Here is a 57671-nt window from a genome sequence, read left to right as displayed (position 1 = left end):
CTGGGCGCGCGTCCCGGCGAGGGTGACCTGGTCCGGCGGGGTGACGCTCTCGACCGCCTCGGCGTCGTGGGCGCTCAGTGCCCGGCCCAGACGCGTCGGCTCGCGCACGGTCTCTCCCAGCAGCAGCCCGGCGCGGTCCCCGACGGCGATCTCGACGCCCCACCGGTCCCCCGCGGGCAGGATCAGCACGGTCCGCGAGGCGCGCAGGTCCCCGTGCACACGGTCCACGAGCGCGGTCAGCAGGTCGTCGTCCTCGCGGGCCTCGAGCACCACGGTGCACAGCTCCTGCAGGCGGACGTGGGGAACACCGAGGGTCATCGGGGGCCTCCGGGGGTCAGGTCCAGCACGGCGGTCCCCGGTGGCAGGGCCGCGACGTCGTGGGTCACGACGACGACGGTCGAGGTGGCGGGAAGGAGCGCGCCGTCGCCGGCGGTGAGGAGGCCGTGCAGGAGCGCGCGGCCCCGGGCGGGATCGAGGTGCTCGGTGGGTTCGTCCAGCAGCGTCACCGGGGCCAGGCGGACGAGGGCGCGTGCCAGCAGCAGGCGCCGGCGTTCGCCGCCGGAGACCGTGGTCCCGTCCGGTCCGAGCAGGTGGTCCAGGCCGCCGGGGAGCGTCCGCATCCAGTCGCCGAGCCCGGCGGCGTCCAGCGCCGCGAGGATCTCCTCGTCGGTGCAGCCGCCCCGGGCCACGCGCAGGTTCTCCCGGACGGTGGTCGCGAAGACGTGGGCGTCCTCGGCATACAGCACCACGTCGTGGCGCACGTCGTCGGGCGCCAGGGCGGCGAGGTCGACGCCGTCCCGGCGCACGGTCCCGGACAGGGGATCGAGGAGCCCCGCGAGGGTGAGCAGAAGCGTGGACTTGCCGATCCCGGACGGTCCGATGATCGCCAGGCGCGAACCCGGCGCGAGGTCCAGGGTGAGGTCGCGGACGACGGGGCTGTCCGCCGACCAGCCGGCGCTCAGCTGCTCGGCGGTGATCCGGGGGACCTGCGAGGCGGTGCCGGTCGCGGGGCCGTGTGCGGGGGCTGCCTCGTCCCTGTCCCCGGCCCCTTCGGCGACCGGGGCGCCGATCGTCGCGGTGAGCCGTCGAGCGGCGGCCCGGGACCGGGCCAGCTGCGCCGCCGCCGCGGGCAGCGCCCCGGCGGCCTCGAAGACCGACAGGGGCAGCAGGAGCAGGATCCCGATGGCCCCTGCGGAGGCGGTCCCCGACAGCCACAGCGGTCCCGCGGCGAGCACCGAGCCGACGAGCGCGAGGATCGTCGCGAGCGGCACGGCGGCCGCCGCGAGGGCCGTGGGCGTGGCCGCCCGGTCGATCGCCGCGTCGTAGGCCGCCTGGGAGCGCCCCAGGTCCCCGAGGGCCCCGTCCAGACGCCCGTCGATCCGCAGGGCGGTGGCGTCGTCGAGCACCTCCAGCACGCCGCCGGTGAGGTCTCCGCGCCGGTCGATGACGGCCGCGCCGGAGATGCGCGCCGCACGGTACGCGGCCCAGGGGGCCAGCACCCCCGCGAGCACCAGGCTCACGAGCATGACCGCGGCCGCGAGCGGGGACAGCGGGGCCACGATCGCCACGGAGATCACCGCCATCACCGCCGCGACGATCCCCGGGACGACCGCGCGGATCACGTGGTCGCCGATCTCCTGGGCGTCGTCGCCCAGGCGGGCCAGGAGCTCGCCGCGGCGCAGGCGCAGGAGGGCGTCCCCGCGCGAGGCCGCCAGGGCGGTGAACAGGTTGGTGCGCAGCCGCACCACGCCGCGCAGGGCCACGTCGTGGGTGGCCATCCGGTCGATCCAGCGGAACACGCCGCGGCTGATGCCGAGGGCGCGGACCGTGACGACGGCGACGGTGAGGTCCAGGACGGGCGGCATGGTCCACGCCGTCGTCACGAGCCAGGCGCTCACGGCGGCGAGCGCCACGGCGCTCGTGAGCGTCGCGGTGGCCGCGAGGACGGCCGCGAGCACGCGCCGCGGCGGCAGCTCGAGCAGGGCGACGATGCGCCGCAGGGGGCTGGGCCGGCGGGCGTCCCGGGCAGGACGGGTCGGAGCGGTCATCGGCCGGTCACCTCCGCCTCCTGCGTGCGGGCCGGCAGGCGCAGGGCACGTGCGGGGTGCAGCTCGACCACGTCGTCGGCGAGGTCGACGAGGGCGCTGCGGTGGGCCACGAGCAGCACGGCCCGGCCCTCGTCGCGCCAGCGTGACAGCAGGTCCAGCACGACCCGTTCGCCCGCGCCGTCGAGGTGCGCGGTGGGCTCGTCCAGGACGACGAGCGGGGCGGTGCCGAGCACGGCGCGGGCCAGCGCGAGCCGCTGGCGCTCGCCGAGCGAGAGGCCGTCGCCGCCGCGTCCCACGGGGGCGTCGCGGCCGCGGCGCGCCACGACGGTGTCGAGCCCCGTGGCGCGGGCGGCCTCCTCGAGCTCGGCCTCGGTGGCGTCGGGGGCGGCGTCCCGCAGGAGCGCCCAGAGGGTGCCGGGGCCCACGACGGGGCGCTGGGGGAGGTGGTCGACCTGCTCCCACAGGGTGGATCGGTGCAGCGCCGACACCTCGACCGCGTCCCCCGTCCCGTCGTCGACGGCCAGCGCACGGCCCTCGTCGGGGGTGAGCAGTCCCAGCAGGCACAGCACGGCCGTGGTCTTGCCCGCCCCGGACGTGCCCGTGATCGCGGTGATCCGGCCGGGAGAGGTGCGCAGCGTCGCGCCCTCCGGCGCCATCCCGTCCCGGGAGACCACGCCGACGCCCTCGAGGGCCAGATGTCCGGCTCGCAGGTCCGGGGCGGCGCGGGTGCCGTCGGGCTCGAGGGGCTCCTCGAGGACGCCGAAGGTCGCGTCGACGGCGGCGAGCCCGTCGGTCGAGGCGTGGTACTGCTGTCCCACCTGTCGCAGCGGGAGGTAGAGCTCGGGGGCCAGGACCAGCACGGCCAGCGCGGGGGCGAGCTCGAGGTCCCCGGAGACCAGGCGCAGGCCGATCCCCACGGCCACGAGCGCCACGGCGAGGGTGGCCAGCAGCTCGAGCACCATGGAGGAGAGGAAGGCGTAGCGCAGCGAGCCCATCGCCGAGCGGCGGTGCCGGTCCCCGAGGGCCTCGACGGTGCGCTCGGGGCCCTTCTCCCGGCCGAGCGCCCGCAGGGTGGGCAGGCCCTCCACGAGGTCCAGGAGCTGGGACCACAGGGACCGCATGTCCCCCAGCAGGGCCTCGGAGCGACCCTGGGTGAGCTGGCCCACGAGGATCATGAAGATCGGGATGAGCGGGATGGAGATGGCGGCGAGCACCGCGCTCGTGGGGTCCAGCACGGCGATGGTCACGAGGCACAGCGGGGTGATGGTCGCGGCCAGCAGCAGCTGGGGCACGTAGCCCACGAGGTAGGGGCGCAGGGCCTCGAGCCCGGTGGTCGCCAGGCTCGTGACGTCGGCGCCGCGGCCGGCCGCCCGGCGGGGCCCCAGCAACGCGGCATGCGCGGTGAGGCGCCCTCGCAGGTCCGCGATCGCGGCGGTCGCCGCCCGGTGTGCCGTGCGCTGCTGGACGAAGACGGTCAGCGCCCGCACCGCGAGGGCGGCGACGACCGTGCCCAGCAGCGCCGGATGCTCGGTGGGGAGCTCGCGGTCCACCAGCAGCGCCGCCCCGATCCGGCCCAGCGCGATCGCGGTGACGATCACGCAGGCGGCCTGGAGGAGCCCCAGCAGGCCCTGGAGCGCGACGTGCGCCCGCGCGGCCCGCACGTGCCGCACGAGGCGCGGGTCGAGCGGGGGGCGCGGGGTCGTGGCGACCGTGTCGGTCACTGGGATCGTCTCCTCGGGTCCGCCGACCCTGTCGGTCCGGCGCCGTCCGTCCCGGTCCCGGCGATCATGATCGGCACCGGGGACGGCGCGTGCGGTGGGGATCAGTCCTGCTCGAAGGCCTCGCGGTACCCCGCGGTGGCCCTCTCGCCGAGCGTACGGGGCCGGGCCACGGGGTTCTCGGGATCCTCGCGGTGGCGGAACACCCAGTAGGCCCAGATCTGATAGGCGAGCACGATCGGCAGCAGCACCCCGGTGGCCAGCAGCATCACCCCGAGGGTGTGCTCGCTGGAGGAGGCGTTGGCGACCGTCAGCGAGAGGGCGGCATCGTTGCGGGCGGGCATGACGTCGGGGAACAGGCCGCCGAAGAGCTGGACGCCCGCGGCGACGATCGCCGTGCTGGTGGCCACGAACGCCCAGCCTTCGCGCCGGAGCCGGTGGGCCACGGTCACGCCGACCAGCGCCACGGCCGCCACGAGCAGCGGGATCCAGGTCAGCTGGGTGTTGGCGTGGGCGAGCTGGTTCCACACCAGGAAGGCGGCGCCGGCCAGGATCGTCGGCCAGACGAGGCGGCCCAGCAGGTGGTTGGCGGACGCCCGCAGGTCGCCGACGGTCTTCAGCGCCAGGTAGGCGGTGCCCTGCAGCCAGAACAGCAGCACGAACACGACGCCGCCCAGCAGGCCGAAGGGGTTCAGCAGGCCGATCAGCGAGGTCGTCACGTGCTTGCCCGCGTCGATGTCGACCCCGCGGACGATGTTGGCGAAGGCCACGCCCCACAGCAGCGGGGGCACGAAGCCCGCGACGACATGGACCCGGTCCCAGGCGCGGCGCCAGCGGGGGTCCTCGGACTTGCCGCGGTACTTGAAGGCGCACACCCGCATGATGAGCACGAGCAGCAGGAGCAGCAGCGCGAGGTAGAACCCGGAGAACAGCGTCGCGTACCACTCGGGGAAGGCCGCGAAGATCGAGGCGCCCGCGACGAGCAGCCACACCTGGTTGCCGTCCCAGACGGGGCCGATGGTCGCGAGCATCGTGCCCTTGCGGGCCTCGTCGCCGCGGCCCAGCACGCCGACGTTCATCTCGACGCCGAAGTCGAAGCCCTCGAGCATGAAGTAGCCGGCGAACAGCACGGCGATGAGGGCGAACCAGATGATCTGCAAGGTGGTCAGTTCCATGGTCTGCGGCCTCTCAGTAGTCGAAGGACAGGGCCGGGGTGTCGACCTTCTGGGTCTTGGGGTCCGTCTTCGGTATGGGGATCCCCTTCAGGGCGCTCCTGCGCATGAGGTGGAACCACACGACCACGAGCGCCGCGTACAGCAGCGTGAAGGCGATGAGCGAGGTCGCGACCATCCAGGCGGGGTTCGGGGAGACCCCTTGGAGGGTCATCAGCCGGATCGTCGGATCGCCCGTCGGGTTCGGCGCGACCACCCACGGCTGGCGCCCCATCTCGGTGAACACCCAGCCCGCCGAGTTCGCGAGGAAGGGCATGGGGATCGCGAGCACCGTGAACCACTGGAACGCGCGGGACCCGGAGGTGCGCCCGCCGCGGGTGATCCACAGCGCCCAGAACGCGACGATCGCGCTGAAGCCGGCCAGGCCGATCATGAGGCGGAAGGACCAGTAGGTCACGAAGAGGTTGGGCCGGTAGTCCGCGGCGTGGACGGTGCCGTCGGCGGCGGTGACGGTGTCCCCGAACTTCTCGGAGTACTGCTGCTGGAGGTCGCCCACGCCCTGGAGCGTGGCGTTCGGGTCGTTCGTCGCCAAGATGGCGGTGAGGTACGGGATCTCGATGAGGTGCTGGACGTCGCCGCAGTTGGCGGAGAAGGCGTCCGGGCCGCCCACGGTGAGGATCGAGAACGAGGCCCCGGTCTCCGTCTCGCACAGCGCCTCCGCGGAGGCCATCTTCATGGGCTGCTGCTCGAACATGAGCTTGGCCTGCATGTCGCCGGTGACCACCAGAACGAGGGCCGAGACGAACATCGCCAGCACGCCGAAGCGGACGGCGGGACGGAAGACGGTGCGCGCCTGGGTGTCGTGGGCGTCGCCCTCGGGGGACCCGATGCCCAGCTCGCGGGCCTTGTTGTGGTGCTTGACCATGTGCCACGCGGAGACGCCCGTGACGAAGGCGCCCGCGACGAGCCAGGCCCCGGAGATGACGTGCGGGAAGGCGGCGAGCGTCGTGATGTTCGTGAGGACCGTCAGGATGCTGTCGAGCTCGGCGCGGCCGGTCTCGGGGTTGTAGACGGCGCCCACGGGGTGCTGCATGAAGGAGTTGGCGGCGATGATGAAGTACGCCGAGAGGGTCGTGCCGATCGCGACGCACCAGATGGTCAGCAGGTGCAGGCGCGGGGAGAGGCGGTTCCAGCCGAAGATCCACAGGCCCAGGAACACCGACTCCATGAAGAACGCGGCCAGGCCCTCGAAGGCCAGCGGCGCGCCGAAGACGTCGCCCACGAAGCGCGAGTACTCCGACCAGTTCATGCCGAACTGGAACTCCTGGACGATGCCGGTGGCGATCCCGATCCCGAAGTTCACGATCAGCATCGAGCCGAAGAACTTGGTCAGACGGGTCCAGGCATCCTTCTTGACGACGTCGCGGGACCGGTGCGCGACGGTCTGCATGATCGCCACGAGCAGCGACAGCCCGATCGTCAGCGGCACGAAGATGAAGTGGTAGACCGTCGTGATCCCGAACTGCCACCGGGCGATGTCGAGGGCTTCCATGGGACTCCTCAAGGGAGAAAAGGGCGTGTGGGGGCGGCTTCCAGGGTACGACCGGACGCGACCGCCGTCCCCGGGACGATCGTCCCGGCCCCGGTCGCAGAACCGTCCCGGACGCCCCCGCTAGGGTGACCCCACCGTGGTGCCCGCCCAGCGTGCGGGCCGTCCGACCAGCCGAGGAGCGACCGTGACCATCAGCGCCACCGGGGGAGCGGGCCTCGACGTCCTGGCGACCGCCCCCGTCCCCACGTCCGGTCACGGTGCCGCGAGCGTGCTCCTCGCGGATCTGGGCGGGGCGCTGACCGGTATCGGAACGCTCGTGGTCGGCGGCGGGTTCGTCGTCGTGGGCATCATCGTGCTGGCCGTCCTGGGCAATCGCCGCTCCGCGGGCGCCCAGAAGCGCCGCCTCGCGGCGCTCTCACCCCTACCCGAGCTGATCACCGGCATCGACGCCGTGCTGCTGCACGCCGACGAGGCCGTCCGCGCCGCGGACCAGGAGCGCATGTTCGCCGATGCCGAGTTCGGCAGCGCGACCGCACAGACCTTCGGCGGGGCCGTGACGCGGGCGCGTGACGAGCTCGATGCCGCGTACCGCGCCCGCCGCCACATCGACGAGCTGCTCGCGGCGGGCCAGGAGGTCACGGCCCGGCGCGAGGTCGAGACGATCCGCACCCGCGTGGGTGGTGCCGTCGAGGAGCTGCATCGCGAGACCGCCCGCGTCGGAGCGCTGCGGGACGACTCCCGGCACGCCGCCGAGCGGCTGCGCCGCGCCACGGCCCGTCACGAGGAGCTGTCGGCCCGTCTGTCGAGCGCCCGCACCGTCGAGCAGCAGGTCGTCGCCGAGCACGGCGCGGGAGCCACACGCTCGCTCGGCGAGGGCACCGAGGGCGCCGCCCGTCTGCTCGCCGGGGCACGGAGCGACCTCGACGACCTCGGCGCCGCCTCCGGCATGCTCACGGGCGAACAGCTCGAACGGCTCTCGGCCGCCGAGCACGCCCTCCAGGACGCCGGCGCCGCCCTGGACGCCGTCGTGGCGCTGCCCCGGGCGCTCGAGAGCTCACGACGCGAGCTCGACGACGCCCTCGGCGAGCTCGACACGGCCCTGGCCCGCGCGCACGCGACGCGGGACGAGGACCCCCGCCTGCCGCAGGCGATCGCCGTGGCCGAGCAGGTGCGCACCCGCGCCGCGACGGCGAGCACCCAGGGCGCGGACCCCGTCTCGCTGCTCGCGGCCGTCCGTGCGGCCGATGCCGAGCTCGATGCCGTGATCGCCGCGTCCCGGGACCGGTACGACGCCGACCGCGAGGCCCGGCGTCTCGAGCAGCAGCGCGGGTCCGTCCCCTCGGACTCCTACGACCCGCGGGTGGGCGACCGGGCGCGCCAGGCCGCCGACGACCGGTACGGCCCCCTGGACGCCCTCGGGATGCTGGGGGGCCTGGGAGGGAGCCTCGGCGGCTTCGGCGCCTACGGGGAGGACCGCGATCGCGGCGCATCGCGGCCCTCGGGGATCGCCGGACCCTCCTCGTCCTCGGCCCGCGGGTCCGGCTCGGGGATGCTCGAGGCCGTCATCTCCGAGATCGCCGCCGGTGCCGTCCAGGGCGCGATGCGCGGCGGCCGGGGACGATCGCGGCGCCGGTTCTGACGTCGGGCCGTGTCCGGCGGGCCGCGAACCTGACTTCACCTGACCCGTCCCGTCCTGACCCGCCCTGCCCTGTCCGGGTGCTCGTCGGGAGGACCGGAGCCGGCGAGGGCGCGACCTCGCACGATCCAGGCGCGGCACGGCCCGGACCGCTAGTGTTCCGCGTGAAGCACGACACCATGTCCGCCCCGTGCGTCGACCTCCGCGCGACCCGGGCGGAACCCCGAGACAGAAGGTGGAAGCCATGACCAAGAAGCAGTCGATCCTGGGACGCGTCGCGCAGCTGACGCGCGCCAACATCAACGCCCTGCTGGACCAGGCCGAGGATCCCCAGAAGATGCTGGACCAGATGATCCGCGACTACACCGACTCGATCCGCGAGGCCGAGGCCGCCGTGTCCCAGACGATCGGGAACCTGCGCCTCATGGAGCGCGACCACGACGAGGACGTCAAGGCCGCCCAGGACTGGGAGCGCAAGGCCGTCGCCGCCTCCCAGCGCGCCGATCAGCTGCGGTCCGAGGGACAGGCCGGGGAGGCGGATCGCTTCGACAACCTCGCCCGCGTGGCGATCGAGCGGCAGATCCAGTCCTCCGAGGAGGCCACGAGCGTCGAGCCCTCCATCCAGTCGCAGAACCAGGTGGTGGGCCAGCTCAAGACCGGTCTGGACACGATGCGCGGCAAGCTCACCGAGCTCAAGTCCAAGCGCGACCAGCTGGTGGCCCGCTCGCGGGCCGCCGATGCCCAGAACCGGATGAGCGACGCCGTCGGGGCGATCGACATCCTGGATCCCACGAGCGAGCTGTCCCGCTTCGAGGACAAGGTGCGTCGCGAGGAGGCCCGCGTGATCGGGCGCCAGGAGATCGCCGCCAACTCCCTGGACTCCCAGTTCGAGTCCCTCGAGGTCGACGCCCGCCGCCTGGACGTCGACTCGCGGCTCGCGGCCCTCAAGAACCGCGGCACCGCCCAGGTCGAGGGCGCGCGCGCCCCCGGGAGCATCGAGGCCCCGCGCGCCCAGGACGACACGATCGACGTCGAGGTCGACGAGGAGTACGTCCCCGGCACCGGCAGCTGATCCGCCCCGTCGCGCCCGACGGGGACCGGGGTCGAGGATCCCCGGGTCCCGCGGGCGCGCCGCGCCGGAGGCAGGGGACCCGGTCCCGCAGGGGCCAGGTGTGCCATACTTGCCGCGGCGCTCTTCCGCCCCGTACCGGGCGGGGGAACCTCCCGGCGTCGATCGGCCGGCACCGGCCCCGCGAGCCTCGCGACCGTGCCTGCGCCCGACGACATCGCTGCGCTCCCGATGGGAGCAGCGCGACGGTGAGGGCACACGACTTCCGTCCGTCAGGACGATGACATCACGGCACCAGGGTGCGCTGGTCCCGCCAGAAGGAGCAGCCCCATGGCTGAGGATTCCCGCACACCCGAACACGCCGAGGACACGACGGAGACGGACGCCCCGACGTCCGCCCCGCCGCGACGGCGCCGACGCGCCGGAGCGCCGACCGGCGCCCCGGCCGTGCACCAGGAGGCCGAGGAGCAGGCTCCTCATGCGCCGCTGACCAGCGTCCCCGAGCAGGAGTCCACGGCCCCCGTCGCCGAGGCCGAGCCGGCCCCGACCACCCGCCCCAAGCGCCGCCGCTCGGGCGCGCCCGCCGGCCCTCCCGTGGCGCCGGTGTTCTCCGCCGCCCACGACCCCGTCCCCGCGGCCCCGACCCCCGAGGACGACGAGGATGAGGACGCGGACGACGAGGAGGCGCCCACGCCCGCGGCCGAGGACCAGCACGGCGAGACCGGCGGCATCGCCGACGACCTCGCAGCCCTGTCGCGTCGTCGCGCCGTGCGGTCCCGCGCCACCTCCGAGGACGAGGACCGCTCCCGGCGCGCCCAGCTCGACTTCTCCTCCCTGCTGTTCCAGGCGCCGGACCTCCGCGAGGAGGCCGATTCCGACGCCGACACCACGGACGCATCCCACGCCGGCACCGTCGACGACGCGGAGGGCTCGCCCCGCGGCGAGCGGTCCGCCCGCGGTGGCCGGGGGTCGTCCGCGGCCCGTCGCCGTCGCAGCGAGGACACGGACTCCTCCGACGACACGGAGGGCTCCGGTCCCGACGACGACTCCGACGACGAGGGCGGGTCCTCCCGCCGTCGTCGCCGCCGCGGAGGCCGCGGTCGCCGCGGCCGGGGTCGTGGCGACGACGAGTCCGGCACCGACGAGCGCGGCGAGGACCACTCCGAGCAGCGAGCAGATGCCCGCTCGGACGATGACGAGGACTCCGGCGAGACCTCCGACCACGAGGCCTCCGACGACGCGCGCGAGGACGACGGCGGCTCCGGTGACGGGCAGGAGCGGTCCGGCTCCCGGCGCTCGCGCTCGCGGGGTGGCCGACGCGGCAAGGGTGGTGCGAAGAGCTCGGACGACTCCCACGGCTCCTCCGAGGAGCACGCCGAGCACACCGCCGAGGACTCCGGGACGTCCGACGAGACCTCCGACGACGACCGCGACGACGACGACTCCGCGGACGGCGGCAGCTCGAGCTCGCGCCGCCGGCGCCGGCGCCGGCGCTCCTCGGGCGGCGGCGAGGACAAGCCGTCCTCGGACGATCCGCCCAACACGGTGGTCAAGGTGCGCGACCGCCGCGACGAGGTCAAGGCCGTCAAGGGCTCGACCCGGCTCGAGGCCAAGAAGCAGCGCCGCCGCGAGGGCCGCGACGCCGGTCGGCGCCGCAACGTCATCACCGAGGCCGAGTTCCTAGCGCGCCGCGAGAGCGTCAAGCGCTCGATGATCGTGCGTGAGCGCCCGGGCCGCACCCAGATCGCCGTGCTCGAGGACGACGTCCTCGTCGAGCACTACGTCGCCCAGAGGACGCAGTCCTCGATGGTCGGCAACGTGTTCCTGGGCAAGGTCCAGAACGTGCTGCCCAGCATGGAGGCCGCCTTCGTCGACATCGGCAAGGGGCGCAACGCCGTCCTGTACGCCGGTGAGGTCAACTGGGACGCGGCCGGGCTCTCGGGCCAGCCGCGCCGGATCGAGCTCGCCCTCAAGAGCGGCGACCCGGTCCTGGTCCAGGTGACCAAGGACCCCATCGGCCACAAGGGCGCCCGCCTGACGAGCCAGATCTCCCTTCCGGGTCGCTACGTCGTGTTCGTCCCGGGCGGCTCGATGACCGGCATCTCGCGCAAGCTCCCGGACACCGAGCGCTCGCGGCTCAAGAAGATCATGAAGAAGGTCATCCCAGAGGGAGCGGGCGTCATCGTCCGCACGGCCTCCGAGGGCGCGAGCGAGGAGGCGCTGACGCACGACGTCGAGCGTCTGCGCGCGCAGTGGGACAAGATCCTCAAGGCCCAGAAGTCGAAGTCCGCCCCGGCGTCGCTGGCCCAGGAGCCCGACCTCGCCATCAAGGTGGTGCGCGACGTCTTCAACGAGGACTTCACCTCCCTGATCGTCGAGGGCGACAAGGCCTACGACGACGTCCACGAGTACGTCCAGGACGTCGCCCCCGATCTCCTCGAGCGCGTGACGCGGCACATGGGCGACAAGGACGTGTTCGTCAAGCACCGCGTCGACGAGCAGCTGCTCAAGGCGATGGACCGCAAGGTCTACCTGCCCTCCGGCGGCTCCCTCGTCATCGACCGCACCGAGGCGATGACCGTCGTCGACGTCAACACGGGCAAGTTCACCGGCTCGGGCGGCTCGCTCGAGGAGACGGTCACCCGCAACAACCTCGAGGCCGCCGAGGAGATCGTGCGCCAGCTGCGGCTGCGCGACATCGGCGGGATCATCGTCGTCGACTTCATCGACATGGTCCTCGAGGCCAACCGCGACCTCGTCGTGCGCCGCCTCATCGAGTGCCTCGGGCGAGACCGCACCAAGCACCAGGTTGCCGAGGTCACGTCGCTGGGCCTGGTCCAGATGACCCGCAAGCGCGTGGGCCAGGGCCTCGTCGAGACGTTCTCGACCACCTGCGAGGCGTGCGCGGGCCGCGGGATCCAGATCGACATCGACGGCAAGCACCACCACGAGTCCGACCAGCAGGACGACGGCGGCCGCAACGGCGGCTCGCGCCGCCGGGGCGGACGCAAGGGCTCCGCCTCGGGATCCGGGTCCGCCGGGAGCACCGGCAAGGACGCGCCCGCGGAGGAGCCCGCCGAGGAGTCACCGGAGGACGTGCACCGGCTCGAGGAGGACACCACCTCCCGGGAGCTGGCCCGCGCGACCATCGCCTCGATCGCCGCCGCGACCACTGGCCACGGGCACCCCGAGGTGGTCGTCGACGGCCAGGTGATCAGCGTCGACGAGCCCGCGGACCAGGCGGCGTCCGCCCCGGAGCCGGAGAGCGCCGCCACGACGCCCGAGGACACGGTCGAGGACGCGTGGACCACCGAGGTCGCCGAGGAGGCCCCGGCGACCCCCGTGACGTCCGACGACGACTGGACCAGCGAGCCCTCCGAGGCTCCCGAGGACCCGGATGCCTCCCGTGCGTGACCAGTTCCACAGCGCGAGGTGACGTTCCCGCAGGTCACACGGCACGACATGGTTGACCGTGCGGCCTGCGGGACCGTATCCTGTACTGCGGCGCGTTCACCGCGCCCCGTCGTGCTCGCCCACGGGTGACGGCGCGACCGCATCGTCCCGCAGGCCCCTGCGGTGCCCGGCTCCGGCCGGGTCCCGGGAGCCCCGCGCGGTCGACGGTCGCAGGTCCGCCGGAACCGGGCGGGACAGCAAGCGAATCAGACGAACAGATGGAGCATTGACGTGGTGTACGCAATCGTCCGCGCAGGCGGTCGTCAGGAGAAGGTGTCGGTCGGCGACACCTTCGTCATCAACCGCGTCGCCGGCGAGACGGGCGACAGCGTCGATTTCGCTCCCGTCCTGCTCGTCGACGGCGACAAGGTCACCGCCGGTGCCGAGGACCTCGCGAAGGTCACCGTCACCGCCGAGATCCTCGAGGAGCTCCGCGGCCCCAAGATCCGCATCCTCAAGTACAAGAACAAGACCGGCTACAAGAAGCGCCAGGGCCACCGCCAGGAGCTGACGCGCCTCAAGGTCACCGGCATCGCCTGAGCGATCCCGTCACCGGGCACAACGAGAGAAGGTTTCCCCATGGCACACAAGAAGGGCGCAAGCTCCTCGAAGAACGGCCGCGACTCCAACGCGCAGCGCCTCGGCGTCAAGCGCTTCGGCGGCCAGAACGTCGGCGCGGGCGAGATCATCGTCCGCCAGCGCGGCACGCACTTCCACCCCGGTGACGGCGTGGGACGCGGCAACGACGACACCCTGTTCGCCCTCACGGCGGGCACGGTCGAGTTCGGCCGCAAGCGCGACCGCAACGTCGTCAGCATCGTCACCGGCGTCTGACGCACCGCCGCGCGCCGCGCGGCACGCACACACCTCGACCAGGGGCGGAGTCATCGCACTCCGCCCCTGATCGCATCCCCGGGCCGCATCCGCGCGCACCACATCGACCGGGGAACAACGGATCCGGGAGGACCCCACCATGACCACGTTCGTCGACAGGGTCCTCCTGCGCGCCGCGGGCGGCAACGGCGGCCACGGCTGCGCATCGATCCGCCGCGAGAAGTTCAAGCCCCTGGCCGGCCCCGACGGCGCCAACGGCGGCCGCGGCGGCGACGTGATCCTCGAGGTCGACGCCTCGTCGACGACGCTGCTCAGCTACCACCACGCCCCCAACCAGCGCGCACAGTCCGGCGGCTTCGGCAAGGGCGACATGCGCGCCGGCTCCAACGGCGAGGACCTCGTCCTGTCCGTGCCCGACGGCACCGTCGTGACCACCGAGGACGGCCGCGTCCTGGCCGACCTCGTGGGCATCGGCGCGCGCTTCGTCGCGGCGCACGGCGGCACCGGCGGACTCGGCAACGCCGCCCTCGCCTCCCGCCAGCGCAAGGCCCCCGGCTTCGCCCTCCTGGGAGAGCCCGGCGAGGAGCACACCTACGTCCTCGAGCTCAAGGCCGTCGCCGACGTCGCCCTCGTCGGCTTCCCCAGCGCCGGCAAGAGCTCGCTGATCGCCGCGATGAGCGCCGCGCGTCCCAAGATCGCCGACTACCCCTTCACCACGCTGACCCCCAACCTCGGCGTCGTCGAGGCGGGGGAGTACCGGTACACGGTCGCCGACGTCCCCGGGCTGATCCCCGGGGCGAGCGAGGGCAAGGGCCTGGGACTGGACTTCCTGCGCCACATCGAGCGCTGCCACGTGATCGCCCATGTCCTGGACGCCGCCGCGCTCGAGTCCGACCGCGACCCCGTCACCGACCTCGCGACGATCGAGGCCGAGCTCGCCGCGTACGCGGGCGGCCTGGACGCCGAGGCCGGGGACCGGGTGCCGCTCATGGAGCGCCCGCAGGTGATCGTCGTCAACAAGACGGACCTGCCCGACGGCCAGGACATGGCCGAGATCGTCCGCGAGCGCCTCGCCTCCCACGGCGTGCCCGTCCTCGAGGTCAGCGCCGTGTCCCACAAGGGGCTCCGGGAGCTCGAGTTCGTGCTCGGGCGTCTGGTCGACGAGGCACGTGCCGCGCTGCCCGAGCCCGAGGCGGCCCCGGTCGTCCTCAAGCCCCGCTCGGTGGACTCCTCGCCGTTCCGCGTCGAGAAGACCCAGTACGACGGGGACGTGGCGTACCGGATCCTCGGCGCCAAGCCCGAGCGCTGGGTCCGCCAGACCGACTTCACCAACGACGAGGCCGTGGGCTACCTCGCGGACCGCCTGAACCGTCTGGGTGTCGAGGAGAAGCTGTACAAGGTCGGTGCCGTCGCGGGCGACACGGTCGTCATCGGCGGCGCGGACGACGCCGTCGTCTTCGACTGGGAGCCCACCCTCATGGGAGGTGCCGAGCACCTCGGCTCCCGCGGCACCGACGCCCGCCTCGAGGACCGCTCGCGGCCCACCCGTGAGGAGAAGCGCGAGGACCAGAAGGCCCGCACGGCGGCGCGCATGGACCGCCTGGAGGCCATGGACCAGGAGCGTCGCTCCGGGCACTGGGCCGATCCCGCCGCCTCCGACGACTGACCCGTGAGCACCGTCCCCCAGCAGCCCCGACAGCCCGCCCGCGTCACCGCGCGCGCGCAGGTCCCCGGTGTCCACCGCATCGTCCTGAAGATCGGCTCCTCGAGCCTCACGGACACCGCCGGGCGCCTGGACCCGGCGGCCGTCCGGGCCGTGGCCGACCACGTCGCCGTGCTCGCCGCGCGGGGGACCGACGTCGTGATCGTCTCCTCCGGGGCGATCGCCGCGGCGCTGGCCCCGCTGGGCCTGCCGCGCCGCCCCGCGGACGTCGCGACCCAGCAGGCCGCCGCGAGCGTGGGCCAGTCGCTGCTGGCATCGGCCTGGGCGCAGGCGCTCGGCGCGAACGGCCTCGTCGCCGGTCAGGTGCTGCTCACCGAGTCCGACGTGATCCGCCGTGAGACCTACCGCAACGTGCGCACCGCCCTCGAGGCGCTCCTGGGCATGCGTGCCGTGCCCGTGATCAACGAGAACGACACGACCGCCACCCACGAGATCCGCTTCGGGGACAACGATCGCCTGGCCGCGCTGGTCGCCCAGCTGATCGGCGCCGATCTGCTCGTGCTGCTGACCGACGTCGACGCGCTGTACACGGCGCCGCCGCGGGAACCGGGCGCACGCCGCATCGTGACCGTCCAGGACGACGCCGCGCTCGAGGGCGTGGACGTGGGCAGCGTCGGGTCCGCCGTGGGCACGGGCGGCATGGTCACCAAGCTCGCCGCGGCCCAGCACGCCTCGACCACCGGCACCGCGACGATCCTCACCGCCGCGGGACTGCTCGGCGAGGTCCTCACGGGCCAGGACGTGGGCACGTTCTTCCCGGCCCGCCACGGACGGCGGCGCTCCCGGCTCGTGTGGCTGCGCTTCGCGACCCGCGGTGCGGGAAGCCTCCACGTCGACGAGGGCGCCGCGACCGCGCTCGCCTCACGACGCCGTTCGCTCCTCGCGGTGGGCATCACCGAGGTGCGGGGGACGTTCGCGGCGGGCGTGCCGGTGGACGTCGTGGCCCCGGACGGCCGCGTCGTCGCACGGGGCCTCGTGGCCTACTCGAGCGAGGACCTGCGGGCGATCCGCGGACGCTCGAGCGCCGACCTGCGCCACGAGCACGGGGACGCCTTCCGTCGCCCCGTGCTGCACCGGGACGACCTCGTGGTGCTGCCCGGAGCCTGAGCCCCGGACCCGACGGCGCGTCAACCCTCGCGCTTCGGGGCGAACGTCGCCCGGGCCGCCGCGACGGCACCCAGGACCAGCCCGAGGACGGCCCACAGCGCCGGGCCCGTGAGCCCGCCGAAGGCGACCGCCCCCGCAGCGCAGAGCAGCAGGGCCGTGGTGTACCCCAGCAGGGCCAGCCACATGGGACGTCGTCCCGCGGCGGCGACGACGGCCGATGGGCGATTCCCGGGCGCTCATGCGCGGGCACCCAGGACCGTGACGGTCCGTGCGGCCGCCGCCACGGCGATCCGGCTCGCGGCCAGCAGGTCCGTCCCCCCGGCGAGCTCCGCGGCGAGCACCCCCGTCAGCGCATCGCCCGCGCCGGTCGTGTCGACCGTGCGGACCCGGGGGGCGGGGACCTCGTGGACGGGGCCGGCCCCAGCACCCACGAGGGCGCCGTCGGCCCCTCGGGTGAGGACCACGGAGGTCACGCCCTTCGCGAGCAGGGTCCGGATGCTCTCCCGGAGGTCCTGCGCGTCGCCATCACCGTCATCGTCGCCCTCGGCGTGCCGGCCCGCGAGCAGCGCCACCACCCGAGCGGCCTCGTGGACGTTCACGACCAGGGGATCGGCGGCACGGAGCACGTCGGGATCCAGTGGTCCGACGGGGGAGGGGTTGAGCACGAGACGACCGCGGCACAGGCGCGCCGCGCACTCGGTGCCCGCCCGCGGGATCTCGCCCTGGACCACCACCACCGCGGCACCGGAGACCGCGGTGCGGTGCTCGAGCACCCGGTCCGCGGTGACCGCGGCGTTGGCGCCGGGCACCACGACGATCGAGTTCTCCGCGCCGGCATCGACGGTCACGACCGCGAGCCCGGTGGGACCCGGCACACGCCGCACCGCGGAGATGTCGACCCCGGCCTGCTCGAGCGCGGTCGTCGCGAGGTCGGCGTGCTGGTCGTCGCCGACCGCCCCGATCATGCGCACCCGGGCACCGTGCCCCGCGGCGGCCACGGCCTGATTGGCCCCCTTGCCTCCCGGGGTGGCGGCTCCGCCGCCGCCGATGACCGTCTCACCGGGGCGCGGTCGTCGCGTGACCGTCACCGTCAGGTCAACGTTGATCGACCCCACCACGACGACCTCGACCGCTCGGCCCGGGGCGGCCTCCTGCGCTGCGTGCACCCTGTCCTCCTCGTGTCCTGCGGCACCGGGGCCGCCGACGACGGACAGGCCACGCCCGCGCGCCGCCGCCTTCGTACGATGGGCCCCATGGTCCCCCAGCTGACGGTCGATGACACCCCCACCGCCGAACCCACCGCCCGCGATCAGGTCCTGGACGCCGCACGCGCCGCGCGCGATGCCCAGCCCCGGCTCGCCGTCCTGACCCGCGCCCGCAAGGACGCCGTGCTGCTGGCGATGGCGGATGCCCTGACGGGACGCTCCGCGAAGATCGTCGCGGCCAACGCGGAGGACCTCGCCGCCGCCGACGCCGCGGGCATGGACCCGGGGCTGCGCGACCGCCTGGTGCTGGACGCGGAGCGGATCGTGTCGATCGCCCAGCAGCTCCGCGACGCCGCCGCCCTGCCCGACCCCGTGGGGGACGTCGTGCGCGGCTCGGTGCTCGCCAACGGCCTGCAGCTGCGCGAGGTGCGCGTGCCCTTCGGCGTGGTCGGCATGATCTACGAGGCGAGACCCAACGTCACGGTCGATGCCGCGGGGCTCGCGCTGAAGTCCGGCAATGCGATCGTGCTGCGGGGCGGCTCCGCGGCCCGGCACTCCAACGAGGCGATCATCGCCGTGCTGCGCGAGGTGCTCCTCGAGCAGGAGCTCCCGGACGACCTGATCGTGGGGATCGACGCCCATGGCCGCGAGGGAGCGGACGCGCTCATGGGCGCCCGCGGCCTCGTCGACGTGCTCATCCCGCGCGGTGGGGCGGGGCTGATCCGACGCGTCGTCGAGCGGTCGACCGTGCCGGTCATCGAGACCGGGACGGGCACCACCCACGTGTTCGTCGATGCGAGCGCGGACCTCGAGCAGGCCGTCCCGATCGTGCTCAACGCCAAGACCCAGCGGGTCGGGGTGTGCAACGCGCTGGAGACCCTGCTCGTGCACGCCGATGCCGCCGGGACCGCCCTGCCCGTCCTGGCGGCGGCGCTGGTCGGAGCCGGGGTCACCCTGCACGTCGACGACCGCTCCCGGGCGATCCTCGATGCGGTCGCGGCCACCGTCGATCCCGCCGCGGTCGTGGACGCCGTGCCGGAGGACTGGGACCTCGAATACCTGTCCCTCGACCTCTCGGTGCGCGTGGTCGAGGACCTGGACGCGGCGCTCGCGCACATCCGCGCGCACTCCTCGGGGCACACCGAGTCGATCCTCACCCGCGACCTCGCCGCGTCCCAGCGCTTCGTGCAGGAGGTCGACTCCGCGGTCGTCATGGTCAACGCCTCCACGCGCTTCTCCGACGGCGGGGAGTTCGGCTTCGGCGCGGAGATCGGCATCTCCACCCAGAAGCTCCATGCGCGCGGCCCGATGGGGCTGCCCGAGCTGACCAGCACCAAGTGGATCGTGATCGGCCAGGGGCACGTGCGTCCCTGACGGATTCCCGGGCACGTCTGTGGGATGATGAGCAGGTCTGCCGTGACCGTGGAAAGGCCCGTTCCCATGCTCGACCAGCTCCTCATCCTCGCCGAGGGCGGCTCGCACGCCTCCGAGGGCGTCTCCCCGTTCCTGGTGGGCGGTGGTGCCTTCGTGATCCTCCTGTGCCTGCTGGGGATCACCTATCTCTTCAGCGGCCTCAACCAGAAGCCCTCGCAGCGGTCCAAGGACGTCGCCGCGCGCCGGGACGGCGAGCACGGCCGCACCACCAGCACGCGTCCGGGACAGCACTGAGCTCGATGGAGCAGCGGCGGCGGCGCATCGGCGTGATGGGCGGGACCTTCGATCCCATCCACCACGGCCACCTGGTGGCCGCCAGCGAGGTCCAGAGCGTCTTCGGCCTCGATGAGGTCGTGTTCGTGCCCACCGGTCGCCCGTGGCAGAAGTCCGGGCGGGGCATCTCCGATCCGGAGCATCGCTACCTCATGACCGTGATCGCCACCGCCGCCAACCCCGTCTTCACCGTCTCACGGGTGGACATCGACCGCCCCGGCGCGACGTACACGACGGACACCCTGCACGATCTCGCGGACCGCCACCCCGATGCCGACCTCTTCTTCATCACGGGCGCCGACGCCCTGCAATCGATCCTGACCTGGCGCGACAGCGCGAAGCTCTTCGAGCTCGCGCACTTCATCGGCGTCACGCGGCCCGGTCACGTGCTCGACTCGACGGGGGTGCCCCAGGACAGGGTCTCCCTCATCGAGGTCCCGGCCATGGCGATCAGCTCGACGGACTGCAGGATCCGGGTGGGCCAGGGGGAGCCCGTCTGGTACCTCGTGCCCGACGGGGTGGTGCAGTACATCAACAAGTACGCGTTGTACACAGGAGGTGACGACGATGAGCGACGGAACGCAGCACGCCTCGCCGGCTGAGGGGAGCCCCACGCGACGCCGGCACGGTCGCCGTGCACGGCAGCTCTCGCCCGAGGAGCAGGTGGCGCTCGACGCCCGCCGGGCAGAGCTCGAGGCCTCGGGGGTGATCCCGGTGGTCCCCTCCGATCCGGAGGAGGCCGCACCGCGGGACGACGCGGCGGGCGACACGGCCTCGCCGGGCACCGACCCCGCCGCGGGCGCCGACGCGGACACGCATTCGCGCACTGACGCGGTGGCAGAGCCCGGGCCCACCCCCTCCCCGGTCGATGCGCCGGCGGATCCCTCCGCCGACGACTCCTCCTGGACCTCCGTCGAGAGGGCCGGGGACCGCGAGGACGATGTGGCGCCCGCGACGGCGTCGACCGCCCTCGAGCCTCCCATGCCGCGACTGGCCCCCTGGGTCGACGAGGAGCGCCGCGGCGCCCAGCCCGCGCGCTTCCCGTACATCTCGGGCCGCCCGCTCGGCGGCGCCGCGCCGCCTCTCCCGGGCCACGACGACACGGCCGTCCTGTCCCCGATCCACCACGGCGCGCCCACGCCCAGTCAGGCGCCGACAGTGACGGACAGCCCCGCTGAGTCGACGCAGGACACCGAGGGATCCGCCATCGCGGGCTCTGCGGACGCGGAGCCGACGCCGACCGGGACGCCGGCAGAGGGTGACGTCGCGGAGACGTCGACCGCCCGGGGCACCGACCAGAGCCCCCGGAGTCCCGCGAGCCCTGCTCCGTCGGGTTCCCCGTCGTCCCCCGCCTCGCCCGCGCCCGGGACCCCGTCGCCCGCCCCGGCGAGCGGTGCGGCGGCGACGCTGCGCGATGTGCAGCGTCCGCCCGCCGGCTCGCCGACGCCCACGGTGCGCCGCCTGGGGCGCCGGGCGCGGATCGTGGAGATCGAGGAGGCCGCCGCGGCGGGCCGCCCGACGACCGCCACCCTGGATCCGGGATCCGTGCCCTCGGTCGCCCGCGACGCCGACGGCGTCGAGCTGGGCGAGCTCGCGGTGGGCGATGCTCCCGGTCCCCGTCCCGCACCGCGCTTCGAGGGTCGCGTGCTGCATCGGCCCGAGCGCTCCGGGGGCAACCCCATCGTCTGGATCGTGTGGGCGCTGGTCGCCCTCGCGCTGATCGTCCTCGTCGCCCTGCTCCTGGCGGGTGTCATCGGCCCCGGCATCTCCGGCGCCCTCGGCGCCCTCCCGGTGGGCGTCGACGCACCGCCCGCCTCGTCCCCCCTGTCGACCTGAGAGGTCCCACCGCGTGAGCGCTTCCGAAGAATCCATCGAGCTGGCCCGGATCGCCGGCCAGGCCGCCGCCGACAAGCTCGCGGGCGACGTGATCGCCCTCGACGTGTCCGAGCAGCTCGTCATCACCGACATCTTCCTGGTGTGCAGCGGGACCAGCGAGCGGCAGGTCTCCGGCATCGTCGACGGCATCGAGGAGGCGCTGCTGAAGACCTCGCAGCGCAAGCCCATCCGTCGCGAGGGCGAGCGGGATGCCCGCTGGGTGCTGCTGGACTACGGGGACATCGTCGTGCACGTCCAGCATGCCGAGGACCGCGCGTTCTACGCGCTCGAGCGCCTGTGGCGCGAGGCGCCCGTGATCGGCCTCGAGCTGGACGTCGCCCCCGCCGCCGGCACGGCCGCCCAGGAGTGAGCGGGACCTCCGGCGGCCACGGCACGGCGGGCGGGCACCCGGTCCGGGCACGCCGTCACGTCGGTCGGCTGATCCTGGCGCGCCACGGCCAGACGGCCCACAACGCCTCCGGACGGCTTCAGGGCCAGGTGGACATCCCGCTCAACGAACGGGGCCGAGCCCAGGCCCGGGCCCTCGCGCGCACCATCGCCCACCAGGACGTGGATCTGATCGTCAGCTCGCCCCTGCAGCGGGCGCTGGCGACCGCCGAGGCCTGCGGCGCGGCAGCGGGACTGCCCGTGCTCACCGATCCCGCTCTCATCGAGCGGGGCTTCGGCCGTTGGGAGGGGCTCAGCGGTGACGAGATCCGCGCCCGGTGGCCGCGCGAGCACGAGGCGTGGCGCTCCCACCTCGAGGTCCCCGGTCTCGACATCGAGGTCCGGGCCGACGTCGCCCGTCGCTTCGCGGATCGATGCCGGAGCCTCCTGTCCGAGCATCCCGGCATGACCGTCCTGGTGGTGGCGCACGGCGCCGCGATCACGCTCGGGATCAGCGCCATGATCGGGCTGGACCCGTCCTCCCGCGGGATCGCCGGCCTCGAGAACTGCCACCGCAGCGTGCTCGAGCCGCTCGCGGCCGATCCCTCGGGGCAGCAGCTGCGGCTGCTCGCCCACAACCTCGCGCCGGATCCCGAGGACTGAGAGCGCTCTCGGACCCGGTGCGACGTCGGGGACAAGACCCCGCAGGTCTCCTCCGTGCTCATCGTCCGGTCTCGATCTCCAGCCCGGCGACCGCCTCGTCCGGGGCCATCGGTGGGGATCGTGGCCACGGGCCGGCCCCGGGACCTCCGGTCGCCGAGGCTCGCACGTTCCCTGGTGAGGTCGCGGTCACATCGCGGACGTCCTGATTTCACCTCGCCGCATCGGAGTTGTAGAGTTATCGGGTCGTCGCGACACCGCCCCTCGGGTCGGCGAGCGAGGACGAGCACGGGGCTATGGCGCAGTTGGTAGCGCGCCTCCATGGCATGGAGGAGGTCCGGGGTTCGAATCCCCGTAGCTCCACTCGAGAAGCTCTGAGACAGTGACTCGTGACGAGGGCCCCGCCGTTCGGCGGGGCCCTCGTCGTGTCCGGGGTCGCCGCAGGGCGACGGCGGACCCTCCCGGATCGACGTGCCGCGAGCGATCGCGAGGGAGTGGAGACGATGCCCGCACGCAGCCCTCGCGCCCTCGCGCGCAGCACCGCCGCCGACGATGCCGATCCGGGCCGAACGCGGCGCAGGCTCGGCATGATCGCCCTGGTCGCGACTCTCGGCGGGCTGCTCTTCGGATACGACACCGGCGTGATCAACGGAGCGCTGCGGCCGATGTCCGCGGAGCTGGGGCTGACGGCGCTCACCGAGGGCGTCGTCACCAGCTCCCTGCTGTTCGGCGCCGCCGTCGGTGCGGTCCTGGGCGGACGCGTGTCCGATGCCCGGGGTCGCCGCCCGACGATCATCGGTCTCTCGTGCCTGTTCTTCGCGGGGTCCGCGCTGTGCGTCCTCGCACCCGGGGTTCAGGTCGTCGTCGCGGGCCGGGTGCTCCTGGGACTGGCGGTCGGGGGCGCATCGACCGTCGTCCCCGTCTTCCTCGCGGAGATCGCCCCGTACGAGATCCGAGGATCCCTCGCCGGACGCAACGAGGTCATGATCGTGATCGGTCAGCTCGCGGCCTTCGTCGTCAATGCGGTGATCGGCACCGTGTGGGGCGAGCATGCCGGGGTCTGGCGGATCATGCTGGCGGTCTCGGCGCTGCCGGCGGTCGCGCTGTTCCTCGGGATGTCGAGGGCGCCGGAGTCCCCGCGCTGGCTCGTGGCGCGGGGCCGTGCCGACGAGGCGATCGCCGTGCTGCGCCGGATGAGACCCCCGGGCCGCGCCGAGTCCGAGGTGGCGGAGATCCTCGCGTCCTCGCGCCCGGGGGAGGCGGAGGGGACGACGGGCCTGCGGGCCATCCTCGCCTCGCCCATGCTCCGGCGGATCCTGCTGGTGGGCACCGGCGTCGCGGTGGCCCAGCAGCTCACGGGGATAAACTCGATCATGTACTACGGGCAGACGATTCTCGTCGAGGCGGGCTTCGACGAGCACGCCGCCCTCATCGCGAACGTCGCTCCCGGAGTCATCGCCGTGGCGGGGGGCTTCGTGGCCCTGGCGACCGTGGACCGGATCGACCGGCGACGGACGTTCCTCATCGGCCTCACGCTCACGACGCTCTCGCACCTTCTGCTCGCGATCAGCGCGGGCTTGCTGCCGGTGGGCAGCCCCGCCCGGCCCTACGTGGTGCTCGCGCTCGTCGTGCTGTTCGTCGGTTCGATGCAGACCTTCTTGAACATCGCGGTGTGGGTGTACCTCTCGGAGATCTTCCCGCTGCGCATCCGCGGCATCGCGATCGGGGTCGCGGTCTGCTGCCACTGGATCACCAACGCCCTGCTGGGCCTGTTCTTCCCCACCCTCGTCGCCGCCCTCGGCATCACGGGCACGTTCTGGCTGTTCGGCGCGATGGGCGCGCTCGTCATCGTCTTCGTGGCCACCCAGGTGCCCGAGACCCGCGGACGGACGCTCGAGGAGATCGGAGACGGGATCGAGTCGGGGGAGATCTTCGCGCGGAGAGGAATCGCAGGACGATGACCGGGAGGGCACACGGCTCAGATCCGACCTCGGGCGACGACGCGCGGGCCGCGGCGCCTGGCCGTCGGGATCGGCGGTGCCGTGCTCGGGGTCGCCGGCGCCGCCCTCCTGATCCGTCCGCTCACGGCGCTCCTCGTGCTCGGGGGAGTCCTCGCCGCGGCCGCCGTCCTCGCGGGCGTCGCGGTCGCGCGCCGCCGGACCCTGCCGGCGTGGTGGCGCCGTCCGCTCGGCGTGCTCCTCGTGATCCTCGGCGCGCTGGCGGCCGCCGGCCTCCCGGTGACGATCCGTGCCGTGCCGGTCCTCGCGATCGCCGCCCTGATGGTGGGCGCTGCCGTCCAGGTGCGGCGCATGGTGCGTCCCGCGACGGGGCGCGAGAGGATCCTGGCCGCGGCGCGCGCCATCGCGGCCCTCGCAGCGGCCGGTCTGACCTGGGCCTGGCCCGATCTCGCCTCGATCGCCCTCGCGGCGGGGCTGTCGCTCGGGATGCTCGTCCGTGGGGCGATCCTGCTGGTCAGGGCGCTGCGCACGGCACCACGTCGCGCGCTCCCGCCGCGGCGTGCCCTCTCGCCGCGCGCCGTCGGGCGTCCGTCCCTCGTCCATCTGGTGGGGGCCTCGGTGCTCGCCGTCGCGCTCGCGGTGGGTTCGGCGAGCTCGGTCTCCCTCGTGGCCCGCGCCGAGGCGGTGGATGCCTTCTACTCGTGGTCGGGTCCGATCCCCGCGACGCCCGGCGCCGTCCTGCGGACTGCTCCGTACGCGGGGGCCGTGCCGTCGCGGGCGAGCGCCGTCCGCATCCTCTACGCGACGACCCATGGCGACGGCACGCCGGCACTCGCGAGCGCCGTGCTCGCGTACCCGGACGGTCCCGCCTCCGGGCCGCGTCCCGTCCTGGCGTGGCAGCACGGGACCACGGGCGTGGCCAGGGCCTGCGGCCCGAGTGTCGGACCCGATGCGCTCACCGAGACGGCGATCCCCGGGATCTCCCGGGCGATCGACCGCGGCTGGGCGGTGGTCGCGACGGACTACCCCGGACAGGGCACCGAAGGCCGCTACCCGTACCTGATCGGCCAGGGAGAAGGACGCGCCACCCTCGACGCCGCCCGCGCCGCAGGCCGGGTCGACGCCGCGCACGCCTCCTCGGACGTCTGGCTCTGGGGACACTCCCAGGGAGGCCACGCGACGCTGTGGGCCGGACAGATCGCCGCGGAGTACGCCCCGGAGCTCACCGTGCTCGGCGTCGCGGCGCTCTCGGCGGCCTCGGACCCGCTGGCGCTGGCCGAGCGCGTGACCGGTGCCGATGCCGGCCCGGTCTCGGACATCGTCACCTCGTTCGTGGCGGTGCCCTACAGCCAGGAGTACGCCGACATGCGCCTGCCCTCGCTCGTGCACCCCGCCGGACTGGCGCTGGTCGATGCCGCCGCGAGCCGCTGCGTCACCTCTCCCACGACGGCTGCCTCGGCGCTGACGGCCCTCGCGATCGGCCAGGACGCCCCGCTGTACCGGATCGACCTGAGCGCGGGGCCCGCCCGCGAGCGTCTCGCGGACAACCGCGCCGACGGGGAGGTTGACGCGCCGCTCTTCCTGGGACAGGGCACCGCGGACGAGGTGATCCCGCTGTCCATGCAGCAGCGGCTCGTCACATCCCTGTGCGAGCGGGGCCGCCCCGTCTCCGCGCACGAATACCCAGGGCGCAGCCACATGGGGGTGATCGCCGCGGATTCACCGCTGATCGAGGATCTCTTCGCCTGGGTGGACGCGGTCGAGCGGGGCGGGGCGCCGAGCACCTGCCCGGGGTGAGCGTCGGGCACTCCCGGCGGGGTCAGGGCCGTCGACGGAACGGGCCCAGGCGCGGCGCGTGCGTGATCCCGAAGCGTTCGCGCAGCACGTGCCGTGCCGCGTACCACCCGCTCAGGCCGTGCACACCGGGACCGGGCGGCGTGGCGGCCGAGCACAGGTAGGCGTCCTCGGAGAGCCGGAACGGATTGGCGGCGCCGCGCGGCCTGGCGATCATCCGGTACATGGTCACGGTGCCCGTGGCGATGTCCCCTCCCACGATCGCGGCATCGTGCTCGTGCATGCGGTCGGCCGGGATGCCCCGCGCCGCGACCACCGTGTCGCGGAATCCGGGCGCGTACCGCTCGATGCGGGAGATCACCAGCTCCACGGGGTCGACCGGGCACCCCAGCGGCACGTGGGCGTAGGCCCAGATGGGTCGCAGACCGGCATGCTCGCGGCCCGGATCCCCGACCACCGGGTCGCTCACGAGGACGACGGGGTCCGCGGGGAGCCGCCCCCGGGAGACCTCGTGCTCGGCGGCGACCATCTGCGCGCGTGTGCCGCCGAGGTGGACGGTCCCCGCGCGGGCGACGTCGGGGTGGGCCCACGGGATGGGACCCGAGGTGACGAGGTCGACCTTGGCGGCGGCGCCCGCGTGGCCCAGCGCCTGCACGCCGCGCGCCACGCGCGCGTCCATACGGTCGCCGAGGATCCGGACGGCGTCGTCCGCACTCGTGTCCAGGAGCACGGCGCGCGCGGGGGGGAGCTGCGAGGCGCGCGAGACGGGCACGCCGGTCTCGACGGCACCGCCGTGGGCGTGCAGATCCGCGAGGAGGGCGTCGACGAGCACGCGGCTGCCGCCGACCGGGATGGGCCATCCCCGCGCATGGGCATGGGTCGCGAGCATGATCGCGGTGCCCGCTCCGGCGAGCGAGGGCAGGGGAGTGATCGCGTGCGAGGCGACGCCCGTGAGGAGAGCACGGGCGCGCTCGGTGCGCAGCGGGCGGTCCCAGGCGGCCGTGCCCTGGCTGAGCACCCGCGATCCGAAGGCCAGGGCCGTCGCGGCGCCCCGCGCGCTGAGCAGCCCGGCCGGAAGGCTGCGCTTGTCGGACAGCGCGAGGGCCGTCATGTCCTCGGCGGCGCGCACCAGGGGAGCGAAGACGCGCCGCCAGGCCGTCGCGTCCTCGTCGAGGCCGGCGACCGTGCGCTCGAGGTCGTGCCAGGCGATCCCGGCGTCCCCGCCGTCGAGCGGCTGGGCGTAGGACACCTCGGGCACGGCCATCCGGACGCCGCGGGCCGCGAGGTCGAACTCCTGCAGGAACGGGCTCGCGAGCGCCATGGGGTGCACGGCCGAGCAGATGTCGTGGACGATCCCGGGCGCCAGACCGAGGTCGAGGGTGCGGGAGCCGCCGCCGGGGGTGGCCTGGCCCTCGAGCACCTGCACCGCCAGACCCGCGCGCGCGAGCGTCACCGCTGCCGCGAGACCATTGGGGCCGGACCCCACGACGACCACGTCGGGATGCTCGAGGATGCTCACGGGGGCGAGCCTATCGACTCCCGCCGGACCCACCGGGGCCCGGTGCCGAGCACGACCTGCGTGCACGACACCGGGCCCCGGCGTCAGGATCGTCGTCCCGTCAGCGACGACGACGGGCCACGGCCACGGCACCCGTGCCCAGGGCCACGAGGCCCGCGGCGACGGCCGCCAGCGGCAGCACCTCGGAACCCGTGCGCGGCAGGCGCGGGGTCGCGGACGCCGGCACCGGCGAGGGGCTCACCGAGGTGGTGGTCGGAGCGGGAGGCGTGGTCACCACGGCGGGCGTGGTGGTCTCGGCGGGAGGCGTGGCCGTCTCCGTCGGAGGCGTCGTGGTCTCGCTCGGCGGAGCCGACGTGGTGGGCGTCTCGGTCGGGGGAGTCGGCGTCGGACTCGGCGTCGCCCCGTTCTCGCCGCTCGCGTCGCCACCGGCGTTGAAGACCTGGTCGAAGGCGGAGCCCTCGTCCTGGAAGTCGGTGCTCGCGAAGGTGTACGAGTTGCCCACCTCCGTCTGGCCGGGATCCGGCACCGAGGCGTAGGTGACGCGGACGACGGTGTCGGCCGGGGTGTCGCCCACGGGGACCACGAGGGAGTCGTCGGCCTCGCCCGGTCCGCGGTTCTCGCACTGGACATCGGGCTGCGGGTCCACGAGCGTGAAGTCCGAGGGGAGGACGCTGCCCTGGCGCGTCCCCCGGTAGACCTCGACGGTGTCGCACAGGATGCGCTGGTTCTGCGCGTGATCCGTGATCACGCCGTTCCTCGTCGCGCCGGCGACCTCGATGGACCAGCCGTTGCGGTTGCCCCCGGCGCTCCAGGCGTACTTGCGGGAGTCCTGGGACGGCAGCTCGGTGCCGTAGTCCCCGGGCTCGGGCACGATGGTCGTGGACTCGTCGCCCCAGCGGATCACCAGCTCCTGGCCCGCCTCGGTGCCCTGCTCGACGTAGATGTCGAAGAACAGCGATCCCTGGACGTTCTTGGGGTGCGCGAGGACGTAGTCCGTGAGGGTGACCTCGACGTGGCCGTCCTTCGCCACGGCGGTCGCGACGACCTCGCCGTCCGCATCGCGGAGATCGAAGGTCCTCTGCACGGGCTGGAGCTCCGGGGGGAGCTCCAGGGAGAAGGAGTCGCCGGGCTGCGAGTCGTCCGGGACCTTCCAGTCCGCGGAGAGGTGGAAGGACTGTCCGACCTTGAACTCGCCGGACGTGGTCACCGAGGTGATCGCATCGGGGATGACCTCGGCGTTCGCCGGGGCGGCGATGCCGAAGGCGCCGAGGGACAGGGCTCCGGCGGCACCGAGGAGGACGAGGGATCGCAGGCGTGAGGACGGCGCGGTGCCGAGCGAGGGTGAGGTGGTCATCGGGTGAGCTCCTTCGCCCGCGTGCTGGAGAGCGCGCCGGGCTGGTACTGACGGGTCGTCGGGTTCCGGAGGAGAGACGGGCTCTCGGCGTCGAGCGACACCCACGGCCCACAGGCCGCAAAACGGACGGACAAGACGAACGGACGGATCAGGATGCACGGTGGACAATAGGGCGATATGGACATCCGGGGCAAGCGACGCGCCGCCCGATGTGGACCACGTGACCGCGGATGTCATCGGTTCGTCGCCGGCCGGCCCCGGGGTGCACGCCTTGTGGCCACCCGGCGGTCGCGCCGTGCACCTCTCGTGCGAGCGCCGCGTCCGGCATCGCCGCCGGGGGCACGATTCCCGTAGGGTCGGGGACATGGTCAACAGCGGGCAGAGCGATCCCTCCGAGCAGCGGTCCCCGGGGACCCACCGAGCGGGAGAGGGCGCCGCGGGTGGGAGCACCGCTCCTCGCGGCGGACGTCCCGCCCGACCGCAGGCGGTCCTCGAGGTGGTGGGGAAGACGCGCGTCACGCCCAACCTCATCCGGATCCTCCTGGGCGGGGACGGCATCGCCCACCTGAACGACAACACCTCCACCGATGCCTACGTCAAGCTTCTGCTCCCCGAGCCCTCGAGCGGCCTGACCCCGCCGTACGACCTGGACCGCCTCCGCGAGGAGACCCCGGAACTGCTCCCCAAGGTGCGCACGTACACCGTCCGCAGCTGGGACCGGAGCACCGGGCGGATCGCCCTGGACGTCGTCCTGCACGGGGAGGGGGAGGTCGACGGCGTGGCCGCGCAGTGGGCCGACGGTGCGATCCCCGGTGACCTGGTCGCCATGCGGGGAGCCGGCGGCAGCTACACCCCGGATCCCGCCGCGAGCTTCCACCTGCTGATCGGCGATCACTCCGCGCTGCCGGCGATCGCCTCCTCGCTCGAGGCCATGGAGCCGGCCGCCCGGGGACTCGCCCTGATCCAGCTCGACCACGCCGAGGACCGCCTGCATCTCAGCGCGCCCGACGGCGTCGAGATCCGATACCTCCTCGAGCCGCGTGAGGCGTTGGTCGCACAGGTCGAGGAGCTCGACCTCGTGGGCACCTCGGGCCTGCAGGTGTTCGCCCACGGGGAGCGCGGGATCATCAAGCAGATCCGTCGTCTGCTCGTCACGGAGCGGAAGATCCCGCAGGAGCAGATCTCCATCTCGGCGTACTGGGCCCTCGGGCGCATCGAGGACCAGTTCCAGGCGGAGAAGCGCGAGCCGATCGGCAGGATCGACGACTGAACGGTCGCACCGGTGCGCCATGATCGGGGCATGTACAGCCCCGATCCGTCCCGTCCCCAACTTCCGCCCGAGCCGCCGGTGCTGCACACCGGTCCGGACGGCCTCGCCCGCCCGCCCTGGGCCAGCCACCACGACGACCTCCGTGACTACTACGACACCGAGTGGGGCGTCCCGGTGCGGGACGAGCGGGGCGTCTTCGAGCGGCTGAGCCTCGAGGGCTTCCAGTCGGGCCTGTCCTGGGCCACGATCCTGCGACGCCGCGAGGGATTCCGACGGGCCTTCGCGGACTTCGACGTCGATGCGGTGGCGGCGTTCACGGCCGAGGACGTTCAGCGCCTCGTCGACGATCCGGGGATCATCCGTCATCGCGGCAAGATCGAGGCCACCCTCGGCAACGCCCGCGCCGCCGTCGCCCTCCGGGGGACCCCGGGACTCGGGGCGGGCGCCGCGCTCGGTCCCGGCGCCGACCTCGCCGACCTCGTCTGGTCCTACCGGCCGGACCGCACGCCCGTCCCGCGCACACCTGCCCAGGTCCCTACCACCAGTGCGGAGTCCATCGCACTGGCCCGGGAGCTGCGCGCCCGCGGCTTCCGCTTCGTCGGCCCCACCACGATGTTCGCGCTCATGGAGGCGCTGGGGATCGTCGACACCCACCTCGTGGGATCCCACCGGCGCGGGGTCTCGGGGCTCTGGGAGGCCGACGGCTCCCCGCGGACGTGACCGCAGGGTCATACTCCGTCATACGAATGCGGCGCGCGCCGCGGGCGGGCGCACCCTGGTCGACAGTCATCGCTTGAGGAGGAACTGCCGTGGGCACTGCCAACGTCCATGCCGGGTGGAACGCCGAGGACCCGCACGGGTCGGTCGTCCCACCGATCTATTCCACCAGTGCCTACGCGCACCGGACCCACGCCGGTCTGAAGGCTCTGTTCGCGCGGGAGTGCGACGGCTTCGCCTACTCGCGCGCCGGGAATCCGACCACGCGCGTCCTCGAGGAGCGGGTGACCGCGCTCGAGCACGGGATCGGCGCGATCGCCGTGGCCAGCGGTCAGGCCGCGACCACGATCGCCCTGTGCTCCCTGCTCGCGCCGGGCACCCACGTCGTGGCCTCGGACCGGCTCTACGGCGGGACCACCGAGCTGCTGCACGACACCCTCGTGGATCTCGGCGTGGCCACGACCACCGTGGACCCGTGGGACCTCACCGCCTGGGACGCGGCGATCCGCCCCGAGACCCGCGTGTTCCTGCTCGAGTCGATCGCCAACCCGGGCGCCGAGCTCGTGGACCTCGCGGCGGTCGCCGAGATCGCCCACCGCCACGACATCGCCGTCGTCGTCGACTCGACCCTCGCGAGCCCCGCGCTCTACCGCCCGGGCGACCACGGCGCCGACGTCGTCGTGCACTCGGCCACGAAGTACCTCGCGGGCCACGGTTCGGTGATCGCCGGGCTGATCGTGGACACGGGGCGCTTCGATCCGCGCCGATGTCCCGAGCGGTGGCCGCGTCTGACCACCCCGAACCCTCGCTTCGACGTGACGTTCTCCGACGACTACGCGCAGGGGTGCAGCGGCCTCCTCGGCTTCGCCCGCGCCAAGTACGTCACGGACTTCGGAGCGACCCTCTCGGCCCAGAGCGCGCACACGGTGCTCTTGGGCATCGAGACGCTGGACCTGCGCATGGAGCGCATCAGCTCCCACGCCGCGCAACTCGCCGCCTGGCTGCGCGAGCAGGCCGGCGTCACCCGCGTGAACCACCCCACGAGCCCGGGCCGGCCCGACGCCGTGATCGCCGTGCGGGACTTCCCGCGCGGCACCTCGGGCGTCTTCTCGGTGGACCTCGACGGCGGGGAGGCTGCCGCGGCGGCGTTCTGCGACGCGCTGGACCTGATCACCCTCGCCGTGAACATCGGCGACGTGCGCAGCCTGGTCTGCCATCCCGCGACCACGACCCACACGCACCTGGACGCCGCCCAGCGCGCGTCCTGCGGCGTGCAGGACTCGACCGTGCGCCTGACCATCGGCCTCGAGGATCTCGAGGACCTCCGCGCCGACCTCGCGCAGGGTCTCGCAGCGGCACGTCAGGCCACGGCGGCGCTCACCGTCACGGCCTGAGGGCCGCACTCCGACACGGACGGGGCGGCCCCGTGGGATCCTGCCCCGCCTCGCGGGCGGACCTGGCCACGCCCCCGGCACCCCACGCCCTCGGCGTCGGGGGAGCGGGGGACGGCGTGCGTCGCCGGCCGCTCAGTCGTGGCGCTTGCGTCCGCGGGTCCGGTCGAGGACCCGCTGGTACCAGCCTGAGGTGCTGATCGCGTTCGCGATCCCCCCGCCGGCGATGAGGCCGGCGGCCTGCCCCTCGAACTGCTCGTTGCAGCGGGAGCAGAGGATGCGCGTCGCGGTCCGGTGGCCCTCTCCCCGGATCTTCGTGCGGCATTGGTCACATCGCATCGTCATCCCCCCATCATGGCACCAGGGGGTCGTGCGGGTCGGGGATCCCCCGTGCGAGGCCGTCGGGGATGCCCTGCGATCGCCGTCTACCCTGGGCGGATGCACCGCGCGCGCCCCTCCTCCGCCGACGGCGGATCCCCGCCGGTCCGAGGGGTCGGCCGGCTCGGCCTGGCGGTCCGCCTCGCCGTCGTCACGGCGGCCCTCGCGGTGCTCCTGCTGGGCCAGCTCCACCACACCGACGACTACTTCCCGCTCGGATCGATGGCGATGTTCGCGCAGGCCCGCGACCCCGAGGGGATCGTCGACGACACGTGCGTCCAGGGGCGCTTCGAGGGGGACACCGAGCCCACACGCCTCGCTTTCGGGTCCGGCGGGGTGGGTGTCGCGCGGTCGGACCTGGAGGGGAACCTGCCGCGGCTGCGCGAGGACCCCTCGGGCCTGCAGCCGCTGGCCGAGGAGTACGCGCGGCACCATCCCGGGGCGCCCCCGCTGCGCACCATCGCCGTGTGCGTGGACCGCTACCGGCTGCACCAGGGCGGGCCCAGCGGTCCGCCCGAGCACCTGGTGCTCGTCGAATGGACGGTACGGTGAGCGTCCTGAGCGGGGAGACCTCGCACCGGGGAGCCGCGACCTCCCGGTTCCTCGACGCCGTCGCGCCGGCCCTGCCCCTGCAGCGCCTCGCCCTTCTGCGTCGCCTCATCAGCGCCTTCGTCGTCGTGGACGTGCTGCTGATCTCGAACGACGTGATCGGCCATGCCGCGAACCCCGAGTTCTACCGCCCCACTCTGCTCGCGCGCCTCCTGCACCTGCCGCCGGTCCATGCCGCGGGGGCGTGGACGCTCCTGGTCCTGATCCTCGGGGCAGGGGTGCTCGGCACCCTCGGGGTCCTGCCGCGGGTCACCGGGTGGGTGCTCGCCGCAGGGTTCTTCGTCTGGATGCTGTACTCACAGGGCTACGGCTACGTCAGCCACGACCATCTCGCGCTGATGGTGGCGGTGGCCGTGCTGCCGACGGCCGGTCGGGCGGGCCTCGGCGACCGCGGGCTGTCGCGCCCGGCGGGGTGGGCGCTGCGGTGCCTGCAGGTGGCGGTGGTGATGACCTACTTCGCCTCGGTCCTCGCCAAGACCGTCATCGCGGGATCGCCCGCGGCGTGGGCGAACAGCGCGGTGTTCGCCTTCGCGATCATCCGCCGGGGCGCCCCCTGGGTGCGCTGGACGCTCGAGGTGCCCTGGATCTTCGTCCCCGCGCAGTGGGCGCTCGTCGTGCTCGAGACGCTCTCGCCGCTCGCGCTGTTCCTGCGGGGCAGAGCGCTGTACGTGCTGATCGCCGTGTTCTGCGCCTTCCACTTCGCCACGTTCATCGCGCTCGGGATCCACTTCCTGCCGACCGTCGTGTGCTGGGCCGCGTTCCTCCCGCTCGAGAGGCTCCGCAGGCCGCGGCGGCGCGGCGGCGCCGGGGCACAGCAGGCGACGGCCGCCTGATCCGCGACGGGGAGCCCGGGGGCCTCAGCCGTCGATGCCGAGGCGGCCCAGCTCCTCGCCGATCACCGAGGGATCGAGCTTGGTGAAGATCGGCACGGGCTTGGCCACCGGCGCACCGACCTGCACCGCGCGGTGCTCCCACGCCGGGACATCGGAGTAGTCCCCGGTGATGATCGGGTAGCCGGGGCCGCCGTCGAGGTCCTCGACGTCCTCGAGGCGGGGCATCGGGGCGATGACGCGCGTGCCGCCCAGGGCCTTCTCGACCTCATTGGCGGAGAACGGCAGGAACGGGGCCAGCATCGTGTTGAGGTCGGTGACCGCCTGGGCCAGCACGTGCAGCACGGTCTCCAGGCGCTCGCGCTGCTCGGGAGACTTCAGGCGGAAGGGCTCGGTCCGGGAGACGTAGGCGTTGGCCTCTCCCACCAGGCGCATCGCCTCGTTGATCGCGGCCCGCTGGTGGTGGGACCCGATGAGCCGGCCCACCGAGGCGAACCCGCCCTCGATCTTCTCCAGCAGCGCGCGGTCCACGTCCTCGAGCTCCCCGGCGGCCGGGATCTCGCCGATGTTCTTGGCGATCATCGCCGCCGTGCGGTTGACGAGGTTGCCCCAGCCGGCGACGAGCTCGTTGTTCGTGCGGGCCACGAACTCCGACCAGGTGAAGTCCGCGTCCTGGTTCTCCGGGCCCGCGGCGGAGATGAAGTACCGCAGGGCATCGGGCTGGTAGCGCTCCAGCACGTCGCGCACGTAGATCACGACGCCCTTGGAGGAGGAGAACTTCTTGCCCTCCATGGTCAGGAACTCGCTCGAGACCACCTCGGTGGGCAGGTTCAGCTCCCCGTAGACCCCCGGCTCGCCGCCCTTGTCGCCCTTGCCGTTGTGGCCGATCAGCTCCGCCGGCCAGATCTGGGAGTGGAAGACGATGTTGTCCTTGCCCATGAAGTAGTACGTGAGGGCCTCGGGATCGTTCCACCACTGGCGCCAGCGGTCGGGATCGCCCAGGCGCCGCGCCCATTCGATCGAGGCGGAGAGGTAGCCGACCACCGCGTCGAACCACACGTACAGCCGCTTGGTGGGCTGGTCCTCCCAGCCCGGGACGGGGATCCCCCAGTCGATGTCGCGCGTCATCGCGCGCGGACGGATGTCCTTCAGGATGTTCTGGGAGAACCGGATGACGTTGGGGCGCCACAGCCCCGTCGCCTCGCGCTCGTCGAGCCAGCGTCCGAGCTCCGCGGCCAGTGCCGGGAGGTCCAGGAAGTAGTGGACCGTCTCGACGAACTCGGGCGTCTCGCCGTTGATGCGGGAGACAGGGTCGATGAGGTCCGTGGGGTCCAGCTGGTTGCCGCACGTGTCGCACTGGTCGCCGCGGGCGCCGGCGGCGCCGCAGATCGGACAGGTGCCCTCGATGTAGCGGTCCGGGAGGGTGCGCCCCGTCGAGGGGGAGATGGCCCCGTGGGTGGTCTGCTCGATCATGTAGCCGTTGTCCCGCACCGTCCGGAACATCTCCTGCACCACCTGGTAGTGGTTGACGGTGGTGGTGCGGGTGAACAGGTCGTAGGACAGCCCCAGCGCCACGAGGTCCTGGACGATGACGCGGTTGTTGCGGTCGGCGAGCTCGCGCGCCGTGACGCCCTCGGCGTCGGCGGCCACGAGGATCGGGGTGCCGTGCTCGTCGGTGCCCGAGACCATGAGCACGTCGTTGCCCGCCATGCGCATGTAGCGCGAGAAGACGTCGGAGGGCACCCCGAACCCGGCGACGTGGCCGATGTGGCGGGGGCCGTTGGCGTACGGCCAGGCGACTGCGGACAGAACGGTGCTCATGGGGGACAAGTCTAGGCGCGTCGAGGCCCCGGGCCGGTCCGACCGGGCGGGACGCGCGCTCCGCCATGCCTGGCACGGCCCTCGTGTCCGCCGATGACGCCGCCGTCCGGGCCCGAGCCGCCACGGGCGGACCCGCCGCTAGGGTGGTCCGGACCCCCGAGACGGAACCCGAGCAGCAGGAGGCCGCCGCACCATGCACCCCCACCGCCTACGGGCCGATGCCGTCCCGGCCGACGTGCGCGCCGCCCTCCCTGCGATCCTCCAGGACGTCGCCCTGCTGGTGGGCACCGAGTCCTCGAGCGACGACCTCGAGGCGCTCGCCGCCTGCCGGGAGGTGCTCGAGGACCTCGTCGTGCGTCGCCTCGGACGGCCGGACCGCCGGGTGCTGCACCCCGGAGGTGCGCGCGGGGACACGCTCGAGATGACCTATACCGGCGACGGGTCGGGGTCGCTGCTGTTCGTGGGCCACTACGACACGGTCTGGCCCACGGGCACCGTCGCCGGCTGGCCGCTGGCGCCCGTCGAGGTCGAGGGACGCGGCCCGTGCCTCACCGGTCCCGGCGCCGTCGACATGAAGGCGGGCCTCGTCGTCGCGATCTGGTCCCTGCTGCTGGCCCGGGACACGGGGGCACCGCTGCCCACCGTCACCCTGCTGCTGAACGCGGACGAGGAGATCGGCTCGCTGTCCAGCCGGCCGGTCATCGAGGAGGTGTCCGGCCGCCACGACGCCTCGCTCGTCTTCGAGGGCGGACTCGACGGCGCCGTCAAGACCGGCCGCAAGGGCGTCGGGATCTTCGAGGTCACGTGCCACGGCATCGAGTCCCACGCCGGGAACTTTCCCGAGCAGGGGGCCAGCGCCATCACCGCGATGGCCGAGATCATCCCGGCGATCGACGCGCTCGCCGACCGGGAGGCCGGCACCACCGTCAACGTCGGCACGATCCGTGGCGGCTCGGGCACCAACGTCGTCGCGCGCCGGTGCACGGTGGGGATCGACGTCCGGGTCACCTCCTCCGCCGAGCAGGACCGGATCGACGCGGGCCTCGCGACCCTGGTCGCACCGGACCCGCGGGTCCGCGTCGAGGTCGAGGGGCGCTGGAACCGTCCGCCCATGGAGCCGGGCGGACGCAGCGCCGCGCTCTTCGCACAGCTCGCCGCCGCGGCCGGGCGCCTGGGGTACGCCCTGCAGGGCGTCAGCGTCGGCGGGGCCAGCGACGCGAACTTCATCGCGGCCGCGGGCAATGCGGTCGCGTGCGGGGTGGGGCCGGGCGGGGGAGGCCCCCACGCGCGGCACGAGTTCGTCGAGGTCGCCTCGATCCTCGAGCAGACGGCGCTCGTGCGCGAGGTCCTCCGATCCGCCGGGGCCACGGGCACCCCGACCACATGAGGCGCACCGCTGATGGTGCCGCATTCCTCCCGCTACCCTGACCCCATGAGCACCGACGGACTCCTTGCCGCCCAGCAGAAGATGCGGGACGCCGGCGTCGCCCAGACGGCGATCGACGTCTTCACCCGATACCACCACCAGCTCGCCGACGGCGTCACGGGGTCCATCCCCGAGGACACCATCTCCCCGTACACCGACCCCGCGCACCTGGACGGCATCACGGTCGATCCCGAGGTCGCCGCGCGGGCCTTCGACCAGCTCGTCGTCATCGACCTCAACGGCGGCCTGGGGACCTCGATGGGCATGGACCGCGCCAAGTCCCTGCTGCCCGTGCGCGACGGCCGCTCGTTCCTCGAGATCATCGTCGAGCAGGTCCTCGCGGCCCGCGCCGCGACCGGCGCCCGCCTGCCGCTGCTGTTCATGGACTCCTTCCGCACCCGCGAGGACACCCTCGAGGTGCTCGCCCGCTACCCCGACCTGCCCGTGGGCGACCTGCCGCTGGACTTCCTGCAGAACAAGGAGCCCAAGCTCCGCCGGGACGACCTCTCCCCGGTCACCTGGGACGCAGATCCCTCCCTCGAGTGGTGCCCGCCGGGCCACGGCGACATCTACACCGCCCTGCAGACCTCCGGGATCCTCGCGAAGCTGCTCGAGGCGGGCTTCCGCTACGCCTCCGTCTCCAACTCCGACAACCTCGGGACCGTGCCGGACCCGCGGATTGCCGGCTGGTTCGCGGCCAGCGGCGCGCCGTACGCCGCCGAGCTGTGCCGTCGTACCCCGGCCGATCGCAAGGGCGGTCACCTCGCGGTGCGCCGCTCCGACGGGCGCCTGATCCTGCGCGACACCGCGCAGACGCCGCCGGAGGAGATGGACTTCTTCACCGACGAGAACCGCCACCCGTTCTTCCACACCAACAACCTGTGGTTCGACCTGCAGGCGCTCGACGAGGTGCTGAGGGCCCACGACGGGGTCATGCCGCTGCCGTTGATCCGCAACGAGAAGACCGTCGATCCCGCGGACAGGGCCAGTACGCCGGTGTACCAGATCGAGTCGGCCATGGGCGCCGCGATCGAGGTGTTCGACGGAGCCACCGCGATCGTTGTCGGCCGCGAGCGCTTCCTGCCCGTCAAGGCCACCAGCGACCTGCTGCTCGTGCGCTCGGACGCCTACGCCCTCGACGAGCGCGAGGCGCTCGTGCGGCAGGTGGACCCCGTGCCCACGGTGTCGCTGGACGCGGACCACTACACGCTGATCGGCGACTTCGACGCCCGCTTCGCCGACGGCGTGCCGTCCCTGCGCGAGGCACGCTCCCTGACCGTCGAGGGCGACCACGTCTTCGGCGCCGGTGTCATCGCGCGCGGCGATGCGAAGGTCACCGCCGAGGACCCCCGCGAGATCGCCGCGGGCACGATCCTCCAGGGCTGAGCAGCCCGGGCCCGGACGGGGCCGCGGTCCGGGCCCTGGCCCGTGCCGCGGCCCCGTCCGTCGTCGTCCTCGGGGCGTCGGTCAGGCGTCCGCGCGGCCCCGCTCGTAGCCGCCGGGCCCGACGAGGTCCAGGGCGTGGGGCAGCGGGTTGCCGAAGCGGTGGTCCGTCGCGCTGATCGCCTGCTCGTGCACGAAGGCCAGCAGCTCCACCCGGCCGCTGCGCACCGGCGCCCCGGGGAACAGCGCGACCTCGACGCGGTGGGAGATCGCCGCCAGCAGCGCGACGTCCGGCTCCCCGAGAAGGCGGATCCGCAGCCGGGAGAGCCCCGGGACCCGCCCGGCGAACTGGGCGTCGGTCTCCACCGCGAGCGGTGCGCCGGGGATCCGGGCTCCGACGACCTCGCGCAGCGCGGCATCGGCGACGGACACCTCGACGTCCGCACCGACCGTCGCCGCCGCGTGCAGCACCCGGGAGAGCTGTGCGGCAGTGGTTCCCTCCGATGCGCGCACCACGGTGGGCACCGGCAGGTGACGCAGCACGTTGCGCTCGCCGTAGAGGTCCTGCACGTCCCGGGGTGCGAACACGGTCGCCCACAGGTCGCGGTCGGAGAACTCGGCCTCGGTGAGCCACGCGTCCTCGTCGGCCGAGGGCGCGGGGTCCGCGGCATCCATGAGATGCACCAGGTAGTGGGGGCCGCCCGCCTTCGCGGTCTCGCCGATCGCCGACCTCTTCCAGCCCCCGAACGGCTGGCGCTGGACGATCGCGCCGGTGATGCCTCGGTTCACGTAGAGGTTCCCGGCCTCGACGGCCTCGGTCCACCGGGCGATCTCCGCGGGCTCGAGCGAGTGCAGGCCCGCGGTGAGGCCGTAGACCGTGCCGTTCTGCAGCCGGATCGCCTCCTCGAGCGTGTCCGCGTGCATCTGGCCGAGGATCGGCCCGAAGTACTCCGTGCGATGGAAGGCCGAGCCCTCCCGCACGCCGGTCCGCACGCCGGGGGACCAGAGCCGCCCGTCCTCGTCGAGCCGGGCGGGGCGCGACAGCCACTCCTCGCCGGGCCCGAGGGTCGTCAGACCGTCCAGGAGCTTGCCGGCGGCGGGCTCGATCACGGGCCCCACCTGCGCGGTGGGGTCGGTGGGCTCCCCGATGTGCAGGCTCAGCACGGCGTCGGCGAGCTGGCTGCGGAAGCGCCGGGACCGGGTCACGGAGCCGACCGTGATGACCAGGGACGCGGCCGAGCACTTCTGCCCGGCATGGCCGAAGGCGCTCGCCGCGACGTCCTTGGCCGCGAGGTCGAGATCGGCCTGCGGGGTCACGATGATCGCGTTCTTGCCGCTCGTCTCAGCCTTGATCCGCAACGCGGGCCGCCATCCGGCGAACAGCGAGGCGGTCTCGTAGGCGCCCGTGAGGATCAGCTGGTCGATCCGCTCGTCGGAGACCAGGGCCTGACCGACCTCGTTCTCGGGCACGTCGAGGTGCACGAGGACGTCCTCAGGAACCCCCGCCTCATGCAGGAGCGCGACGAGCACCGCACCGCAGCGGCGGGCCTGGGGGGCGGGCTTGATGACGACCGCGCTGCCCGTGGCCAGGGCCGCGGCGACACCCCCCGTGGGGATCGCGAGGGGGAAGTTCCACGGCGGGGTGACCAGGGTCAGCGGCCGTGGCGTGAACGTCACGTCCTCGCGGGCCGCGAGGGTCTCGGCCTCATCGGCGTAGAACAGCAGGAAGTCGATCGCCTCGGAGACCTCCGGGTCCCCCTGCTCGAGCATCTTGCCGGTCTCGGAGGCCGCGACCTCGAGGAGCTCCCCGCGGCGCCGCGCGAAGAGCTGGGCCGCGCGGCGCAGCACCCCGGCCCTCTCGGAGGCAGGGCGTGCAGCCCACGCCGGCTGCCTGTCGAGCGCCCGCCGGATCGCGGCGTCGACCCCTTCGACCGTGTCGACCACGGCCTCGTCCGCCTCGTGCACGCCGATCTGCGAGCCGCGCACGCGGTGGGTGATCTGATCGGCCCACGCCTGGTTGGCAGGGGTCGAGAGGTCGCTGTCGGGGGTGTTGCGGAAGTGCCCCGGGGTCGCCGGCAGCGCGGCCGAGCCGAGCTCGACGAGCTCGCCGCGGGCCTCGGCCGAGCGGTCCTGGGTGCGGTGGGTGGGCTCGGGCGTCTGCGTCAGGGCGCGCTCGAGGGCGCGGCGGAACCGGCCCTCCTCGCGAGCGAAGAGCTCCGCGCTCTCGCCGAGCTCGAACACCGCCGACATGAAGTTCTCGCTCGACGCGTTCTCCTCGAGGCGACGCACCAGGTAGGAGACCGCGACGTCGAACTCGCGCGGGGAGACGACCGGCACGTACAGACGCATCGAGCCGACGGCCTCGCGGACCACCTGCTGCTGGCCGGGGGCCATGCCCGCGAGCATCTCGAACTCCACCGCCCCGTCCGAGCGGTCCACACCCCGCTCGGCGAGCAGCAGGTGCGCGAAGGCCACGTCGAAGAGGTTGTGCCCCGCCACGCCCACGTGCACCGCGGCGAGGGACTCCGGGGTCAGCGCCTGCAGGAGCACCCGCTTGTACTGCGCATCGGACTCCTCCTTGGTGTGGAAGGGGGCCTGATCCAGCCCGCGCAGCGAGGCGTCGACCTCCTCCATCGCGAGGTTCGCGCCCTTGACCACGCGGACCTTGATGGGGGCGCCGCCGCGTGCCACGCGGTCCTCGGCGAAGCGGCGAAGCCGCGCGAGCGCGCCGAGGGCATCGGGCAGATAGGCCTGCAGGACGATCCCCGCGCGCAGGTGCAGCAGCTCGGGGCGGTCCAGGAGGCGCTCGAAGACGTCGAGGGTGAGCGCGAGATCGCGGTACTCCTCCATGTCCATGTTGATGAACGTCGGGTGCTCGGCCCGTGCCGAGTCGAGGTACAGCGGCAGGAGCGTCTCGACGATGTGGTCGACGGTCTCCTTCTCGCCCCACAGCGACAGGTGGTCCACGATCGAGGAGACCTTGATGGAGGCGTAGTCGACATCGGGCCTCGCGACGAGCTCGCGCACGCCGCGGAGACGACGTCGCGCCTCCCGGGCGCCGAGGACCGCCTCTCCCAGGAGGTTGATGTTCAGCTCCGTGCCGTCGGCGCGCAGTCGCGCGATGGACCGGGCCAGGTGCGGATCACGGGCGTCGAGGATGAGATGGGAGACCATGCGGCGCATGACTGCCTGGGCGGTGGGGACGACGGCCTGCGGGAGCACCGGGGCCATCGACCCCCCGAAGGACACGATGCGACGCAGGGCCGGCGGCAGGAAGGCCGGGGGATCGGCGGCGAGGCGCCGCAGCTCGACCGCGGCCGCGCGCGGGTCCTCCGGACGGATCACCCGGTCCACGAACGCGACCGTGAAGTCGAGACCCTGGGGATCCTTGAGCAGATCCGCGAGCAGGCGGGCCTGGGCCGGGACCGGATGGGTCGAGGCCTCCGTCACCCACTCCCGGACCTGCTGGGAGACCTGCTGCTCCGTCACGCCGGTGGCGGGGGAGATGTCGGGGGACGGGGTGGAGGACAACGGCGACTCCTGCTCACGAGATGCTGCGGACGGGCACGTGCCCGCTCGGAGCGCCGCGGGCGGCGGGGCCCCGGCGCGTGGGACACGACGCCGTGCCCGGGATCGACACTATCCCCGGCGTCGGCGTGACGGTGCCCACGTCTCCCTCCGTTGCCGTCTCGTGACCCGGGCGAGTGACCTGGGGCACCTGCTGTGCCACGATGGGGCGATCCGACCAGCACGACCCGCCCACCAGGAGGTCCCCATGAAGAAGCTCGTGTTCGTCCTCGGCGTCGCCCTCGGCTTCGTGCTCGGCTCCCGCACGGGCCGCGGCCCGTACGAGAAGCTCGAGCGCACCGCCCGCACGGTCGCCGAGGACCCCCGCGTCCAGGAGGCCGCGACCCAGGCCCGCGACACGGCCGCCCGCACGGCCCGCGATGCCGCAGAGACCGTCAAGGACAAGGCGCCCGGCGTGGCCGCGGCGGCCAAGGAGAAGGCGGGCGACGCCGCGGCGGCGGCCAGGGACGCCGCCGCGAGCGCGACGCACCGCGCCACGGGCTCCGGCGACGATGACTCCGCCGAAGATGCCCCCTCCGATGATTCGCCTTCGGGGGATTCCGAGACGGCCCCCGACGCCGACACCGACGGCCGTGCCGCCGTCCCGGGAGCCGGTGCCACCGAGGGCGGTGCCAGCGCCGGCGGGAGCGACGACTCGGACGCCGCCGGCGGCGACGCCCAGGTGGGGGACCGGCTCCTGGGGAGTTGACACCCGACCCCGCGCGAGCGAAGCAGGAGGCCCGCACCGTCGACGGTGCGGGCCTCCTGCGCGACGGCCGGTGCAGGGCTCCGGGCACCGTCGTCAGCCGTGACGCCCCGGCGCGACCCGACCGGGGCCCGCGGCGGACCGAGCGGTCAGCCCCCGCCGATCACCGCGGCCCCGGCCGCCCGCTGCTCGCGGAGGAAGCAGGCGCCGCACAGCGACTCGTACGTCACCGCGGCACCGTCGTCGATGGCGACCTGGTCGCCGGTGAACACGTACCGACCCTGCGCCCGCCGGCAGTTGAACTCCGCCTGGGAGCCGCAGCGACACATGGTCGGCAGCTTCTCGAAGTTGTCGGCGAGCTCGAACAGGCGCCGGCTCCCGGGGAACTCATGGGTGAGGAAGTCCGTGCGCAGGCCGTAGCAGATGACCGAGATCCCGTCCTCCTTGGCCACCAGGAAGAGTTCGTCGACCTGGGCGCCGGGGAGGAACTGCGCCTCGTCGACGAGCACGCAGTGCAGGGGCCGCAATCCCTTGCCGTCCGCCGTCCGCGCGATCTTCTCGCGCAGGGGCTCCCCGGGCGCGACCAGCACGTCGACCTGGCGTCGGGCCCCGCCGCGCGCCACCACCCAGTCGGCGCCCTTGGTGTCCACGGCCGGTTTGACGGTGAGGGTCGCCAGTCCCCGTTCGTCGTAGTTGTACGCGGTCTTGATCAGCGTGTCGGACTTCCCGGAGTTCATCGCGCCGTACTTGAAGTGCAGTTTGGCCATCGGATGTGACGCTCCGGTCAGTCGGGGGCTCGGGACTGCCCGAGTCTAGGGGGCACCCCGGCCCCTGCGTCATACTGGCTCGGCCCGTCGTCCACACCCCCAGGAGCAGCACGTGAGCCCTCATCACAGCAGGGACCCCCACCGGACGTCACCGCGCAAGCCGTACACGCGCACCAACTCCGCGCACCGGACGGGGCACGGCCATCTCAGCCGACGCCTGAGCGCGGGAGACCCGCTCAGCGACCAGTCGCCCACCCGGCGCATCCCCGTCGGCGTCTCCACCTCGTCGGTGTTCCCGCTGCCCGTCGAGGACTGCTTCCGCATGGCCGACCACATCGGCTACGACGGCGTCGAGGTGATGGTCTCGGTCGACAGGACCAGCCGCGACGTCGGCGCGCTCGCGGCGCTGTCGCGCGAGTACAGCCAGCCGATCCTCTCGCTGCACGCCCCCACGCTGTTCCTGCTCCAGCACGTCTGGGGCTGGGACCCGTGGGTCAAGATCGAGAAGACCGTGCAGATGGCCCAGGAGCTCGACTGCCCGACGATCGTGGCCCACCCGCCGTTCCGCTGGCAGGGCTCCTACGCGCGGGACTTCGTCCAGGGCGTCGCCGAGCTCGAGGACCGCTACGGCATCGCGATCGCGGTCGAGAACATGTACCCGTGGCGCCTGGGCGTCCGCGAGGCGATGATCTACCTCCCGGACCACGACCCCACCGACGAGGACTACGCCCACGTCACCGTCGACCTGTCGCACGCCGCGACCGCGGGCGACGACGTGCTCGCGATGATCGATCGGCTGGGCGACCGGCTGACCCACCTGCACCTGGCCGACGGATCCGGCAAGACCACCAAGGACGAGCACCTGCCGCCCGGCGAGGGCAACCAGCCGTGCGCCGAGGTTCTGCGGCGCCTGTCCAACCGCGGCTGGCAGGGCTCGGTGCTGCTCGAGGTCAGCACGAGTGGACGCAAGGGGCCCACGGCTCGCGAGGACATCCTGCGCCAGAGCCTGCTGTTCGCACGTCACCACCTGGGCCACGGCGTCGGCGAGGCCCCGGTGACCGGTGCGTCCACGGGCACGACGGCCGGCCCCGGCCTCGACGGCACCGCGACGCCCGACGACTGAGCGCGCGCAGGGGGATTCCACCCAGCCCACGGGCAGGCGGACAATGGAACAATGTCCGGGGCCCCGCGCGGCGGGAGGGGCCGCTCCGCGACCGGCGCGTCGGACGCGGACCACGACCAGCTCGGATGAAGGTGCACAGCTTGAACGGGAACACGACGTTCGTCCATCGCAACACGGCGCTGCTCGCGGTCGAGGCCACCGAGGCGCAGGTCCCTGTGAGCTCCGACCAGATCGACGAATGGCTCGCCCCGGCGCGCCGTCGGCTGCGGCTGCCCAAGGGCGTGCTGCAGCGGGTGGCGGGCGTCTACGAGCGCCGCTGGTGGCGCGACTCCGAGAACGGCTGGCGCCAGGGCATCGTCCTGGCCGCCGAGCGCGCCATGGCCAAGGCGGGGATCACCCGCGACCAGGTGGGCCTCATGATCAACGCCTCGGTGAGCCGCCAGCACCTCGAGCCCGCCGTCGTCACCTCCGTCCACGACGCCCTGGGCATGCCCAGCTCCTGCATGGACTTCGACATCACCAACGCCTGCCTCGGCTTCGTCAACGCGATGACGATGGCCTCGGGCATGATCGACTCCGGCCAGATCGAGTACGCGCTGATCGTGGGCGCCGAGGACGTCGAGGAGGTTCAGCGCGGCACGATGGACCGCCTGAACTCCAAGGGCGCCACCCGCAAGGACTTCAACAACCAGTTCGCCTCGCTCACCCTCGGCTCGGGCGCCGCCGCCGCCGTCCTCGGCCGCGCCGACGCCCATCCCGAGGGGCACCGCCTCGTGGGCACGCAGGCCCGCGCCGCCACGCGCTTCCACGACCTCTGCATCGGCGACATGGACGACATGCGCACCGACAGCGAGGGCCTGCTCGAGAACGGGATCGGGCTGATCATGGAGACCTGGCGCGACGCCAATGCCGCGGGCCTGGACCTGCGCGGCTGCGACCACGTGATCCCGCACCAGGTCTCGATGGTCTACACCCGCAACTTCGCGAAGGTCAGCGGGGTGGGCATGGACAAGATCCCCGTGACGTTCCCGGACTGGGGCAACGTGGCCGCCGAGGCCGTGCCCATGACGCTGGCCAAGCACCAGCCCAACATCACCCGGGGCGACCGGGTCCTGCTGCTCGGGGTCGGCTCCGGGCTCAACACCGCCTTCATGGAGGTCCAGTGGTGAACGCCCGTCCGCATCGTCCCGGCTCCGCCCAGGGATGTGACACCTCCCTCCCGGCGATCCCCGCCCTCGAGGGGGTGGATCCCCGCGCCTCCCGCACGGTCACCGCACGCGACCACACCGGCACGGTGCGCACCTGGCACCTCCTGGACTCCGCCCCGCTGCTGGCCGAGCGCGGCATCGAGCCCGAGGGCACGCTGCTGTGCGTCCACGGCAACCCCACCTCCTCGTTCCTGTTCCGCTCGCTGATCCGCGACGACATCCCCTGGCGGGTGCTGGCCGTGGACCAGCTGGAGATGGGCTGGTCCGAGCGCACCGGCGTCACCCGTAGGCTGCAGGACCGCATCACCGACCTGTCCCTGCTCACAGACTCCCTGGGCCTGCGCGGCCCCGTCGTCACGGTCGGCCACGACTGGGGCGGGATCGTCTCGGTGGGCTGGGCGCTGGACAACCGCGCCGACGTCGTCGGGATGATCCTCACCAACACGGGGATCCATCAGGAGCTGGGGGAGTCCCTGCCCAAAGCTCTCGAGCTGGCGACGGCGCCGGGCTTCCTGCCGGCCGTGACCGCGATCACCGACGCCTTCCTGCGCACGACGCTCGCACTGTCGGACCCGCCGCTGGCCCCCGCGGTGCGCGAGGGCTACCTCGCGCCGTACCGCACCCACGCCCGCAGGGCCGGGATCGAGGCGTTCGTCGCGGACATCCCCGCGACCGCCGACCATCCCAGCCGGCCCACCCTGGAGCGCCTGGCCGCCGGGATCCGCGAGCTGCACGTCCCGACCCTGTTCGTCTGGGGTCCCAAGGACATCACCTTCTCCGACCGCTACCTGCGCGATCTGATCGAGCGGGTCCCGCACGCCGACGTGCACCGCTTCGAGGGCGCCAGCCATCTCGTGTGGGAGGACGCCGACGTCGCCGGCCTCGTCTCCACCTGGCTCGCCGACACCCTCGGCGCGTCGCCCCGACCGCGACGATCGGTCTCCCTCGACGCCGAGCAGGCACCCGACCAGCACCTCGGTGCCCGCATCCAGGAGCTCGCCGCGGATCCGGCCCGCCGTCACGAGGCGGCCGTCGTCGAGATGCGGCCCGACGGCCAGGACCCCCGGGAGATCTCGTGGGGGATGCTCTCGGCCCGGATCGACGACATCGCCTCGGGGATGCTGGCCCACGGGATCCGTCCCGGGGAGAGGATCGTCCTGCTCGTGCCGCCGGGCGCGGACCTCACGGCGATCCTCTACGCCTGCCTGCGGATCGGCGTCGTCGCCGTGGTCGCCGACGCGGGTCTCGGGGTCGACGGCCTGACCCGTGCCGTCATCGGCTCCCACCCCGACCACGTGATCGGCGTCGAGAAGGCGCTGCTGGCGGCGCGCGCCCTGGGATGGCCGGGGCGGCGCATCGCCGTCGAGCGCCTGCCCACCATCGACCGCCGTCTCCTGGGCGTCGACACCGCCGTGACCCTGCTCGCCGCCGAGGGACGCCGCATGCGCGAGCTCGGCGCCCCGCTCGCGGCCGCATGGCCGGCCCCCGAGGACGACGCCGTCGTCCTGTTCACATCCGGCTCGACAGGCCCCGCCAAGGGCGCCGTGTACACCCACCGCCAGCTCGGGGCGATGTTCACGGCGGTCGGGGAGACGCTCGACCTCGACCCCGACCGGGGTCTCGTCGCGGGCTTCGCGCCGTTCGCGCTGCTGGGCCCCGCGCTCGGGGCTCCCTCGGTGGTCCCGGACATGGACATCACCCGGCCGGGCGAGCTCACCGCGCAGGCGCTCGCCGGTGCGGTCCGGGCGCTGGGGGCACCGGCGGTCTTCACCGCCCCGGCCGCCCTGCGCAACATCCTGGACACCGCCGGCCGTCTGAGCGCCGAGGACCGCGCGGCCCTGGCCCGCGTGCCCAGCTTCTTCTCCGCCGGGGCGCCGATCCCGGCCCCGCTGCTGCGCGAGCTGCGGAGCCTCCTGCCCACCGCCCGGGCGCTGACGCCCTACGGCATGACCGAGTGCCTGGCCGTCGCCGCGATCGACCTCGACGGCATCGACGCGGCGGGGGAGGGACCCGGCGTGTGCGTCGGCCGCCCCGTGCCGCGCGTCGAGGTCGCGATCGCCCCGATGGACACCCTGGGCGCCGCCGGAGCCGAGATCACCACCGACGCCGACGTCACCGGCGAGATCCTGGTGCGCGCCCCGCACGTCCGCGACCGGTACCTCATGCTGTGGGGCACGACCCGTCGCTCCGCGCGGTTCCCCGGATGGTACGCCACGGGCGACGTGGGACATCTCGACGCCGAGGGTCGCCTGTGGGTCGAGGGACGCGCCGCGCACGTCCTGTCGACCTCCGAGGGCCTGCTGACGCCGGTCCGCATCGAGTCCGCTGCCGAGGCGGTCCCCACCGTGCGTCGCGCCGCGGCCGCCGCCGTGGGCCCGGCGGGGACCCAGCAGGTGGTGGTGATCGTCGAGGTCGAGGGGGAGCACCGACCGGGACGCACCGCCGTCCCGCGCCCCGCGCCGATCGCGCTGGCCGCCGCGATCCGCCGTGCGGTCCGGGCGGCCACCGGCACCGAGGTGTCGGCCGTCTTCACCACGCGGAGCCTGCCCACCGACATCCGCCACAACTCCAAGATCGACCGCACGGCCCTCTCCGCCTGGGCGGACAGGGCGCTCCAGGGCCAGAGGGCGGGTCGTCCGTGAAGGTCCTGGTCACCGGTGCCTCCGGCATGCTCGGCAGGGCCGTCGCGGAGACCCTGCGCGACCGCGGCGACACCGTCGAGGCCTTCCAGCGCCGCGCCGCGGACATCCCCGGGGTCCGGGACGTCCGGGGCTCCCTCACCGATGCCGGGGACGTGACGCGCGCCGTCGAGGGCGTCGACGCCGTCGTGCACCTCGCCGCGAAGGTCTCCATCTCCGGGCCCGAGGCCGAGTTCCGTGCCGTCAACATCGGCGGCACCCAGAACGTCCTGGACGCCCTGCGGGCCTCCGGCGGCGGGAGACTGATCAACATCTCCTCGCCGTCCGTCGCGCACCTCGGCACCTCGATCGTCGGGCTCGACGCGACCCCTCCGGATCCGGAGCGGGCCCGCGGCCCCTACGCCCGGACGAAGGCCTCCGCCGAGCTGCTCGCGATGGCCGCCGACGGCACCGACGGGCTCCTCGTGACCTCGGTGCGACCCCACGTGGTGTGGGGCCCGGGGGACACACAGCTCGTCGGGCGGATCGTCGACCGCGCCCGCAGGCGGCGTCTGCCGCTGCTGGACCAGGGGCTCGCGCTCATCGACACGACGTACGTGACCAACGCCGCCGAGGCGATCGTCGCGGCCCTGGACCGGATCGAGGAGGTCCACGGGGAGAGCTTCGTGGTCTCCAACGGGGAGCCGCGCACCGTGCGCGACGTCCTCGGAGGATTCTGCGACGCCGCCGGGGTGCCCCGCCCGACGCTGCGGATCCCCGGGAGCCTGGGACGGGCCGCGGGACGTCTCGTCGAGACGCTGTGGGACCTCCGACCCGGCACCGACGAGCCGCCGATGACAGAATTCCTCGCGGAGCAGCTGTCCACCGCCCACTGGTTCGACCAGCGCCGCACACGCGAGCGTCTGGAGTGGACGCCGCGCATCCCGCTCGACGACGGTTTCGCCGAGCTCCACCGGTGGTTCGAGCGCCACCCCGTCCCGGCATGAGCCGCAGGTCCCGACCCGGACCGGAAGGAATCGTCATGGCAGGCAGCGACCCCCTCGGCACGGCACCCGACGACCTCGACGACGACAGCGCGCTGATCGCGGAGATCGACGCCGAGCTGATGGCCGATGCCCGCGCGCGCCGCCGCGCCCCCGACCGGGTCGCCGGCGCGGTCCTCCTGTTCGGGGGCGTGGTCGGCTGGCTCGCGGCGCTCACGCTGCTCGTCGAGAAGCTGCACCTCCTGACGGATCCGAACGCGCGCCTGCTGTGCGACATCAACCCGTTCATCTCCTGCGGGAGCGTCATGCAGTCGTGGCAGGCCTCCGCGTTCGGCGTGCCCAACATGGCCATCGGCCTCGGAGGATTCGCGATCATGGCGGCCGCGGGCTCCCTCGTCCTGGCCCAGGCACCCCTGCCGCGCTGGTTCCGTGCCGCGGTGCTGGGCGGCATGACCTTCGCCTTCGCCTTCGTGCACTTCCTGGCGATCTCGGCGATCTTCGTGATCCACGCCCTGTGCCCGTGGTGCATCATCGTCTGGACCGTCACGGCCCCGATGTTCTTCGCGACCTCGGCTCACGCCGTCGAGGCCGGGACGATCCGGGTCCCGCAGGTGCTCGGTGACATCCTGCGGCGTTGGATCCTGCTGACTGCGGCCTGGTACGTCCTGGTGGTCGCGGTGATCATGGTCGCGTTCTGGCCCCAATGGGCGGCGATGGCGGGCATCTGATGTCCTTGGGGCACGGTACGATCCGGCATGGCCAGACGACCTGAGATCACCCTCGCGCAGCTGCGGTACTTCGTCCTGGCCGCCGAGAAGCTGAGCATGACCGAGGCCGCACGCGAGCTCTACGTGGCGCAGTCGGCGGTCTCCGCCGCGATCGCGCAGCTCGAGACCCAGATCGGCGTGCAGCTGTTCGTCCGGCACCGCTCCAAGGGTCTGGCCCTGGCACCGGCGGGGGTCCAGCTGCTCGGGGACGCCCGCGCCCTCCTCGTGGGCATCGACGGCGCGCTGGATGCCGCGCGCGGCGTCGACAACCAGGTCCGGGGCCCCGTCCGCATCGGCTGCTTCGTGACGCTCGCGCCCTTCCTGGTGCCGGCCCTGCTCGCGCGCGCCCAGGAGCGCCATCCGGGTCTGCAGATCCTGGTCGAGGAGGTCGATGCCGAACAGGCACGGGAAGCCCTGCGGTCCGGTCGGGTGGAGATGCACGTCGGCTACGACTTCGCCCTCGGCGGGGAGGTCGAGCGGGAGGTCGTCGCGGGGGTGCCCGCCCATGTCGTGCTCCCGGCGGGCCATCCCCTCGCCGATCACGGGACGATCCACCTGGCCGAGCTCGCCGACGAGGGCTTCATCCTCCTGGATCTCCCCTTCAGCCGGGACTACTTCCTGGGGATCCTCGCGCTCGGCGGGATCAGCCCGGAGATCCGGCATCGTTCGGGCACGTACGAGACGGTGCGCGCGCTGGTGGCCAACGGCCAGGGGTTCGCGCTGCTCAATCAGCGTCCCCGTCACGACCTCACGCACGACGGCCGCCGCGTCGTGACCGTCCCGATCGAGGACCCGGTGCCCGAGCTGGCCCTCGTGATCGCCTCCCTGAGCGCCGTCCGGCGCAGTGCACGGGCCCAGGCGGTGGCGTTCATGCTGGCCGAGATCGCCGATGAGATCTTCGTGGAGCACGGCTGACCTGCACGAACATCGCCGCATACTGATTTCAGATGCGAAAGAGCAGTCTTACCTGTTTGATTGGTGACCCCAGATGGGCGAACAATCTCCCCACACCGCACGTCCGCGGTGGCCGCGAGGAGAGGACGTCCATGTCGCACGACGAGACCGAGGTGCTGGTGGTCGGAGGAGGACAGTCCGGGATCGCGATGAGCGAGCACCTGGGACGGCTCGGGATCGATCATCTGGTCCTCGAACGGGATCGGGTCGCCGAGGCGTGGCGCACCGGTCGCTGGGACTCGCTGTGCGCCAACGGGCCCGCCTGGCACGATCGCTTCCCCGGCCTCGAGCTCGAGGGCGTGGACCCCGACGCCTTCGCGCCCAAGGAGCGCGTGGCCCGGTACTTCGCCGAGTACGCCGAGATGATCGGCGCCCCGCTGCGCACCGGCGTCCAGGTGCACGAGGTGCGCCGTGCCGAGGACGGCCACGGCTTCCTCGCCCGCACCTCCGAGGGCACCGTGCGCTCGCGGTACGTGGTCGCGGCCACCGGGCCGTTCCAGAAGGCCGCCGTGCCGCCGATCATCCCGGAGACCGCAGGGATCACCCAGCTGCACTCGAGCGCGTACCGTAGCCCGGAGCAGCTGCCCGAGGGCGGCGTGCTGGTCGTCGGCGCAGGATCCAGCGGCGTCCAGATCGCCGATGAGCTGCGACGCGCCGGACGGGACGTGCACCTCTCGGTGGGCGAGCACGACCGTCCGCCCCGCCGGTACCGCGGGCGCGACAACGTCTGGTGGCTCGGGGTGCTGGGGCTGTGGGACATGGCCACCCCCGGGCCCGGCAAGGAGCACACCACGATCGCCGTGACCGGCGCCCGCGGCGGGTACACGATCGACTTCCGCGACCTCGCCGCCTCCGGCGTGCGGCTCGTGGGACGCACCGACTCCTTCGCGGACGGCGTCCTCCGCTTCCGGGAGGACCTCGCCGGCAACCTCGCCGGTGGCGATGCCAACTTCCTGTCCGTCCTCGAGGCCGCGGACCGTTACGTCGAGCGCACCGGCCTGGACCTCCCGCCCGAGCCCGAGGCCCACCGCCTCGGCCCGCTGCCCCAGGACGCGCTGGACCCCGTGCTCGAGCTCGACCTCCGGGCCGCCGGGATCACCTCCGTCGTCTGGGCCACCGGCTTCGGCATCGACTACTCGTGGCTGCGGGTCGACACCTTCGACGACCGCGGTCGCCCCCTGCACGAGCGCGGCGTCTCCCGCGAGCCCGGGGTGTACTTCCTGGGACTGCCGTGGCTCTCGCGCCGCGGGTCCAGCTTCATCTGGGGCACGTGGCACGATGCCCGCAACCTCGCCGATCTCCTCGACATCCAGCGCGGCTACGCACGCTACGACGGCGACGCCCGCGTCGTCGCCACGCCCGCGGTCGCCCGCGTCTGACCACCCCTCCACCGCCGCACCGACCTCCACCCCGGAAGGAACCATGACCACGCACACCCGCATCCGCCCCTTCAACACGAAGGACACCTACCCCGAGCAGGACCTCGACAACGACCTCTGCCAGGCGGTCGTCGCCGACGGCGTCGTCTACGTGCGCGGCCAGATCGGGCAGGACCTGGACACGCGGGAGAACGTCGGGGTGGGCGACGTCGAGGTCCAGGCGGAGAAGGCCATGGCCAACATCGCGATGCTGCTCGAGGAGTCCGGCGGGACGATCGCGGACGTCGTCAAGGTGGTCGTCTACCTCACCGACATCCGCTTCCGGGAGCCCGTGTACCGGGTCATGGGGCGCTGGCTGCAGGGGGTGCACCCCGTCTCGACGGGTCTCGTCGTCTCCGCGCTCGCTCGCCCCGAGTGGCTCGTCGAGATCGACGCGACGGCCGTGCTCACCGCGCAGGAGCGGGCCGCGCTCAGCGAGGGGGATCCCGCATGACCTTCTCCCTCGTCGCCCGTGACCCCGCGACGGGGGCGCTGGGCATGGTCGTCTCCTCCTCCTCACCGGCGGTGGCGTCGCGGTGCGTGCACCTGCGCACGCGCGTCGGCGCCGTCGCCTCCCAGAACGTCACCAACCCCGCCCTGGGCACGGCCGTGCTGGACGCCCTGGCCGAAGGCGCCGGAGCCCGGGACGCCCTGGCCACGGCGCTCGCGCACGAGAGCTTCCCCGACGTCCGCCAGGTCACCGTGGTCGACGCCCATGGCGCGGTGGCCGTGCACTCGGGGGATCGGGCCCTGGGCATCCATATCCACAGCGAAGGGCCCGGGGCGGTGAGCGCCGGCAACATGCTCGCGACGCCCGAGGTGACCCTGCAGATGCTCGATGCCTTCTCCCGCAGCGGGGCCCCGACCTTCGAGGGGCGCCTGCTGGCCGCTCTGCAGGCGGCCCTGGCCGAGGGCGGGGAGGCGGGCCCCGTGCGGTCGGCGGGCCTCGCGGTCGTCGACGACGTGCCCTGGCACACCACGGACCTGCGGGTCGACGACCACGACGATCCGATCGGGGAGCTGGCACGGCTCGTGGAGCTGTGGCTGCCGCAGAAGGCGGACTACCGCATCCGGGCCCTGCGCCCGGATGCGGCCCCGTCGTACGGGGTGGCGGGGGACCGATGAGCAGCGCCGCCCCCGCCTCCGCCTCCGCCTCCGCCGCCACCGCGCCGGTGCCGCTCGCCGTCCCGGACGGCGTGCTGGATCGCCTGCGCGCGGCGCTCGAGGCCGAGGCGGGCACCCTCGTCGATCTCAGCCACGCCCTCCACGCGGACCCCGAGACGGCCTGGCACGAGCACCGCTCCGTGCGCCGGATCGGTCAGGTCCTCACGGCGGGCGGGTTCACCGTCGAGGCCGGCGTCGCGGAGCTGCCCACCGCGTTCACCGCACGCGCGGGACGGGATCGGGCCCGCACCCACATCGGCCTCGTCGCCGAGTACGACGCCCTGCCCGGGCTCGGGCACGCCTGCGGACACAACGTCATCGCCGCCGCCGCGGTCGGTGCCGCCCTCGCCCTGCGCGAGGTCCTCGATGAGCTGGACCTCCGCGTGACCGTCGTCGGCACCCCCGCCGAGGAGGGCGGCGGCGGCAAGCTGCCGCTGCTGGACGCGGGCGTCTTCGACGGCCTCGACGCGGCGATGATGATCCACCCGGGCCCCGAGGACCGCGCGTGGGCCGCACCGTTCGCCGTCGCGCACTTCGACGTGACATACGTGGGCCGTGCCTCCCACGCGGCGGCCTACCCGACGCTCGGCATCAACGCCGCGGACGCCTTCGTCATCGCGCAGACCGCGATCGGCCTGCTGCGCCAGCAGCTGCCCGAGGACACGCGGGTCCACGGGATCGTCACCGAGGCCGGCACCGCCCCCAACGCGATCCCGGGCCGCGCCACCGGGTCCTGGTACGTGCGCGCACGGAGCCTCGAGCAGCTCGAGGAGCTGTATGCCGCCGTATGCCGCTGCTTCGAGGCCGGAGCCCTCGCGACCGGCTGCGCCGTCGAGATCGAGGAGACCAGCGGCCGCTACGCCGACCTCGTCAACGACGAGGAGCTGCTGGCGACGTTCTGCGCCGCGACCGCGGGCACCGGGCGGGCCTTGGACCCTGCGGACCGTGCCCGCACCGGCATGAACACCGCCTCGACCGACATGGGCAACGTCTCCCACGTGGTGCGGGCCATCCACCCCTACCTCGGCATCGATTCGCTGCCGGCCGTCAACCATCAGGCCGAGTTCGCCGACGCCGCGGTCACCCCCGCCGCCGACCGCGCGATCCTCGACGGAGCGCTGGGCCTGGCCGGGACCGCCGCCGCCCTCGCCGCCTCCCGCCGTCGCCGGACCCTGTGACCTCTCCGGCACCATCCCGGCAGCACCCGACCCCACCGCAAGGAGCATGACAATGGTCCAGAGCACGACGCTCCTCGCCTCCCAGGAGACACAGCACCTCAAGAAGACGCTCGGCCGCTTCGACATCGTCTTCCTCGTCGTCTCCGCCGTCCTGTCCATCGAGACCCTCGCCCAGACGGCGAGCTTCGGCGCCGAGACGTTCACGTGGACGCTCGTCCTGGCCGTCTTCTTCCTCGTCCCCTACGCCCTCGTGTTCGCCGAGACCGGCAGCACCTTCATCGGGGAGGGCGGTGCGTACCTGTGGGTGCGCCGCGCCTTCGGGAGGCCGGTCGCCGCGATCGCCTCGATCCTCTCGTGGATCACCCAGCCGGTCTGGGTGGGCGGGACGATGGCCTTCCTCGCGGCGGAGACGTGGAACCATTTCATCTCCCCGCTCGCGACGGGGTCCGCGCTGGACTACCTGTTCAAGATCGTCTTCATCTGGATCACGGTGACCGCCGCGATCCTGTCGCTGGCCAAGGCGAAGTGGCTGCCCACCCTGGGCGGCGTGCTCAAGGTGATCTTCCTGCTGTTCTTCCTGGTCACCACGATCATCTATGCGGTCAAGCACGGCACCGAGACCATCGGCGCCGGGGACTTCGCCCCGACCTTGGGCGGGTTCCTGGGCCTCGTGCCGCTGCTGCTGTTCGCCTACCTCGGCTTCGAGGCCGCCAACTCCGCCTCCGGTGAGATGAAGAACCCCGCCCGTGACATCCCGACGTCGATCGCCCGCTCGGGGATCACCTCCGCGCTGTGCTACCTGCTCCCGATCCTCGCGATGCTCCTGGTCCTGCCCCAGGAGACCATCACCGGCGTCGGCGGTCTCATGGACGCCGTCCAGGCGGTGTTCGGCGTGTACGGCCCGGCGGCCGGCCCCATGACCTTCATCGCCGCGGTGCTGTTCGTCATCATCCTCGCCTCCCAGGGCGCGTCCTGGATGATCATGAGCGACCGGATGCAGGCCCTCGCCGCCGCCGACGGATCGTTCTTCGGCGGCTTCTTCGGGCGCTTCCACCGCCGGCTCGGGACGCCCGTCCGGGTCAACCTGCTCTCGGGCGTCGTCGCGACCGTCTTCCTCATCGCCGCCTCGACCCTGACCGGCGGCTCCGCCGGGGACGTGTTCGGCGTGGTCCTGAACATCTCGATCTCGACGTTCCTGCTGTCCTACCTGATCATCATCCCGGCGGCCGTGCGCCTGCGGCACCGTCACCCCGAGGAGCACCGCCCCTTCACGGTGCCCGGCGGCAACGGCGTGTTCACCGCGCTGGGTGTCGTGTGCTTCGCGTGGATCCTGCTGGGATCCTGGACCACGGTGCTCCCGGGGACGCTCGAGCGGCTGTTCGGCCTCGAGTACGACTTCGTGGACATCTGGGGAGTCGAGCAGGGACCGTTCCTGCTGCTGACCTGGGGCACGCTGGCCGTGCTCGCGGCGCTGGCCCTGGTGGGCTACGTGCGCGGCGCCACGGTCCGCGAGCACGTCGTGGACGCCGATGCGGCCACGCTCACGGGCGTCCCGGAGGACCTGCCGCCCGCGCCGCTGGGGCACTGATCGGCCGCGCCCGCCCGCATCGTGGTGCCGGTCCGGGCGGGCTCCGATCATGATCAGCTCCCGATCCCTCCACGGCCCCGGCTCCGTGCCATCCCGTCACAGGCCGGTCCGCATCGCCGGCCACGATCCGTCTCGCACCCACGATCCGTCTCGCACCCACGATCCGTCCCCCGACCCCGAGGAGACCCCGTCATGACCACCGACTGGCACACCCTGGCCACCGACCTCAGCCCGGACGGCCGCGCCGTGATCGGCGGCGCGCGTGTCGACGCCGCCGACGGTGCGACTTCCGGCGACGTCGACCCCGCCACCGGTGCGACGCTCGCACAGGTCGCGGCGCTGGGCCCTGCGGACGTCGACCGCGCGGTCGCCGGAGCCCGTGCGGCGTTCGCGGGAGGGGAGTGGTCCCGCGCGGGGGCCGAGGACCGCAAGGCCGTGCTGCTGCGGCTCGCGGACCTGATCGACGAGCACGGCGATGAGCTCGCGCTGCTGGACACCCTGGACATGGGCAAGCCCATCCGCGAGTCACGGGGCGTGGACGTGCCGGGCTCGGCCGCGACGTTCCGCTGGTACGCCGAGGCGATCGACAAGATCAGCGACGAGATCCCGGCGACCCCGCCCGGGTCGACGGCGCTGGTCACCCGTGAGGCGCTCGGGGTCGTCGCGGCGATCACCCCGTGGAACTACCCGCTCGAGATCGCGGCGTGGAAGCTCGCCCCGGCCCTGGCGCTCGGCAACTCCGTCGTGCACAAGCCCGCCTCGGTGTCCCCGCTGTCGGCGCTGCGCCTGGCCGACCTCGCCCTCGAGGCAGGGCTGCCGGCCGGGGTGCTCAACGTGCTCCCGGGCAGCGGACCGCGGGTCGGCGGCGCCCTGGCGCATCACCGGGACGTCGACGCCATCACCTTCACGGGCTCGACCGCCGTGGCCAGGACCCTGCTGGCTGCCTCGGGGGCCTCCACCATGAAGCGGCTGAGCCTCGAGGCCGGCGGCAAGAGCTCCAATCTCGTGTTCGC

At 73.4% G+C, this 57671-nt stretch carries 48 protein-coding genes and 1 tRNA gene (2 of these 49 running past the window's edge); 36 read left to right on the top strand and 13 right to left on the bottom strand.

Translation table 11 applies throughout. The annotated features are described in order from the left end of the window. The 5 genes from ACT3TZ_RS01060 to ACT3TZ_RS01040 all read right to left on the bottom strand — a co-directional run. Positions 1–318: the 5' portion of a sensor histidine kinase gene (locus tag ACT3TZ_RS01060; protein ID WP_444581535.1), read on the bottom strand. 807 nt of this gene lie to the left of the window's left edge; the window shows 318 of its 1125 coding nt (coding positions 1–318); its start codon is at positions 316–318; its stop codon lies off the left edge, out of view. Next, a complete protein-coding gene (cydC, locus tag ACT3TZ_RS01055) occupies positions 315–2048 on the bottom strand; it encodes a thiol reductant ABC exporter subunit CydC (RefSeq protein ID WP_444581534.1) in 1734 nt (577 codons plus the stop codon). Before cydC ends, ACT3TZ_RS01060 begins: the two co-directional genes overlap by 4 nt. Beyond that, positions 2045–3769, bottom strand: a complete 1725-nt coding sequence (gene cydD, locus ACT3TZ_RS01050; RefSeq protein WP_444581533.1) for a thiol reductant ABC exporter subunit CydD — start codon at positions 3767–3769, stop codon at positions 2045–2047. Before cydD ends, cydC begins: the two co-directional genes overlap by 4 nt. A 101-nt stretch (positions 3770–3870) precedes the next feature. Continuing rightward, on the bottom strand, positions 3871–4941 hold the full coding sequence (cydB, locus tag ACT3TZ_RS01045) for a cytochrome d ubiquinol oxidase subunit II (RefSeq protein WP_444581532.1): 1071 nt from the start codon (positions 4939–4941) through the stop codon (positions 3871–3873). Positions 4942–4954: 13 nt separating this feature from the next. Next, on the bottom strand, positions 4955–6490 hold the full coding sequence (locus tag ACT3TZ_RS01040; protein WP_444581531.1) for a cytochrome ubiquinol oxidase subunit I: 1536 nt from the start codon (positions 6488–6490) through the stop codon (positions 4955–4957). A 184-nt stretch (positions 6491–6674) separates the two neighbouring features. Between ACT3TZ_RS01040 and ACT3TZ_RS01035 the strand changes: the two genes are divergently transcribed. The 7 genes from ACT3TZ_RS01035 to proB all read left to right on the top strand — a co-directional run bounded on the left by ACT3TZ_RS01035 (position 6675) and on the right by proB (position 16312). Further along, the gene (locus ACT3TZ_RS01035) at positions 6675–8129 is read left to right on the top strand and encodes a hypothetical protein (RefSeq protein WP_444581530.1); all 1455 of its coding nucleotides are present in this window, start codon (positions 6675–6677) and stop codon (positions 8127–8129) included. Positions 8130–8370: 241 nt separating this feature from the next. Next, on the top strand, positions 8371–9198 hold the full coding sequence (locus ACT3TZ_RS01030) for a PspA/IM30 family protein (protein ID WP_444581529.1): 828 nt from the start codon (positions 8371–8373) through the stop codon (positions 9196–9198). A 327-nt stretch (positions 9199–9525) separates the two neighbouring features. Continuing rightward, positions 9526–12609: an Rne/Rng family ribonuclease gene (locus ACT3TZ_RS01025; protein WP_444581528.1), complete on the top strand. Its 3084-nt coding sequence runs from the start codon at positions 9526–9528 to the stop codon at positions 12607–12609. 270 nt (positions 12610–12879) lie between these two features. Continuing rightward, complete coding sequence (gene rplU / locus ACT3TZ_RS01020) at positions 12880–13188, top strand: 50S ribosomal protein L21 (protein ID WP_444581527.1); 309 nt, start codon at positions 12880–12882, stop codon at positions 13186–13188. Between the two features lie 39 nt (positions 13189–13227). Beyond that, positions 13228–13482, top strand: a complete 255-nt coding sequence (rpmA, locus tag ACT3TZ_RS01015) for a 50S ribosomal protein L27 (RefSeq protein WP_444581526.1) — start codon at positions 13228–13230, stop codon at positions 13480–13482. A 139-nt stretch (positions 13483–13621) separates the two neighbouring features. Further along, positions 13622–15148 carry a GTPase ObgE gene (obgE, locus tag ACT3TZ_RS01010; RefSeq protein WP_444581525.1) on the top strand — a complete coding sequence of 509 codons (1527 nt, stop codon included), beginning with the start codon at positions 13622–13624 and terminating at the stop codon, positions 15146–15148. A gap of 3 nt (positions 15149–15151) precedes the next feature. After that, positions 15152–16312, top strand: coding sequence for a glutamate 5-kinase (gene proB / locus ACT3TZ_RS01005; RefSeq protein ID WP_444581524.1), 1161 nt, complete (start codon positions 15152–15154; stop codon positions 16310–16312). 20 nt (positions 16313–16332) lie between these two features. Here the strand turns inward: proB and ACT3TZ_RS01000 are convergent, their stop codons facing one another. After that, a complete protein-coding gene (locus ACT3TZ_RS01000) occupies positions 16333–16497 on the bottom strand; it encodes a hypothetical protein (protein WP_444581523.1) in 165 nt (54 codons plus the stop codon). A 51-nt stretch (positions 16498–16548) separates the two neighbouring features. Then, positions 16549–17478 (bottom strand): ribokinase, encoded by a 930-nt coding sequence (locus tag ACT3TZ_RS00995; RefSeq protein ID WP_444581522.1) that lies wholly within the window; start codon positions 17476–17478, stop codon positions 16549–16551. Between the two features lie 87 nt (positions 17479–17565). On the opposite strand from ACT3TZ_RS00995, the gene ACT3TZ_RS00990 reads away from it, so the two are divergent. The 9 genes from ACT3TZ_RS00990 (at position 17566) to ACT3TZ_RS00950 (ending at position 25901) form a co-directional block, all read left to right on the top strand. Beyond that, the gene (locus tag ACT3TZ_RS00990; RefSeq protein WP_444581521.1) at positions 17566–18891 is read left to right on the top strand and encodes a glutamate-5-semialdehyde dehydrogenase; all 1326 of its coding nucleotides are present in this window, start codon (positions 17566–17568) and stop codon (positions 18889–18891) included. Positions 18892–18957: 66 nt separating this feature from the next. Continuing rightward, positions 18958–19185, top strand: a complete 228-nt coding sequence (locus ACT3TZ_RS00985; protein WP_444581520.1) for a hypothetical protein — start codon at positions 18958–18960, stop codon at positions 19183–19185. 5 nt (positions 19186–19190) lie between these two features. After that, entirely contained in the window at positions 19191–19826 is a 636-nt protein-coding gene (gene nadD, locus ACT3TZ_RS00980) for a nicotinate-nucleotide adenylyltransferase (protein ID WP_444581519.1), read from the top strand. Next, positions 19792–21060, top strand: a complete 1269-nt coding sequence (locus tag ACT3TZ_RS00975) for a hypothetical protein (RefSeq protein ID WP_444581518.1) — start codon at positions 19792–19794, stop codon at positions 21058–21060. The genes nadD and ACT3TZ_RS00975 overlap by 35 nt, the downstream gene beginning before the upstream one ends. Positions 21061–21073: 13 nt before the next feature. Continuing rightward, a complete protein-coding gene (gene rsfS, locus ACT3TZ_RS00970; RefSeq protein ID WP_444581517.1) occupies positions 21074–21469 on the top strand; it encodes a ribosome silencing factor in 396 nt (131 codons plus the stop codon). Next, positions 21466–22149 (top strand): histidine phosphatase family protein, encoded by a 684-nt coding sequence (locus ACT3TZ_RS00965; protein WP_444581516.1) that lies wholly within the window; start codon positions 21466–21468, stop codon positions 22147–22149. Before rsfS ends, ACT3TZ_RS00965 begins: the two co-directional genes overlap by 4 nt. Positions 22150–22436: 287 nt before the next feature. Then, positions 22437–22509, top strand: a tRNA-Ala gene (locus tag ACT3TZ_RS00960). 140 nt (positions 22510–22649) lie between these two features. After that, positions 22650–24107, top strand: a complete 1458-nt coding sequence (locus ACT3TZ_RS00955) for a sugar porter family MFS transporter (RefSeq protein WP_444581515.1) — start codon at positions 22650–22652, stop codon at positions 24105–24107. A gap of 81 nt (positions 24108–24188) precedes the next feature. Then, the gene (locus tag ACT3TZ_RS00950) at positions 24189–25901 is read left to right on the top strand and encodes a lipase family protein (RefSeq protein ID WP_444581514.1); all 1713 of its coding nucleotides are present in this window, start codon (positions 24189–24191) and stop codon (positions 25899–25901) included. Between the two features lie 22 nt (positions 25902–25923). Here ACT3TZ_RS00950 and ACT3TZ_RS00945 read toward each other — a convergent pair whose 3' ends face one another. Further along, positions 25924–27411, bottom strand: a complete 1488-nt coding sequence (locus ACT3TZ_RS00945; RefSeq protein WP_444581662.1) for a phytoene desaturase family protein — start codon at positions 27409–27411, stop codon at positions 25924–25926. A gap of 106 nt (positions 27412–27517) precedes the next feature. Then, positions 27518–28771, bottom strand: coding sequence for an Ig-like domain-containing protein (locus tag ACT3TZ_RS00940; protein ID WP_444581513.1), 1254 nt, complete (start codon positions 28769–28771; stop codon positions 27518–27520). 364 nt (positions 28772–29135) lie between these two features. Between ACT3TZ_RS00940 and ACT3TZ_RS00935 the strand changes: the two genes are divergently transcribed. From ACT3TZ_RS00935 to ACT3TZ_RS00925, 3 genes are all read left to right on the top strand, one after another. Continuing rightward, complete coding sequence (locus ACT3TZ_RS00935) at positions 29136–30041, top strand: siderophore-interacting protein (protein ID WP_444581512.1); 906 nt, start codon at positions 29136–29138, stop codon at positions 30039–30041. Between the two features lie 30 nt (positions 30042–30071). Further along, the gene (locus ACT3TZ_RS00930; RefSeq protein ID WP_444581511.1) at positions 30072–30761 is read left to right on the top strand and encodes a DNA-3-methyladenine glycosylase I; all 690 of its coding nucleotides are present in this window, start codon (positions 30072–30074) and stop codon (positions 30759–30761) included. Between the two features lie 89 nt (positions 30762–30850). Then, positions 30851–32152 carry an O-acetylhomoserine aminocarboxypropyltransferase/cysteine synthase family protein gene (locus ACT3TZ_RS00925; protein WP_444581510.1) on the top strand — a complete coding sequence of 434 codons (1302 nt, stop codon included), beginning with the start codon at positions 30851–30853 and terminating at the stop codon, positions 32150–32152. A gap of 132 nt (positions 32153–32284) precedes the next feature. Here the strand turns inward: ACT3TZ_RS00925 and ACT3TZ_RS00920 are convergent, their stop codons facing one another. Next, positions 32285–32494, bottom strand: a complete 210-nt coding sequence (locus tag ACT3TZ_RS00920; protein ID WP_444581509.1) for a hypothetical protein — start codon at positions 32492–32494, stop codon at positions 32285–32287. A 93-nt stretch (positions 32495–32587) separates the two neighbouring features. Between ACT3TZ_RS00920 and ACT3TZ_RS00915 the strand changes: the two genes are divergently transcribed. Both ACT3TZ_RS00915 and ACT3TZ_RS00910 read left to right on the top strand, forming a co-directional pair. Further along, complete coding sequence (locus ACT3TZ_RS00915; protein WP_444581508.1) at positions 32588–33079, top strand: hypothetical protein; 492 nt, start codon at positions 32588–32590, stop codon at positions 33077–33079. Continuing rightward, a complete protein-coding gene (locus ACT3TZ_RS00910) occupies positions 33076–33969 on the top strand; it encodes a hypothetical protein (protein ID WP_444581507.1) in 894 nt (297 codons plus the stop codon). The genes ACT3TZ_RS00915 and ACT3TZ_RS00910 overlap by 4 nt, the downstream gene beginning before the upstream one ends. 24 nt (positions 33970–33993) lie before the next feature. Here ACT3TZ_RS00910 and metG read toward each other — a convergent pair whose 3' ends face one another. Next, complete coding sequence (metG, locus tag ACT3TZ_RS00905; RefSeq protein WP_444581506.1) at positions 33994–35787, bottom strand: methionine--tRNA ligase; 1794 nt, start codon at positions 35785–35787, stop codon at positions 33994–33996. 193 nt (positions 35788–35980) lie between these two features. Here metG and ACT3TZ_RS00900 point away from each other — a divergent pair, with 193 nt between their 5' ends. Next, on the top strand, positions 35981–37174 hold the full coding sequence (locus ACT3TZ_RS00900) for a M20/M25/M40 family metallo-hydrolase (RefSeq protein WP_444581505.1): 1194 nt from the start codon (positions 35981–35983) through the stop codon (positions 37172–37174). A 45-nt stretch (positions 37175–37219) separates the two neighbouring features. Beyond that, complete coding sequence (locus ACT3TZ_RS00895; protein ID WP_444581504.1) at positions 37220–38599, top strand: UTP--glucose-1-phosphate uridylyltransferase; 1380 nt, start codon at positions 37220–37222, stop codon at positions 38597–38599. A gap of 81 nt (positions 38600–38680) precedes the next feature. Here ACT3TZ_RS00895 and ACT3TZ_RS00890 read toward each other — a convergent pair whose 3' ends face one another. Further along, positions 38681–42127: a bifunctional proline dehydrogenase/L-glutamate gamma-semialdehyde dehydrogenase gene (locus ACT3TZ_RS00890; RefSeq protein WP_444581503.1), complete on the bottom strand. Its 3447-nt coding sequence runs from the start codon at positions 42125–42127 to the stop codon at positions 38681–38683. 244 nt (positions 42128–42371) lie between these two features. Here ACT3TZ_RS00890 and ACT3TZ_RS00885 point away from each other — a divergent pair, with 244 nt between their 5' ends. Further along, complete coding sequence (locus ACT3TZ_RS00885) at positions 42372–42872, top strand: hypothetical protein (RefSeq protein WP_444581502.1); 501 nt, start codon at positions 42372–42374, stop codon at positions 42870–42872. Positions 42873–43018: 146 nt separating this feature from the next. On the opposite strand, the gene ACT3TZ_RS00880 is transcribed toward ACT3TZ_RS00885, so the two are convergent. Then, a complete protein-coding gene (locus tag ACT3TZ_RS00880) occupies positions 43019–43636 on the bottom strand; it encodes a thymidine kinase (protein ID WP_444581501.1) in 618 nt (205 codons plus the stop codon). A gap of 112 nt (positions 43637–43748) precedes the next feature. On the opposite strand from ACT3TZ_RS00880, the gene ACT3TZ_RS00875 reads away from it, so the two are divergent. The 12 genes from ACT3TZ_RS00875 to ACT3TZ_RS00820 form a co-directional block, all read left to right on the top strand. After that, positions 43749–44759 carry a sugar phosphate isomerase/epimerase family protein gene (locus tag ACT3TZ_RS00875; protein ID WP_444581500.1) on the top strand — a complete coding sequence of 337 codons (1011 nt, stop codon included), beginning with the start codon at positions 43749–43751 and terminating at the stop codon, positions 44757–44759. A 140-nt stretch (positions 44760–44899) separates the two neighbouring features. Further along, positions 44900–45928, top strand: coding sequence for a 3-oxoacyl-ACP synthase III (locus ACT3TZ_RS00870; RefSeq protein WP_444581499.1), 1029 nt, complete (start codon positions 44900–44902; stop codon positions 45926–45928). Further along, complete coding sequence (locus tag ACT3TZ_RS00865; protein ID WP_444581498.1) at positions 45925–48609, top strand: alpha/beta fold hydrolase; 2685 nt, start codon at positions 45925–45927, stop codon at positions 48607–48609. Before ACT3TZ_RS00870 ends, ACT3TZ_RS00865 begins: the two co-directional genes overlap by 4 nt. After that, a complete protein-coding gene (locus ACT3TZ_RS00860) occupies positions 48606–49592 on the top strand; it encodes an NAD-dependent epimerase/dehydratase family protein (RefSeq protein ID WP_444581497.1) in 987 nt (328 codons plus the stop codon). The genes ACT3TZ_RS00865 and ACT3TZ_RS00860 overlap by 4 nt, the downstream gene beginning before the upstream one ends. A 35-nt stretch (positions 49593–49627) precedes the next feature. Further along, entirely contained in the window at positions 49628–50317 is a 690-nt protein-coding gene (locus ACT3TZ_RS00855) for a vitamin K epoxide reductase family protein (RefSeq protein ID WP_444581496.1), read from the top strand. A 27-nt stretch (positions 50318–50344) separates the two neighbouring features. Then, a complete protein-coding gene (locus ACT3TZ_RS00850) occupies positions 50345–51271 on the top strand; it encodes a LysR family transcriptional regulator (protein WP_444581495.1) in 927 nt (308 codons plus the stop codon). Between the two features lie 131 nt (positions 51272–51402). Then, positions 51403–52689 (top strand): flavin-containing monooxygenase, encoded by a 1287-nt coding sequence (locus tag ACT3TZ_RS00845; RefSeq protein WP_444581494.1) that lies wholly within the window; start codon positions 51403–51405, stop codon positions 52687–52689. 43 nt (positions 52690–52732) lie between these two features. Beyond that, complete coding sequence (locus tag ACT3TZ_RS00840; protein WP_444581493.1) at positions 52733–53182, top strand: RidA family protein; 450 nt, start codon at positions 52733–52735, stop codon at positions 53180–53182. After that, positions 53179–53853, top strand: a complete 675-nt coding sequence (locus ACT3TZ_RS00835) for a DUF1028 domain-containing protein (protein ID WP_444581492.1) — start codon at positions 53179–53181, stop codon at positions 53851–53853. The genes ACT3TZ_RS00840 and ACT3TZ_RS00835 overlap by 4 nt, the downstream gene beginning before the upstream one ends. Continuing rightward, positions 53850–55070: an amidohydrolase gene (locus tag ACT3TZ_RS00830; protein ID WP_444581491.1), complete on the top strand. Its 1221-nt coding sequence runs from the start codon at positions 53850–53852 to the stop codon at positions 55068–55070. Before ACT3TZ_RS00835 ends, ACT3TZ_RS00830 begins: the two co-directional genes overlap by 4 nt. Before the next feature lie 52 nt (positions 55071–55122). Next, entirely contained in the window at positions 55123–56658 is a 1536-nt protein-coding gene (locus ACT3TZ_RS00825) for an APC family permease (RefSeq protein ID WP_444581490.1), read from the top strand. 192 nt (positions 56659–56850) lie between these two features. Next, positions 56851–57671: the 5' portion of an aldehyde dehydrogenase family protein gene (locus tag ACT3TZ_RS00820; RefSeq protein WP_444581489.1), read on the top strand. The gene runs 661 nt beyond the window's last position; the window shows 821 of its 1482 coding nt (coding positions 1–821); its start codon is at positions 56851–56853; its stop codon lies off the right edge, out of view.

It is taken from the genome of Brachybacterium sp. AOP25-B2-12 (assembly GCF_052378625.1).
Classification (GTDB): domain Bacteria; phylum Actinomycetota; class Actinomycetes; order Actinomycetales; family Dermabacteraceae; genus Brachybacterium.
The sequence above is the reverse complement of the archived record's forward strand: the minus strand, read 5'-3'. Positions and strand labels throughout refer to the sequence as shown.

Excerpts from the sequence above, each read along its gene's own strand:
- ACT3TZ_RS00885 (WP_444581502.1), top strand. The coding sequence starts at position 42,372 with ATGAAGAAGCTCGTGTTCGTCCTCGGCGTCGCCCTCGGCTTCGTGCTC.
- obgE (WP_444581525.1), top strand. The coding sequence starts at position 13,622 with ATGACCACGTTCGTCGACAGGGTCCTCCTGCGCGCCGCGGGCGGCAAC.
- ACT3TZ_RS01030 (WP_444581529.1), top strand. The coding sequence starts at position 8,371 with ATGACCAAGAAGCAGTCGATCCTGGGACGCGTCGCGCAGCTGACGCGC.
- nadD (WP_444581519.1), top strand. The coding sequence starts at position 19,191 with ATGGAGCAGCGGCGGCGGCGCATCGGCGTGATGGGCGGGACCTTCGAT.
- ACT3TZ_RS00935 (WP_444581512.1), top strand. The coding sequence starts at position 29,136 with ATGGTCAACAGCGGGCAGAGCGATCCCTCCGAGCAGCGGTCCCCGGGG.
- ACT3TZ_RS00855 (WP_444581496.1), top strand. The coding sequence starts at position 49,628 with ATGGCAGGCAGCGACCCCCTCGGCACGGCACCCGACGACCTCGACGAC.
- metG (WP_444581506.1), bottom strand. The coding sequence starts at position 35,787 with ATGAGCACCGTTCTGTCCGCAGTCGCCTGGCCGTACGCCAACGGCCCC.
- cydB (WP_444581532.1), bottom strand. The coding sequence starts at position 4,941 with ATGGAACTGACCACCTTGCAGATCATCTGGTTCGCCCTCATCGCCGTG.
- ACT3TZ_RS00975 (WP_444581518.1), top strand. The coding sequence starts at position 19,792 with ATGAGCGACGGAACGCAGCACGCCTCGCCGGCTGAGGGGAGCCCCACG.
- ACT3TZ_RS00830 (WP_444581491.1), top strand. The coding sequence starts at position 53,850 with ATGAGCAGCGCCGCCCCCGCCTCCGCCTCCGCCTCCGCCGCCACCGCG.
- ACT3TZ_RS00850 (WP_444581495.1), top strand. The coding sequence starts at position 50,345 with ATGGCCAGACGACCTGAGATCACCCTCGCGCAGCTGCGGTACTTCGTC.
- ACT3TZ_RS01025 (WP_444581528.1), top strand. The coding sequence starts at position 9,526 with ATGGCTGAGGATTCCCGCACACCCGAACACGCCGAGGACACGACGGAG.
- ACT3TZ_RS00840 (WP_444581493.1), top strand. The coding sequence starts at position 52,733 with ATGACCACGCACACCCGCATCCGCCCCTTCAACACGAAGGACACCTAC.
- ACT3TZ_RS00915 (WP_444581508.1), top strand. The coding sequence starts at position 32,588 with ATGCACCGCGCGCGCCCCTCCTCCGCCGACGGCGGATCCCCGCCGGTC.
- ACT3TZ_RS00985 (WP_444581520.1), top strand. The coding sequence starts at position 18,958 with ATGCTCGACCAGCTCCTCATCCTCGCCGAGGGCGGCTCGCACGCCTCC.
- ACT3TZ_RS00835 (WP_444581492.1), top strand. The coding sequence starts at position 53,179 with ATGACCTTCTCCCTCGTCGCCCGTGACCCCGCGACGGGGGCGCTGGGC.
- rpmA (WP_444581526.1), top strand. The coding sequence starts at position 13,228 with ATGGCACACAAGAAGGGCGCAAGCTCCTCGAAGAACGGCCGCGACTCC.
- cydC (WP_444581534.1), bottom strand. The coding sequence starts at position 2,048 with ATGACCGCTCCGACCCGTCCTGCCCGGGACGCCCGCCGGCCCAGCCCC.
- ACT3TZ_RS00880 (WP_444581501.1), bottom strand. The coding sequence starts at position 43,636 with ATGGCCAAACTGCACTTCAAGTACGGCGCGATGAACTCCGGGAAGTCC.
- ACT3TZ_RS00930 (WP_444581511.1), top strand. The coding sequence starts at position 30,072 with ATGTACAGCCCCGATCCGTCCCGTCCCCAACTTCCGCCCGAGCCGCCG.
- ACT3TZ_RS00990 (WP_444581521.1), top strand. The coding sequence starts at position 17,566 with ATGGTCCCCCAGCTGACGGTCGATGACACCCCCACCGCCGAACCCACC.
- ACT3TZ_RS01040 (WP_444581531.1), bottom strand. The coding sequence starts at position 6,490 with ATGGAAGCCCTCGACATCGCCCGGTGGCAGTTCGGGATCACGACGGTC.
- ACT3TZ_RS00825 (WP_444581490.1), top strand. The coding sequence starts at position 55,123 with ATGGTCCAGAGCACGACGCTCCTCGCCTCCCAGGAGACACAGCACCTC.
- ACT3TZ_RS00920 (WP_444581509.1), bottom strand. The coding sequence starts at position 32,494 with ATGACGATGCGATGTGACCAATGCCGCACGAAGATCCGGGGAGAGGGC.
- ACT3TZ_RS00940 (WP_444581513.1), bottom strand. The coding sequence starts at position 28,771 with ATGACCACCTCACCCTCGCTCGGCACCGCGCCGTCCTCACGCCTGCGA.
- ACT3TZ_RS00895 (WP_444581504.1), top strand. The coding sequence starts at position 37,220 with ATGAGCACCGACGGACTCCTTGCCGCCCAGCAGAAGATGCGGGACGCC.
- ACT3TZ_RS00900 (WP_444581505.1), top strand. The coding sequence starts at position 35,981 with ATGCACCCCCACCGCCTACGGGCCGATGCCGTCCCGGCCGACGTGCGC.
- ACT3TZ_RS00955 (WP_444581515.1), top strand. The coding sequence starts at position 22,650 with ATGCCCGCACGCAGCCCTCGCGCCCTCGCGCGCAGCACCGCCGCCGAC.
- ACT3TZ_RS00845 (WP_444581494.1), top strand. The coding sequence starts at position 51,403 with ATGTCGCACGACGAGACCGAGGTGCTGGTGGTCGGAGGAGGACAGTCC.
- ACT3TZ_RS01000 (WP_444581523.1), bottom strand. The coding sequence starts at position 16,497 with ATGTGGCTGGCCCTGCTGGGGTACACCACGGCCCTGCTGCTCTGCGCT.